The sequence below is a fragment of the Pantoea latae genome (assembly GCF_002077695.1).
In the GTDB taxonomy this organism is placed as follows: domain Bacteria; phylum Pseudomonadota; class Gammaproteobacteria; order Enterobacterales; family Enterobacteriaceae; genus Pantoea; species Pantoea latae.
The window spans coordinates 1-55883 of the sequence record NZ_MWUE01000009.1 but is presented as its reverse complement, the minus strand read 5'-3'; the positions used below and the strand labels follow the sequence as shown (position 1 = coordinate 55883).

The 55883-nt window shown below is 59.2% G+C and carries 53 protein-coding genes, 1 rRNA gene and 2 pseudogenes (1 of these 56 running past the window's edge); 34 read left to right on the top strand and 22 right to left on the bottom strand.

Annotation, left to right across the window (positions count from 1 at the left end; translation table 11 throughout):
- Both B2J69_RS07215 and tdh read left to right on the top strand, forming a co-directional pair.
- Positions 1–785: the 3' portion of a glycine C-acetyltransferase gene (locus B2J69_RS07215; RefSeq protein WP_081137919.1), read on the top strand. Its footprint begins 409 nt before the window's first position; 785 of the gene's 1194 nt are visible here — the last part of the coding sequence; its start codon lies off the left edge, out of view; the stop codon is at positions 783–785.
- A gap of 10 nt (positions 786–795) precedes the next feature.
- On the top strand, positions 796–1824 hold the full coding sequence (tdh, locus tag B2J69_RS07210) for an L-threonine 3-dehydrogenase (RefSeq protein WP_081137815.1): 1029 nt from the start codon (positions 796–798) through the stop codon (positions 1822–1824).
- Positions 1825–1874: 50 nt separating this feature from the next.
- Here the strand turns inward: tdh and B2J69_RS07205 are convergent, their stop codons facing one another.
- Entirely contained in the window at positions 1875–2969 is a 1095-nt protein-coding gene (locus B2J69_RS07205; protein WP_081137916.1) for a glycosyltransferase, read from the bottom strand.
- Positions 2970–3156: 187 nt separating this feature from the next.
- Between B2J69_RS07205 and B2J69_RS07200 the strand changes: the two genes are divergently transcribed.
- The 7 genes from B2J69_RS07200 to coaD all read left to right on the top strand — a co-directional run bounded on the left by B2J69_RS07200 (position 3157) and on the right by coaD (position 10209).
- Positions 3157–4125 (top strand): polysaccharide deacetylase family protein, encoded by a 969-nt coding sequence (locus B2J69_RS07200; RefSeq protein WP_081137813.1) that lies wholly within the window; start codon positions 3157–3159, stop codon positions 4123–4125.
- A gap of 201 nt (positions 4126–4326) precedes the next feature.
- Positions 4327–5322 (top strand): glycosyltransferase, encoded by a 996-nt coding sequence (locus B2J69_RS07195; protein WP_269087938.1) that lies wholly within the window; start codon positions 4327–4329, stop codon positions 5320–5322.
- Between the two features lie 72 nt (positions 5323–5394).
- The gene (rfaQ, locus tag B2J69_RS07190) at positions 5395–6471 is read left to right on the top strand and encodes a putative lipopolysaccharide heptosyltransferase III (protein WP_081137809.1); all 1077 of its coding nucleotides are present in this window, start codon (positions 5395–5397) and stop codon (positions 6469–6471) included.
- Positions 6464–7597 (top strand): glycosyltransferase family 4 protein, encoded by a 1134-nt coding sequence (locus B2J69_RS07185; protein ID WP_081137807.1) that lies wholly within the window; start codon positions 6464–6466, stop codon positions 7595–7597. The genes rfaQ and B2J69_RS07185 overlap by 8 nt, the downstream gene beginning before the upstream one ends.
- A gap of 85 nt (positions 7598–7682) precedes the next feature.
- Positions 7683–8957, top strand: a complete 1275-nt coding sequence (waaA, locus tag B2J69_RS07180; RefSeq protein WP_081137805.1) for a lipid IV(A) 3-deoxy-D-manno-octulosonic acid transferase — start codon at positions 7683–7685, stop codon at positions 8955–8957.
- Complete coding sequence (locus B2J69_RS07175) at positions 8957–9733, top strand: glycosyltransferase family 2 protein (RefSeq protein WP_081137803.1); 777 nt, start codon at positions 8957–8959, stop codon at positions 9731–9733. The genes waaA and B2J69_RS07175 overlap by 1 nt, the downstream gene beginning before the upstream one ends.
- The gene (coaD, locus tag B2J69_RS07170; protein ID WP_081137801.1) at positions 9730–10209 is read left to right on the top strand and encodes a pantetheine-phosphate adenylyltransferase; all 480 of its coding nucleotides are present in this window, start codon (positions 9730–9732) and stop codon (positions 10207–10209) included. The genes B2J69_RS07175 and coaD overlap by 4 nt, the downstream gene beginning before the upstream one ends.
- On the opposite strand, the gene mutM is transcribed toward coaD, so the two are convergent.
- The 4 genes from mutM to radC all read right to left on the bottom strand — a co-directional run bounded on the left by mutM (position 10210) and on the right by radC (position 12404).
- On the bottom strand, positions 10210–11019 hold the full coding sequence (mutM, locus tag B2J69_RS07165; protein ID WP_081137799.1) for a bifunctional DNA-formamidopyrimidine glycosylase/DNA-(apurinic or apyrimidinic site) lyase: 810 nt from the start codon (positions 11017–11019) through the stop codon (positions 10210–10212). It abuts the gene before it with no gap.
- A 69-nt stretch (positions 11020–11088) separates the two neighbouring features.
- Positions 11089–11256 (bottom strand): 50S ribosomal protein L33, encoded by a 168-nt coding sequence (gene rpmG / locus B2J69_RS07160; protein WP_001051798.1) that lies wholly within the window; start codon positions 11254–11256, stop codon positions 11089–11091.
- A gap of 11 nt (positions 11257–11267) precedes the next feature.
- Complete coding sequence (rpmB, locus tag B2J69_RS07155; RefSeq protein WP_010616494.1) at positions 11268–11504, bottom strand: 50S ribosomal protein L28; 237 nt, start codon at positions 11502–11504, stop codon at positions 11268–11270.
- Positions 11505–11747: 243 nt separating this feature from the next.
- A complete protein-coding gene (radC, locus tag B2J69_RS07150) occupies positions 11748–12404 on the bottom strand; it encodes a RadC family protein (protein WP_081137797.1) in 657 nt (218 codons plus the stop codon).
- 184 nt (positions 12405–12588) lie between these two features.
- Here radC and coaBC point away from each other — a divergent pair, with 184 nt between their 5' ends.
- The 3 genes from coaBC (at position 12589) to slmA (ending at position 14952) form a co-directional block, all read left to right on the top strand.
- On the top strand, positions 12589–13818 hold the full coding sequence (gene coaBC / locus B2J69_RS07145) for a bifunctional phosphopantothenoylcysteine decarboxylase/phosphopantothenate--cysteine ligase CoaBC (RefSeq protein WP_094078489.1): 1230 nt from the start codon (positions 12589–12591) through the stop codon (positions 13816–13818).
- Complete coding sequence (gene dut / locus B2J69_RS07140) at positions 13787–14245, top strand: dUTP diphosphatase (RefSeq protein WP_081137793.1); 459 nt, start codon at positions 13787–13789, stop codon at positions 14243–14245. Before coaBC ends, dut begins: the two co-directional genes overlap by 32 nt.
- A gap of 110 nt (positions 14246–14355) precedes the next feature.
- Positions 14356–14952 carry a nucleoid occlusion factor SlmA gene (gene slmA, locus B2J69_RS07135; protein WP_081137791.1) on the top strand — a complete coding sequence of 199 codons (597 nt, stop codon included), beginning with the start codon at positions 14356–14358 and terminating at the stop codon, positions 14950–14952.
- Positions 14953–14996: 44 nt separating this feature from the next.
- On the opposite strand, the gene pyrE is transcribed toward slmA, so the two are convergent.
- Together pyrE and rph are read right to left on the bottom strand one after the other, a co-directional pair.
- Complete coding sequence (pyrE, locus tag B2J69_RS07130) at positions 14997–15638, bottom strand: orotate phosphoribosyltransferase (RefSeq protein WP_081137789.1); 642 nt, start codon at positions 15636–15638, stop codon at positions 14997–14999.
- A gap of 49 nt (positions 15639–15687) precedes the next feature.
- Positions 15688–16404 (bottom strand): ribonuclease PH, encoded by a 717-nt coding sequence (gene rph, locus B2J69_RS07125; protein WP_081137787.1) that lies wholly within the window; start codon positions 16402–16404, stop codon positions 15688–15690.
- A 145-nt stretch (positions 16405–16549) separates the two neighbouring features.
- On the opposite strand from rph, the pseudogene B2J69_RS07120 reads away from it, so the two are divergent.
- A pseudogene (locus B2J69_RS07120) lies at positions 16550–17734 on the top strand (NupC/NupG family nucleoside CNT transporter).
- Positions 17735–17769: 35 nt separating this feature from the next.
- On the opposite strand, the gene B2J69_RS07115 reads toward B2J69_RS07120, so the two are convergent.
- Positions 17770–18201, bottom strand: a complete 432-nt coding sequence (locus B2J69_RS07115; protein ID WP_081137785.1) for a DUF3574 domain-containing protein — start codon at positions 18199–18201, stop codon at positions 17770–17772.
- 159 nt (positions 18202–18360) lie between these two features.
- Here B2J69_RS07115 and B2J69_RS07110 point away from each other — a divergent pair, with 159 nt between their 5' ends.
- The 7 genes from B2J69_RS07110 (at position 18361) to B2J69_RS24290 (ending at position 24799) form a co-directional block, all read left to right on the top strand.
- Positions 18361–19224 carry a YicC/YloC family endoribonuclease gene (locus B2J69_RS07110; protein WP_081137783.1) on the top strand — a complete coding sequence of 288 codons (864 nt, stop codon included), beginning with the start codon at positions 18361–18363 and terminating at the stop codon, positions 19222–19224.
- 482 nt (positions 19225–19706) lie between these two features.
- Positions 19707–20630, top strand: coding sequence for a kdo(2)-lipid IV(A) palmitoleoyltransferase (gene lpxP / locus B2J69_RS07105; protein WP_081137781.1), 924 nt, complete (start codon positions 19707–19709; stop codon positions 20628–20630).
- A 102-nt stretch (positions 20631–20732) separates the two neighbouring features.
- The gene (locus B2J69_RS07100) at positions 20733–21869 is read left to right on the top strand and encodes an alanine racemase (RefSeq protein WP_081137779.1); all 1137 of its coding nucleotides are present in this window, start codon (positions 20733–20735) and stop codon (positions 21867–21869) included.
- Positions 21870–22000: 131 nt separating this feature from the next.
- Complete coding sequence (locus tag B2J69_RS07095; RefSeq protein WP_081137777.1) at positions 22001–22396, top strand: polyketide cyclase; 396 nt, start codon at positions 22001–22003, stop codon at positions 22394–22396.
- 448 nt (positions 22397–22844) lie between these two features.
- Positions 22845–23096, top strand: coding sequence for a hypothetical protein (locus B2J69_RS07090; RefSeq protein ID WP_236722693.1), 252 nt, complete (start codon positions 22845–22847; stop codon positions 23094–23096).
- Positions 23097–23167: 71 nt separating this feature from the next.
- The gene (locus B2J69_RS07085) at positions 23168–23812 is read left to right on the top strand and encodes an oligosaccharide flippase family protein (RefSeq protein ID WP_081137773.1); all 645 of its coding nucleotides are present in this window, start codon (positions 23168–23170) and stop codon (positions 23810–23812) included.
- A gap of 369 nt (positions 23813–24181) precedes the next feature.
- Positions 24182–24799, top strand: a complete 618-nt coding sequence (locus B2J69_RS24290) for a trimeric intracellular cation channel family protein (RefSeq protein ID WP_033754272.1) — start codon at positions 24182–24184, stop codon at positions 24797–24799.
- Here B2J69_RS24290 and ligB read toward each other — a convergent pair.
- A pseudogene (gene ligB / locus B2J69_RS07075) lies at positions 24740–26483 on the bottom strand (NAD-dependent DNA ligase LigB); the annotation flags it as partial. The gene B2J69_RS24290 and the pseudogene ligB overlap by 60 nt on opposite strands.
- 242 nt (positions 26484–26725) lie before the next feature.
- On the opposite strand from ligB, the gene gmk reads away from it, so the two are divergent.
- The 7 genes from gmk (at position 26726) to B2J69_RS07040 (ending at position 35881) form a co-directional block, all read left to right on the top strand.
- A complete protein-coding gene (gmk, locus tag B2J69_RS07070; RefSeq protein WP_081137771.1) occupies positions 26726–27349 on the top strand; it encodes a guanylate kinase in 624 nt (207 codons plus the stop codon).
- Positions 27350–27403: 54 nt separating this feature from the next.
- Positions 27404–27679, top strand: coding sequence for a DNA-directed RNA polymerase subunit omega (gene rpoZ, locus B2J69_RS07065; protein ID WP_013511051.1), 276 nt, complete (start codon positions 27404–27406; stop codon positions 27677–27679).
- A 20-nt stretch (positions 27680–27699) separates the two neighbouring features.
- On the top strand, positions 27700–29808 hold the full coding sequence (gene spoT / locus B2J69_RS07060) for a bifunctional GTP diphosphokinase/guanosine-3',5'-bis pyrophosphate 3'-pyrophosphohydrolase (protein WP_081137769.1): 2109 nt from the start codon (positions 27700–27702) through the stop codon (positions 29806–29808).
- A 3-nt stretch (positions 29809–29811) separates the two neighbouring features.
- The gene (gene trmH, locus B2J69_RS07055) at positions 29812–30510 is read left to right on the top strand and encodes a tRNA (guanosine(18)-2'-O)-methyltransferase TrmH (RefSeq protein ID WP_081137767.1); all 699 of its coding nucleotides are present in this window, start codon (positions 29812–29814) and stop codon (positions 30508–30510) included.
- On the top strand, positions 30507–32585 hold the full coding sequence (recG, locus tag B2J69_RS07050) for an ATP-dependent DNA helicase RecG (RefSeq protein ID WP_081137765.1): 2079 nt from the start codon (positions 30507–30509) through the stop codon (positions 32583–32585). The genes trmH and recG overlap by 4 nt, the downstream gene beginning before the upstream one ends.
- Before the next feature lie 112 nt (positions 32586–32697).
- Positions 32698–34080, top strand: a complete 1383-nt coding sequence (locus B2J69_RS07045; protein ID WP_081137763.1) for a nucleobase:cation symporter-2 family protein — start codon at positions 32698–32700, stop codon at positions 34078–34080.
- 121 nt (positions 34081–34201) lie between these two features.
- The gene (locus B2J69_RS07040; protein WP_081137914.1) at positions 34202–35881 is read left to right on the top strand and encodes an AsmA family protein; all 1680 of its coding nucleotides are present in this window, start codon (positions 34202–34204) and stop codon (positions 35879–35881) included.
- Positions 35882–35917: 36 nt separating this feature from the next.
- On the opposite strand, the gene fabY is transcribed toward B2J69_RS07040, so the two are convergent.
- The 5 genes from fabY to typA form a co-directional block, all read right to left on the bottom strand.
- Positions 35918–36865 carry a fatty acid biosynthesis protein FabY gene (gene fabY, locus B2J69_RS07035; protein ID WP_081137761.1) on the bottom strand — a complete coding sequence of 316 codons (948 nt, stop codon included), beginning with the start codon at positions 36863–36865 and terminating at the stop codon, positions 35918–35920.
- Between the two features lie 59 nt (positions 36866–36924).
- Positions 36925–37362: a D-aminoacyl-tRNA deacylase gene (gene dtd, locus B2J69_RS07030; protein WP_081137759.1), complete on the bottom strand. Its 438-nt coding sequence runs from the start codon at positions 37360–37362 to the stop codon at positions 36925–36927.
- Positions 37359–38231, bottom strand: a complete 873-nt coding sequence (locus tag B2J69_RS07025) for a virulence factor BrkB family protein (RefSeq protein WP_081137757.1) — start codon at positions 38229–38231, stop codon at positions 37359–37361. The genes dtd and B2J69_RS07025 overlap by 4 nt, the downstream gene beginning before the upstream one ends.
- Positions 38232–38828 (bottom strand): glucose-1-phosphatase, encoded by a 597-nt coding sequence (yihX, locus tag B2J69_RS07020; RefSeq protein ID WP_081137755.1) that lies wholly within the window; start codon positions 38826–38828, stop codon positions 38232–38234.
- 198 nt (positions 38829–39026) lie between these two features.
- Positions 39027–40847, bottom strand: a complete 1821-nt coding sequence (gene typA, locus B2J69_RS07015; protein WP_033754244.1) for a ribosome-dependent GTPase TypA — start codon at positions 40845–40847, stop codon at positions 39027–39029.
- A gap of 435 nt (positions 40848–41282) precedes the next feature.
- On the opposite strand from typA, the gene glnA reads away from it, so the two are divergent.
- The 4 genes from glnA to B2J69_RS23745 all read left to right on the top strand — a co-directional run bounded on the left by glnA (position 41283) and on the right by B2J69_RS23745 (position 45577).
- Positions 41283–42692, top strand: coding sequence for a glutamate--ammonia ligase (gene glnA, locus B2J69_RS07010; protein ID WP_081137753.1), 1410 nt, complete (start codon positions 41283–41285; stop codon positions 42690–42692).
- A 186-nt stretch (positions 42693–42878) separates the two neighbouring features.
- Positions 42879–43928: a nitrogen regulation protein NR(II) gene (glnL, locus tag B2J69_RS07005; protein ID WP_081137751.1), complete on the top strand. Its 1050-nt coding sequence runs from the start codon at positions 42879–42881 to the stop codon at positions 43926–43928.
- A 7-nt stretch (positions 43929–43935) separates the two neighbouring features.
- Positions 43936–45345 (top strand): nitrogen regulation protein NR(I), encoded by a 1410-nt coding sequence (gene glnG / locus B2J69_RS07000; RefSeq protein ID WP_081137749.1) that lies wholly within the window; start codon positions 43936–43938, stop codon positions 45343–45345.
- A 106-nt stretch (positions 45346–45451) separates the two neighbouring features.
- Entirely contained in the window at positions 45452–45577 is a 126-nt protein-coding gene (locus B2J69_RS23745) for a YshB family small membrane protein (protein ID WP_143806252.1), read from the top strand.
- Positions 45578–45623: 46 nt separating this feature from the next.
- On the opposite strand, the gene hemN is transcribed toward B2J69_RS23745, so the two are convergent.
- Both hemN and yihI read right to left on the bottom strand, forming a co-directional pair.
- Entirely contained in the window at positions 45624–46997 is a 1374-nt protein-coding gene (hemN, locus tag B2J69_RS06995) for an oxygen-independent coproporphyrinogen III oxidase (protein ID WP_081137747.1), read from the bottom strand.
- Between the two features lie 228 nt (positions 46998–47225).
- Complete coding sequence (gene yihI / locus B2J69_RS06990; RefSeq protein WP_081137745.1) at positions 47226–47750, bottom strand: Der GTPase-activating protein YihI; 525 nt, start codon at positions 47748–47750, stop codon at positions 47226–47228.
- A gap of 649 nt (positions 47751–48399) precedes the next feature.
- Here yihI and yihA point away from each other — a divergent pair.
- On the top strand, positions 48400–49032 hold the full coding sequence (gene yihA / locus B2J69_RS06985; RefSeq protein WP_081137743.1) for a ribosome biogenesis GTP-binding protein YihA/YsxC: 633 nt from the start codon (positions 48400–48402) through the stop codon (positions 49030–49032).
- A 75-nt stretch (positions 49033–49107) separates the two neighbouring features.
- Here the strand turns inward: yihA and B2J69_RS24580 are convergent, their stop codons facing one another.
- The 5 genes from B2J69_RS24580 to B2J69_RS06965 form a co-directional block, all read right to left on the bottom strand.
- On the bottom strand, positions 49108–49155 hold the full coding sequence (locus B2J69_RS24580) for a spot 42 RNA, inhibition of DNA synthesis (protein WP_071892919.1): 48 nt from the start codon (positions 49153–49155) through the stop codon (positions 49108–49110).
- A 274-nt stretch (positions 49156–49429) separates the two neighbouring features.
- Complete coding sequence (gene polA, locus B2J69_RS06980; protein WP_081137741.1) at positions 49430–52216, bottom strand: DNA polymerase I; 2787 nt, start codon at positions 52214–52216, stop codon at positions 49430–49432.
- Between the two features lie 376 nt (positions 52217–52592).
- Positions 52593–53222, bottom strand: a complete 630-nt coding sequence (gene dsbA, locus B2J69_RS06975) for a thiol:disulfide interchange protein DsbA (RefSeq protein WP_081137739.1) — start codon at positions 53220–53222, stop codon at positions 52593–52595.
- 27 nt (positions 53223–53249) lie between these two features.
- Positions 53250–54233 (bottom strand): serine/threonine protein kinase, encoded by a 984-nt coding sequence (locus B2J69_RS06970; protein WP_081137737.1) that lies wholly within the window; start codon positions 54231–54233, stop codon positions 53250–53252.
- 45 nt (positions 54234–54278) lie between these two features.
- Positions 54279–54554, bottom strand: coding sequence for a YihD family protein (locus tag B2J69_RS06965; RefSeq protein ID WP_081137735.1), 276 nt, complete (start codon positions 54552–54554; stop codon positions 54279–54281).
- Between the two features lie 51 nt (positions 54555–54605).
- Between B2J69_RS06965 and mobA the strand changes: the two genes are divergently transcribed.
- A complete protein-coding gene (gene mobA / locus B2J69_RS06960; RefSeq protein WP_081137733.1) occupies positions 54606–55175 on the top strand; it encodes a molybdenum cofactor guanylyltransferase MobA in 570 nt (189 codons plus the stop codon).
- Complete coding sequence (gene mobB / locus B2J69_RS06955) at positions 55172–55678, top strand: molybdopterin-guanine dinucleotide biosynthesis protein MobB (protein ID WP_081137731.1); 507 nt, start codon at positions 55172–55174, stop codon at positions 55676–55678. The genes mobA and mobB overlap by 4 nt, the downstream gene beginning before the upstream one ends.
- Before the next feature lie 91 nt (positions 55679–55769).
- Here the strand turns inward: mobB and rrf are convergent.
- Positions 55770–55883, bottom strand: a 5S ribosomal RNA gene (gene rrf / locus B2J69_RS06950); the annotation flags it as partial.

The window sequence follows — 55883 nt, the reverse complement described above, 5'->3', positions numbered from 1 at the left end:
CGATCATCGACGGCGTGCGGCTCTGCAAGGCGCAGCGCTATCGCTACGCCAACAACGACATGCAGGCGCTGCGCGCCTGTCTGGTTGAGGCGCGGGAGAAAGGCGCGCGCCATCTGCTTATCGCCACCGACGGCGTTTTTTCGATGGATGGGGTGATCGCCAACCTGCGCGGCATCTGCGACCTCGCCGACGAGTTCGATGCGCTGGTGATGGTGGATGATTCCCATGCGGTGGGCTTTGTCGGCGCGGCCGGGCGCGGCACGCACGAATATTGCGACGTTATGGGCCGCGTCGACATTATCACCGGCACGCTGGGCAAAGCGCTGGGCGGTGCTTCCGGTGGCTATACCGCCGCCCGCGCGGAGGTGGTCGAGTGGCTGCGTCAGCGTTCGCGCCCTTACCTCTTCTCCAATTCCCTGGCGCCCGCCATTGTCGCCGCCTCGCTTCGCGTGCTCGATCTGCTGAGCGAAGGCGATGGCCTGCGCCAGCGGCTGTGGGACAACGCGCGTTTTTTCCGCGAACAGATGACGGCAGCCGGTTTCACGCTGGCGGGTGCTGACCACGCCATTATCCCCGTGATGCTGGGTGAAGCCAGCGTGGCGCAGGAGTTTGCCCGGCTGCTTCAGCAAGAGGGCATTTACGTCACCGGTTTCTTCTATCCCGTGGTGCCGCGCGGTCAGGCGCGCATCCGCACGCAGATTTCGGCGGCGCATACCCAGCAGCAGCTGGAGCGCGCGGTGGACGCCTTTACCCGCATCGGAAAACAGCTCGGCGCGATCGCCTGAGGAGCCTTACATGAAAGCGTTAGCCAAACTTCACGCCCGGGAAGGCATCTGGATGGTGACCGATGCGCCGATCCCGGAGCCCGGCCACAACGATTTGCTGATCAAGATCCGTAAAACCGCTATTTGCGGCACCGATATCCATATCTACAACTGGGATGACTGGTCGAGTAAAACCATTCCGGTGCCGATGATCGTCGGGCATGAATATGTCGGCGAAGTGGTGGCGATTGGCCAGGAGGTGCGCGGCTTCAGCATCGGCGACCGCGTCTCTGGTGAAGGACATATCACCTGCGGCCACTGTCGCAACTGTCGCGCCGGACGCACCCATCTCTGCCGCAATACCATTGGCGTCGGCGTCAACCGTCAGGGCTGCTTTGCCGAGTATCTGGTGATCCCGGCCTTTAACGCCTTCCGCATTCCCGACAACATCTCTGACGAGCTTGCGGCGATTTTTGATCCCTTCGGCAATGCGGTACACACTGCGCTGTCGTTCGACCTGGTAGGCGAAGATGTGCTGATCTCCGGCGCAGGTCCCATCGGCATAATGGCGGCGGCGGTGTGTAAACATGTCGGCGCGCGCAACGTGGTGATCACCGATATCAACGACTATCGTCTCGCGCTGGCGCGCAAGATGGGCGTGACGCGCGCGGTCAACGTGGCGCATGACGATCTGCGCGCCGTGATGCGAGAGCTGGGCATGACGGAGGGCTTCGACGTGGGGCTGGAGATGTCCGGCGCGCCGCCCGCGTTCCGCACGCTGCTTGAGGTGATGAACCACGGCGGGCGCATCGCGCTGCTGGGCATTCCGCCGGGCGAGATGGCGATCGACTGGAATCAGGTAATTTTCAAAGGGCTGTTTATAAAAGGCATTTATGGCCGCGAGATGTTTGAAACCTGGTACAAGATGGCCGCGCTGATCCAGTCAGGGCTCGATCTGACGCCCGTCATCACCCACCGTTACGCGATCGACGACTTCCAGCAGGGCTTCGACGAAATGCGCTCCGGGCGCTCCGGGAAGGTGGTGCTGAGCTGGGATTAACACGCGGATAAGCGGGAACGCGTTGCCTCTGCGTGCCCGCCAGCCGCTTGTCAGATTTGCTCCTGCGCGAGCAGCGCCAGATACTGCTGGCAGATAGCGGGCGTCGCAAACGCCGAGAAGTCGATCTGCGTTAAATCCGGCGGCTGTCGATAGATTTCCAGCATCGCATTCGCCAGGGAAACGGGATTAAGATCGGCCAGCCCGCGCGCCAGTTCGCCCTGTAATAGCGACGCCGGCCCGCCCGGACAGCGCGTACTGACCACCGGCGTGCCGCACAGCATCGACTCGATCAGCACATTGCCGAAACCCTCACTATCCGAACTGACCACCAGCAGACTGGCGCGCGCCATCCAGGCGTAAGGGTTGTCGGAAAAGCCCTGGAAAATCACGCGCTGCTCGATGCCCAGCGCTGCCGCCTGCGCGCGCAGCGCCGCCGTTTTTTCCGCGCTGCCTTTGCCCAGCAGCACCAGCGGAATAGCGAGATCGGTAAGCGCATAGGCCTGCAGCAAACGATCGTGGCGTTTGGTTTCGTGGAAGCGGCCGACATGCAAAATAAACTCGGGAGCCGGCGGCGTCAGCGGCGCCTGCGCCAGCGAGCGGATAGCGTCGATATCGAAAGGATTGGCGATAACCGCTTCGCGCCGCGGGCTAACCTCAAAAGCGCGCTTCAGATCTTCCAGCGCATAAGCGGAGACGGCGATAACGTTGCGCTGCTGGTAGACCCGCTGGATCTTGCGCGCTTTGAGCCAGCGCGACACGCCGCGGCGATGGCCCAGATAAGACGCGGAAAACACGCCATGCAGGCAGAACCAGGTTTTGTCCGCCTTGAGCGCAGCGCAGCGCCTGACGATGCGGTCGGTCTTGTGCAGATGCGAGACCACGAGATCGAACGCGCCGCCAGCACGCTCGGCCGTCGCTACCGCGTTGTCCAGCTGACGCGCCCGACGCCCCAGCTCCGTGAGCTTACGCCAGGGCCGACGACAGCGATCCTCGATAACCTGATAGTCCACGCCCGCTGGCAGCGCGTATTCGCACACCTTGCGCAGCGAGAAAAGAGAGACCCGGTGTCCGGCGGCAAGCAGGCCCGCGACCAGCGTTATGACCACTTTTTCCGCGCCGCCGCCGGGCAGGCCGTCGATTACCATCAGGATACGTTTCGCCAAAGTATTTCCTTATTGAAAGAGAAAAGCCCGCCATCAGGACTCTCCTTGCTCAGCTATAGTACGGAAGCGCCGACAAGCAGTAAATGCGGCATGCCGATGATACAAGCCTTTGCGCGGGCTGACGGCCCGGCGTACTATTGCGCCTTTTCAGGGCGTTCGGGAAGACACTATGACACAGCCATCATTCCTTATTACCATCGACACTGAAGGCGATAATCTCTGGCGCAACCATCGCACCATCACCACGCGTAATACGGCGTTTCTGCCGCGCTTTCAGTCTCTGTGCGAACGCTTTGGCCTGAAGCCAACCTGGCTGACCAACTATGAAATGGCAATCGATCCCGCCTATGTCGAATTTGCGCGCGACGTGATCGCGCGCAATCAGGGCGAAGTCGGCATGCATCTGCACGCCTGGAACAGCCCGCCGGAAGCGCCGCTGACAGACGACGACTGGCGCTGGCAGCCCTACCTGATTGAATACCCTGACGATGTGCTGCGCGCCAAAGTCGCCTTTATGACACAGCTGCTGGAAGAGACGTTTCAGACCAAAATGCGCAGCCATCGCGCCGGCCGCTGGGCGTTCGACGAACGCTACGCAGCGGCGCTCACCGAACTGGGCTATCTGGTCGACTGCTCCGTGACGCCGCGCGTAAACTGGCGCTTCAACCGCGGCGCGCCGCAGGGCAACGGCGGCACGGACTACACCCATTTTCCGCGCAGCGCCTATTTTATCGATCCCAGCGATATCTCTCGCCCCGGCGAATCGCCGCTGCTGGAAGTGCCAATGAGCATCCAGTATAAATATTCTCCACTAATGAGCGCCTTTAAGCAGGGCATCTATAAGCTGCGCGGCAAGCAGCGTAGCCCGGCGGTCTACTGGCTGCGCCCTTCCGGCGGCAATGTGGCGAGCATGAAGCGGGTGATTGAACAATCGCTGGCGGAAGGCCAGGATTATGTGGAGTTTATGCTGCACTCTTCAGAATTTATGCCGGATGGCAGCCCGACGTTTAAAAACGAACAGGATATCGAGCGGCTGTATGCGGATCTGGAGGCGCTATTCAGCTGGGTCGGCCCGCGCTTTCAGGGACGCACGTTGACGGAATATCACGCCAGCTTTATGCAAAAGCGCCGCGACTAGCAGGCAGGCCAGCGTCAGGCTACGCTAGCGCGGGCCTGACAGAGCGAAATAAGATGCGATAACCGCATGAAATGCGTCACAAAAAGCATATCAGTCCCCATAATTAGCCGGGCAATTTTTACCTCGCATCGCGGCGGGTACGGCTGACGTTAAAGGATGTCGTCAGAATTATCGAAAGCACAAACTAAAAAAACAGAGCTTATGCATTCAACTCCCACTTCACCGCTGCTCAGCATCATCTCCCCCATGTACAACGCGGGCGAGATGTTCGATGCCTTTATGCAGTCGCTGCTGGCGCAGACCCTGACCTCGCTGGAGATCATCATCGTCGACGACGGCTCGACCGACGATTCCGGCGCGCGCGCCGAGGCGTATGCGGCGCAGCATCCCCACATTACCGTCATCCATCAGGAAAACGGCGGCGTGTCGCGCGCGCGCAACGCCGGGCTGCGCATCGCGCGTGGCAAATATGTCACTTTCCCGGACTCAGACGACACCATGCGGCCGGAGATGTACCAGACGCTGGTGGAGATGGCGGAGCAGGACGATCTCGACGCCGCGCAGTGCAACGCCGAATGGTTCTTTCAGCGCGATCAACGCACCAGGCCGATGATCCCGCTGGATCGTCTGCGCAGCACGCCGGTGCTGGGCGGCGCAGAGTGGCTCAACACCGCGCTGAAAACGCGCCGCTATCTGCACGTGGTCTGGCTGGGCATCTATCGCCGCTCGCTGATCGAACAGAAGCAGCTCTGGTTTGAGCCGGGCCTGCATCATCAGGATATTCCCTGGACCACCGAGTTTATGTTCAACGCGCGGCGCGTCCGCTACACCGACCAGGTGCTCTATCGCTACTACCTGCACGACGCCTCGATCAGCAACCGCAAACGCACCGGCCAGCGCAACGTGGAGTATCAGCGTCATTACTTAAAAATCGCCCGCATGCTGGAGGAGATCAACGCGCGCTATAAAAAGAGCGTGACGATTTATCCCACTTTTCATGCGCAAATCACCCATGAGGCGCTCAGCGTCTGCCACTGCGTGCGCCGCGAGCCCGATCCGGCGGCGAAGCAGGCGATGATCAACGATATTTTCGCCAGCAAAACCCACCTGCGTATGCTGCGTAACGCGCGCGGCGTCAAACAGTGGTATCAGTTGCTGCTGTGGCTTGGCCGCCTCTGGCGCTGGCGCGACAAATAACCGCCGCCGCAGGTTTCACCCCTGAAGGGTTTGCCCTACAATCGCCTCACTGAAAATTACAGGCATTTGTGTATGGCAAACCCGACTCACGCAGACGTTAACCCACACAATATTTTGCTTATTAAGCTGCGCCATCACGGCGATATGCTGCTGACCACGCCGGTGATCAACGCGCTGCGCCAGCGCTATCCGCAGGCCAGTATCGACGTGCTGCTCTACAAAGAGACGCGGCCGATGCTGGAGGCGCATCCGGCGATCCGCCAGCTGCACGTTATCGACCGCAAATGGAAGCAGGAAGGAAGCTGGCGCAAGCTGCGCCACGAGCGCGACCTGTTCGCCGCCGTGCGCGCCAGCCGTTACGATATCGTGATCAATCTCGCCGATCAGTGGCGCAGCGCGCTGATCACCCTGTTTAGCGGCGCGCCGCTGCGTATCGGCTTCGCCTTTAACAAGCGCGACAACGCCTTCTGGCGGCTCTGCCACAACTGCCTGGTACCAACCCGCAATCACAATCAGCTGCATACCGTTGAGCAGAATATGACGGCGCTGACGCCGCTCGGCATTGCGCCGCAGGGCGCGCGCGCCTCTATGCACTACAGCGCCGTCGACGGGCAGAAAGTCGATGCGCTGCTGGCGGAACAGGGCGTTGACACGCCTTTTATCGTGGTGCAGCCCACCTCGCGCTGGAATTTCAAATGCTGGGAAGAGGAGAAGGTCGCTGCGACCATCGACCAGCTGGCGCAGGCAGAGCGCAAAGTGGTGCTGACTGCCGCGCCCGACCAGCATGAAATGGCGATGATCGCGCGCATTCAGGCGCTCTGCACCACGCCGCATTTGGTGTCGCTGGCCGGTCAGCTTTCTCTGCCGCAGCTGGCGGCGCTGATCGACCGCGCCCGGCTTTTTATCGGCGTGGATTCCGCGCCGATGCATATGGCCGCTGCGCTCGACACGCCCTGCATCGCGCTGTTCGGACCGACTAAACTGCAGTTCTGGCGGCCGTGGGGCGATCATAACCAGGTGATTTGGGCGGGCGATTACGGCCCGCTGCCCGATCCCGACGCCATCGATACCAATACGCACCAGCGCTATCTCAGCGCCATTCCGGTTGAGGATGTGGTCGAGGCCGCAAGGAATTTCTTACATGACTAAAGTACGCCTGGCCATCGTCCGGCAAAAATACCGTCCCGACGGCGGCGCCGAACGCTTTATCTCACGCGCGCTGGAGGCGCTCGGCAGCGAGCAGCTCGATCTCAACATCATTACGCGCAGCTGGCAGGGCACGCCGAATCCCGACTGGCATCTGCACATCTGCAATCCGCCTAAGCTGGGCCGCATCTCGCGCGAACGCGGCTTTGCCCGCGCGGCGCGCGCCTGCTGGGAGAAAGAGCGCTTCGATATCGTTCAGAGCCACGAGCGCATCGCCGGCTGCGACATATTTCGCGCCGGCGACGGCGTGCATCGCGTCTGGCTGGAGCAGCGCGCGCGTATCGTTTCGCCGTGGCAGCGCCTGAGCGCCGCGCTCAGCCCCTATCATCGCTACGTGCTGCGGGCGGAGGCGGAGATGTTTAACGCCCCGTCGCTAAAAGCGGTGATCTGCAATTCAGAGATGGTGAAGCGCGATATCCTGCGCTGCTTTTCGCTGAGCGCGGAGAAAATCCACGTTATCCATAACGCCATTGACGCCCAGCGCTTCCAGCCCGCCAGCGAGGCGAGCCGTCAGGCGACGCGCCAGCAGCTACAGCTGCCGGCGAGCGCCACGGTGCTGATTTACGTCGGCTCCGGCTTTGAGCGCAAAGGGCTGAAGGCGGCCATCGAGGCGCTGGCGAAAAGCGATCGCTACCTGATCGTGGTCGGCCAGGACAAGCAGCTGTCGCGCTATCAGCAGCTGGCGAATCAGCTGAACTGTCTGGACCGTCTGCGCTTTGTCGGCGTGCAGCAGGATGTGCAGCCCTTTTATCACGCCGCCGACGGGCTGCTGCTGCCGACGCTCTACGATCCCTTTCCGAACGTGGTGCTGGAGGCGATGGCCTGCGGCCTGCCGGTGATCACCAGCACCGGCTGCGGCGGCGCGGAATTTATTACCGCTGGTCAGGAAGGCTTCGTTTGCGATGCGTTGGATATCAAGGCGTTAACCCAGGCGATTATGGCGATACCGGCGCTTTCGGCTGATTCGCGTTTAGGCGAAGCCGCAAGGCGCAGAATCGAACCTTATGGCCCGCAGCGGCTGGCGCAGTCGCTGACTTCGCTTTATCAGCAGGTACTGGCGCGCCGCTGACAAAGTGGTGAGCCTGTCTGGCCTTTCTGATAACATAGATTGATTTACGTGATAATTTTTCTGCCAGGCTGTCGAAACGATAACTATGACAACCCTCTATACCGTTCTGCTCTACCTTATTCAGCCGCTCATCTGGCTGCGCCTCTGGCTGCGCGGCCGTAAAGCGCCGGCGTACCGTAAACGCTGGGCGGAACGCTACGGCTATTGCACAGGTAAAGTGGAGCCGGACGGCATTGTGCTGCACTCGGTTTCCGTCGGCGAAACCCTGGCGGCGATCCCGCTGGTGCGCGCGCTGCGTCACCGCTATCCCACGCTGCCGATCACCGTCACCACTATGACGCCGACCGGATCCGAGCGGGCGCAGTCGGCGTTCGGCAAAGATGTGCATCACGTCTATCTGCCCTACGATCTGCCCGGCGCCATCAACCGGTTCCTCGACACGGTCAATCCGCGCCTGGTGATCATTATGGAAACCGAGCTGTGGCCCAATATTATTCGCATCCTGCATCAGCGCCAGATCCCGCTGGTGATCGCCAATGCGCGCCTGTCGGAACGGTCCGCTAAAGGCTACCGCAAGCTGGGCGGCTTTATGCGCGACCTGCTGCAACGCATCACCCTGATCGCCGCGCAGAACGCGGAAGATGGCGATCGCTTCCTGGCGCTGGGGCTGAAGCGCTCGCAGCTGGCGGTTACCGGCAGCCTGAAATTCGATATCTCCGTGACGCCTGAACTGGCCGCCCGCGCCATCACGCTGCGTCGCCAGTGGGCGCCGCGCCGTCCGGTCTGGATCGCCACCAGCACCCATGAAGGGGAAGAGGCGATCGTGCTGGACGCGCATCGTCGTCTGCTGCAAACCTTTCCCGATCTGCTGTTGATTCTGGTGCCGCGCCATCCCGAGCGCTTTAGCGACGCGCGCGACCTGACGCACAAGCGCAACTTCAGCTTTATTCTGCGCAGCAGCGGCGAAATTCCCTCTGGCTCGACGCAGGTGGTAATTGGCGACACCATGGGCGAGCTAATGCTGCTCTATGGCATTGCCGATCTCGCCTTCGTCGGCGGCAGCCTGGTGGAGCGCGGCGGTCACAACCCGCTGGAGCCGGCGGCGCACGCCATTCCGGTGCTGATGGGCCCGCACACCTGGAACTTCAAAGATATCTGCGGCAAGCTGCAGGAGGCGCAGGGTTTGATTACCGTGACCGACGTGGTGTCGCTGGAGAAAGAGGTGGCAAATCTGCTGCAGGATGAAGATTACCGCCTCTACTACGGCCGCCATGCGGTTGAGGTGCTGCACCAGAACCAGGGCGCGCTGCAGCGTCTGCTACAGTTACTCGAACCCCATTTACCGCCACGGGCCCACTAATGACCGCTCGCCAACGCCTTTCTGTGGTGATGATCGCCAAAAATGAAGCGGCGCTGCTGCCCGACTGCCTCGCGTCGGTCAGCTGGGCGGATGAGATCATCCTGCTCGACGCCGGCAGTGAGGATGAGACCGCCGCTATCGCACGTCAGGCGGGCGCAAAGGTCTTTCACGCCGAGGCGTGGGCCGGCTTCGGCAAACAGCGCCAGCGCGCGCAGCGCCACGCCAGCGGCGACATGATTTTGATGATCGATGCCGACGAGCGCGTCACGCCGACGCTGCGCGCCAGCATAGAGGCGGTGCTGGCACAGCCGCCCTCTTCGACCGTTTACAGCCTGAATCGCAGCAACCTGTTTCTTGGCCGCTTTATGCGTCACAGCGGCTGGTATCCCGATCGCGTGATGCGCCTCTATCCGCGCGCGCTGAACTATAACGACAACCTGGTGCACGAGTCGCTCGACACCTTGGGCGCGCCGGTGGTCAGGCTGCGCGGCGATCTGCAGCATCTGACCTGCCGCGACCTTATCGTTTTTCAGCAGAAGCAGCTGGCCTATGCCGCCGCCTGGGCGCAGGAGCGCCACCAGCGCGGCAAGCGCTGCGGCCTCTTCTCCGTGTTCACCCATGCGCTGGGCGCCTTCCTGAAAACCCTTTTGCTGCGCGCCGGCTTTCTCGACGGCAAACAGGGCTGGGTGCTGGCCGTGGTCAATGCGCAATACACCTTCAACAAATATTCCGCGCTGTGGGCGCTGAATCACGCCGCAGACAAGGGTCCTCTATGAGCACCAGAGCGATTTATCCCGGAACCTTCGATCCCATCACGCTGGGTCATCTCGATATCGTGACGCGCGCCGCGCAGATGTTCGATGAGATGGTGCTGGCCATTGCCGCCAGCCCGAGTAAAAAGCCGATGTTTAGCCTTGAAGAGCGCATTGAGCTGGCGCGCGAGGCGGTGGCGCATTTGCCGAACGTCGAAGTGGTGGGGTTTAGCGATCTGATGGCGAACTTCGCCCGCGCGCAGCAGGCCAACGTACTGGTGCGCGGCCTGCGCGCGGTGTCGGACTTCGAATATGAGCTGCAGCTCGCCCATATGAATCGCCATCTGCTGCCAACGCTGGAAAGCGTGTTTCTGATGCCGTCAGAAGGCTTTTCGTTCGTCTCCTCTTCGCTGGTGAAAGAGGTGGCGCGCCACGGCGGCGACGTCAGCGCCTTCCTGCCTGCGCCTGTGCACCAGGCGCTGCTGGCAAAGCTGGCCTGATCAGTGCTGGCAGTTAGGGCACCAGAAGGTGCTGCGCTGCCCGTGCTTGCCGCTGACAATCGGCGTGCCGCAGGCGCGACAAGGCTCGCCGGCGCGGCCATACACCTGCAGCTCCTGCGCGAAATAGCCGGGTTTGCCGTCGCTCTGTAAAAAGTCGCGCAGCGTGGTGCCGCCCTGCTCTATCGATCGCAGCAACACCGCTTTGATGGTGGCACACAGCCGCTGCGCCTCTTCGTCACTCAGGCTCATCGCCGGACGATCGGGCAGGATCCCGGAGGTGAACAGCGATTCGCTGGCGTAGATATTGCCGACGCCCACCACCACTTTGTTATCCATCAGCCACTGCTTCACCGCCGTGCGCTTGCCGCGCGACTTCTCATAGAGATAGTCGCCGCTAAAGGCGTCGCTGAGCGGCTCAGGCCCCAGATGCGCCAGCACATTGCTCCCTTCGGGATCGGTGCTCCACAGCCAGGCGCCAAAGCGGCGCGGATCGGTGTAGCGCAGCACCTTGCCGTTGCTCATCACTAAATCGACATGGTCATGCTTCGCGGCGGGCTGCTCTTCCGGCAGCACGCGCAGGCTGCCGGACATGCCGAGATGGATGATGATCCAGCCGTGCGGCAGCTCCAGCAGCAGATATTTGGCGCGGCGCTGCACGCTCAGCACCGGCTGATCGCTGAGCGCATGGATCTCCTGCGACACCGGCCAGCGCAGGCGCGAATTGCGCACCACGGCATGTAAAATCTTTTCGCCCACCAGATGCGGTTCAATGCCGCGTCGGCTGGTTTCGACCTCGGGTAATTCCGGCATGTTCTCTCCTCAAAAAGCGGCAAAAACAAAAAACCCGGCCGAAGCCGGGTTTTTCACAGAACACCAAAATTATTTAATTTTGGCTTCTTTGTAGATCACGTGCTGACGTACAACCGGATCGAACTTTTTCAGTTCCAGTTTCTCTGGTTTAGTACGTTTGTTCTTCGTGGTGGTATAGAAGTGACCTGTACCAGCAGAGGAAACCAGCTTGATCTTCTCACGAATACCTTTAGCCATGATTCAGTTCCTTAGTACTTCTCACCACGGGCGCGGATTTCGGCCAGAACCGTATCGATGCCCTTTTTATCAATAACACGCATACCTTTAGCAGATACACGAAGAGTAACGAAGCGCTTCTCGCTCTCAACCCAGAAACGGTGTGAGTGCAGGTTCGGAAGGAAACGGCGTTTCGTCGCGTTCATTGCGTGGGAACGGTTGTTACCGGTCACCGGACGCTTTCCAGTTACCTGGCAGACTCGTGACATGTCTATTCTCCAAAAATCAAATCAGCTCGAGCTTTAAAAACTAGGTCTTGGCCGCCTCGTCAGGCTCATAGCCCGCCAGGCGAGTTCCATGTGAACCCGCTAAGCTGGCCCAAACGCCAAACCCGAGATTCTCAAAGGTGGCGTAGTATACGCCGCTCAGCGCAAGTGCTCAAGTCCCGAACAGATAAAGATCCCTGAAGATCGCGCAAAAAGCCGCCATCTGCACCTGGCGGCCCTGGCTTTTTACAGCCAGCCGCGTTCGGCAAAAGAGACATATTCGCCGTGACCGATCACCAGATGATCGAGCAGGCGAATATTCAGCAGGGTGCAGGCCGCGCTCACTTTATGGGTAATATGCCGATCGGCGCGGCTCGGCTCCGCCATGCCGGAAGGGTGATTATGGGCGAGGATCACCGCCGCGGCGTTGACCTTCAGCGCCTCGCGCACGATTTCGCGCGGATGCACCTCGACGCTGTTGATCGAGCCCATAAAGAGCGTCTGCGCCTGCAGCACCCGATGCTGATTGTCGAGAAACAGCGCCATAAACACCTCGCGCTCCTGATGCGCCAGCACGCTCTGCAGATAGTGCCGCGTCACCTGCGGGTTCGCCATCACATCTTCCCGCGCCATCTGGCTGGCGAAAAAGCGTCGCGCCAGTTCCGCAATAGCGTGCAGCTGCGCCAGCTTGGCGGCGCCGACGCCTTTTATCTCGCTGAACGCCGCCGGTTCAGCGGTCATGATGTGATAAAGCGAGCCGAAACGCTGCAGCATCTGCTGCGCCAGCGTCAGCACGTTCACCCCCACCGCGCCGGTGCGCAAAAAAATCGCCAGCAGCTCCGCGTCGCTCAACGCCGCCGCGCCCATCGACCGTAATTTTTCCCGTGGTGTCATCGCTTCCATATCTGCCTCCTGCGGTTAGCGACATCATGACCAGACACTGTATACTTAACCAGTATCTTCTGGCAGAATTACGAGGCGGCTCGCAAACGCAAGGGGTGAAAAGGTGTGCAGAGGGTTTTATGATAGAGTCCTGCCACTTCGCCGCGTCTGACGCGGCATCCAGCCACATGAGGCCAATAGCATGATGGGATTAGCCGGAAAAAAAATTCTGCTTGGCGTGAGCGGCGGCATCGCAGCCTATAAAACGCCCGAGCTGGTGCGTCGCCTGCGCGAACGCGGCGCCGAGGTGCGCGTGATGATGACGCCCGCCGCCAAAGCTTTTATTACGCCGCTCAGCCTGCAGGCCGTTTCCGGTTATCCGGTGTTTGAAGACCTGCTCGATCCCGCCGCCGAAGCGGCGATGGGCCATATCGAGCTGGCAAAATGGGCGGACCTGGTGGTGCTGGCGCCCGCTTCGGCCGATTTGATCGCCCGTCTGACCGCCGGCATGGCCAACGATCTGGTTACCACCGCCTGCCTTGCCACCGCCGCACCCGTCGCCGTGGTGCCGGCGATGAATCAGCAGATGTATCGCGCCGCCGTGACGCAGCACAACCTGCAGCAGCTTGAGGCGCGCGGCCTGCTGATCTGGGGCCCCGACAGCGGCAGCCAGGCGTGCGGCGACGTCGGACCGGGCCGGATGCTCGATCCGCTGGCGATTGTCGACCACGCGGCGCAGTGGGCGTCGCCCGTCAACGATTTGCAACATCTCAACATTATGATCACCGCCGGTCCCACGCGCGAGGCGCTCGATCCGGTGCGCTATATCAGTAACCACAGCTCCGGCAAGATGGGCTTCGCCATCGCCGCCGCCGCCGCCAGACGCGGCGCCCGCGTGACGCTGGTGACCGGTCCGGTTAACCTGCCGACGCCGCCTGCGGTGAAGCGCGTTGACGTTATCTCTGCGCAGGAGATGGAAGCCGCCGTGATGGCGGAAGCGGCGCAGCAGCAGATTTTTATCGCCAGCGCCGCCGTCGCGGACTATCGCGCCGCGACCATCGCGCCGGAAAAGATGAAAAAACAGGGCAGCGAAGACGATGCCGTCACGCTACAGCTGGTAAAGAATCCCGATATTGTGGCGGGCGTCGCCGCCATGCAGCAAAACCGTCCCTACGTGGTTGGATTTGCCGCTGAAACCCAGAATGTGGAAGAATACGCCCGACAAAAACGGGTACGTAAAAATCTGGACCTGATTTGCGCCAACGACGTGGCGCAGGCCGGACAGGGATTTAACAGCGATACCAACGCGCTTCACCTTTTTTGGCAGGAGGGAGAAAAACGCTTACCGCTCAGCGATAAGACGCTCCTTGGCCAACATTTATTAGACGAGATTGTCCGCCTTTATGATGAAAAAAATCGACGTAAAGATTCTTGATGCGCGCGTGGGCGCGGAGTTTCCCCTGCCCACCTACGCCACCTCTGGCTCCGCCGGGCTCGATCTGCGCGCCTGTCTGGACAGCGCGCTGGAGATCGCCCCAGGTATGACCACGCTGGTGCCGACCGGCCTGGCGATCCACATCGGCGATCCGACGCTGGCGGCGGTTATCCTGCCGCGCTCCGGCCTCGGCCATAAGCATGGCATCGTGCTGGGCAATCTGGTGGGCCTGATCGACTCGGACTATCAGGGCCAGCTGATGGTATCGGTCTGGAACCGCGGCCAGCAGAGCTTTACGCTGCAGCCGGGCGATCGCCTGGCCCAGCTGGTCTTTGTGCCGGTGGTGCAGGCGGAGTTCAACCTGGTGGAAGATTTCGACGCCAGCGACCGCGGCGAAGGCGGCTTCGGTCACTCCGGACGTCTGTAACGCCCGTTTTTGCTTAACCATCTGTTTATTTCTTACCAGCCTTGAGCCTGCGCTCAGGGCTGATAAGAAGGTGTGCCTGTTAAAGGTGAATTTCAGGGGTTTTTAAGGTCATGGCAGAGAAAAAAATCGCCAAACGGAACCGTCGCGAAGAAATTTTGCAGGCGTTGGCGCAGATGCTGGAGTCCAGTGACGGTAGCCAGCGCATTACCACCGCCAAGCTGGCCGCCACCGTCGGCGTGTCTGAAGCGGCGCTCTATCGCCACTTTCCCAGCAAAACGCGCATGTTCGACAGCCTGATTGAATTTATCGAAGACAGCCTGATTACCCGCATCAATCTGATCCTGAAAGATGAAAAAGAGACGATGACGCGCCTGCGTCTTATCGTGCAATTGATTCTGGGTTTTGGTGAGCGTAATCCGGGGCTGACGCGTATTCTGACCGGCCATGCGCTGATGTTTGAGCAGGATCGTCTGCAGGGGCGCATCAACCAGCTGTTTGAACGGATTGAGGTGCAGCTGCGCCAGGTCATGCGCGAGCGGAGAATGCGTGAAGGCGAAGGCTTCGAAACAGACGAAGCGCTGCTGGCGAGCCAGCTGCTGGCCTTCTGCGAAGGGGTGCTGTCGCGCTACGTGCGTTCAGAGTTTCGCTTTCGCCCGACCGCCGAATTCGATACCCGCTGGCCGCTGCTCGCCGCGCAGCTGGTGTAACGAACGACTCCCTCTCCCGCCATCGGGAAAGGGAGTCGGGTCGATTAGATGCCGTACTCTTTCTGATAGGCGCGCACCTTCGCCAGATGGTCGGCCATTTCCGGCTTCTCTTCCAGGTAGCTAATCAGATCCGTCAGGGTAATGATGGCGGTGACCTGACATTTATAGTCGCGCTCGACTTCCTGAATCGCCGAGATCTCGCCGCGTCCGCGCTCCTGGCGATCGAGGGAAATCAGTACGCCCGCCAGCGTGGCCTGATGCGCGTTAATAATATCCATCGATTCGCGGATCGCCGTGCCGGCAGTGATCACGTCATCCACCAGCATCACGCGGCCCGCCAGCGGACTGCCGACCAGCAAGCCACCTTCGCCGTGATCTTTCGCTTCTTTGCGGTTAAAGCAGTACGGCACGTCGCGGTCATGGTGATCGGCCAGCGCCACCGCAGTCGTTGTGGCAATCGGAATGCCTTTATAGGCGGGACCGAACAGCAGATCGAAATCGACGCCGCCGTCGACCAGCGCCTGCGCGTAGAAACGGCCCAGCAGCGCCAGATCGCGACCGCTGTTAAACAGGCCGGCATTGAAAAAATAGGGGCTTTTACGGCCAGACTTCAGGGTAAATTCGCCAAACTTCAGCACCTGCTTGTTCAGGGCGAATTCAATAAACTGACGCTGCCAGGCTTTCATCTCTCACTCCTCTCGCAAAAAAAAGGCGACTCTCTGGTCGCCTGTTCAATCAGTTGTTCAGCGCCGCTTTCTGCGCCTGAATCAATTCTTCAATGCCGCCGCGCGCCAGCGCGAGCAGCGACAGCAGCTCTTCATGGCTGAACGGCTCGCCTTCCGCGGTGCCCTGCACCTCGATCATGCGGCCATCTTCCAGCATGACCACGTTCATGTCGGTTTCGGCGGCGGAATCTTCCACGTACTCCAGATCGCAGCGCGCTTCGCCCTCAACGATGCCGACCGAAATCGCCGCCACCATGCCTTTCATCGGGTTGGCCTTCAGCTTGCCGTCCGCCACCAGCTTGTTCAGCGCATCGGCCAGCGCCACGCAGGCGCCGGTGATGGCCGCGGTGCGCGTGCCGCCATCGGCCTGGATCACGTCGCAGTCGAGCGTGATGGTGAACTCGCCCAGCGCTTTAAGATCGACCGCCGCGCGCAGCGAGCGCGCGATCAGGCGCTGGATCTCCAGCGTCCGTCCGCCCTGTTTGCCTTTGGCCGCTTCACGCGCCATGCGGCTGTGGGTAGAGCGCGGCAGCATGCCATACTCGGCGGTCACCCAGCCTTGTCCCTGTCCTTTCAGGAAGCGCGGAACGCTCTCGTCCACGGTAGCCGTACAGAGCACTTTGGTTTCACCGAACTCGACCAACACTGAGCCCTCGGCATGTTTGGTGTAGTTTCGGGTCAGGGTGACGGGACGCACCTGCTGTGCGCTTCGGCCTGCTGGACGCATGGTAATCTCCGGCTGAAATGAATTGGCTGCGCATTATACGGACTTCCTCGCCGCCTGTCTTGCACGCGGGATTGCGCGGCGGCAGATGAATTTCCGCGCGGTCTGTGGCTAAATGCGCCTTCCTCACTCACTGAAAATAAAAAGTATGACCTCAATTCTTCATTTCCTGCTGGCGCTGACGGTGATTTTTGCCCTTGCGCTACTGGTCAGTCATGACCGCAAACAGATACGCCTGCGTTATCTCCTGCAGCTCATCGTGGCGGAAGCCGCGCTGGGGTGGTTTTTCCTGCACTCCGCCAGCGGCCAGGCGGCGGTCGGCGCCTTTAGCGGCTTTTTTGAGAAGCTGCTGACCTTCGCCGCGCAGGGCACCGACTTTGTGTTCGGCAACATGAGCAAACAGGGTCTGGCCTTTATCTTTCTCGGCGTGCTCTGCCCGATTATTTTTATCTCAGCGCTGATCGGCATCCTGCAGCACTGGCGCATTCTGCCGCTGCTGATTCGGCTGGTGGGCACGCTGCTGTCGAAAGTGAACGGCATGGGCAAGCTCGAATCCTTTAACGCCGTCAGCACGCTGATCCTCGGTCAGTCGGAGAACTTTATCGCCTATAAAGGCATTCTCGGCGATATCCCGCCGAAGCGTCTTTACACCATGGCCGCCACGGCGATGTCTACCGTCTCGCTCTCAATCGTCGGCGCCTATATGACGATGATCGAGCCGAAATATGTGGTCGCCGCGCTGCTGCTCAATATGTTCAGCACCTTTATTATTCTTTCGATCATCAACCCGAGCCAGCCGCAGGATGCGCAGCCGATCGCGCTCGATAAGCTGCATGAAGAGCAGAGCTTTTTCGAGATGCTCGGCGAATACATTCTGGCGGGCTTCAAGGTGGCGATGATTATTCTGGCGATGCTGATTGGCTTTATCGCGTTGATCGCCGCGGTCAATGCGCTGTTTAGCGCGCTGTTCGGCTAAAGCTTTCAGCAGATCCTCGGCTATCTGTTCTATCCCTTTGCCTGGCTGATCGGCATTCCCGCCGCCGATGCGCTGCAGGCCGCCAGCATTATGGCGACCAAGCTGGTGGCGAACGAGTTTGTAGCGATGATTGAGCTGCAAAAGGTGGCGGCGGGCATGACGCCGCGCGGACTGGGTATTCTCTCTGTGTTCCTGGTCTCGTTCGCCAACGTCGCCTCTATCGGCATCGTGGCGGGCGCCATCAAGGGGCTGGACGAGCAGCAGGGCAACGTAGTCTCCCGCTTCGGCTGGAAGCTGGTCTACGGCTCAACGCTGGTGAGCCTGCTGTCGGCGGCGTTTGCCGGCCTGTTTATCTGATCCATGCCGGGCGGCTTTGCCGCCGCCCTCTCTCTTCAGAATCCCACGCACGCTGGCGTATCGACGCGCATCACCGATTCCTGACCAAAGCGCTGCTTGTAAATGGTGCGCAGCGCTTCGATATTATCGTTCACGCCGTTTTCCGCACCGTGGATCAGCAGCAGCGCTTTGCTCGGTTCGCGCGCCAGCCTGCCGCTTTTTTCCAGCCACTGACCGCTGGCGTCATAAACGCTCAGGCCCGCCTTAAAGCGCGGCGTCACCTCTTTATCGAGGAACTGCTGCCAGTCGGCGCTGCTCACTCTCCCGCCCTGCGGTTTACTGAGGCCGAACCACAGCGTGGTCTGCATCATCATTTCGCCGCCTGCGCAGACGGGGATGGGTTTGGTCGGCGGCGCGGGCGGGCGCGGCGCCTGACAACCCGCGAGCAGCGCGGTCAGCGCCAGGGAAAGGGCAACAGAGCGAAACATCAGCACTATCCTTATTAAATCGGCCAGCGACCATCATAAGTCGCTGTCCGCAAAAGCGGAACTTTTTCCCTATTCCACGCGCGTATGCGCTTATGCCTGTTAGCCTGCGGCCGCTCTCGCTATACTTGCTGCATTATTTCTGACAAAGAGTAGCCGATTATGATCCGCAGTATGACCGCTTACGCCCGCCGCGAGGCCAAAGGCTCCTGGGGCAGCGCCGCCTGGGAGCTTCGCTCCGTCAACCAGCGTTACCTTGAAACCTACATCCGCCTGCCGGAACAGTTTCGCAGCCTGGAGCCGGTGATCCGCGAGCGCATTCGTCAGCGTCTGACGCGCGGCAAAATCGAGTGCAACCTGCGTTTCGACGCGGATCCCAGCGCGCAGGGTGAGCTGATGCTGAATGAAGCCCTGGCGAAGCAGCTGGTGCAGGCCGCCAACTGGGTGAAGATGCAGAGCGACGAGGGCGCCATCAATCCGATGGAGATCCTGCGCTGGCCTGGCGTGATGTCTGCCCAGGAACAGGATCTTGATGCGATTAACGCGCAGCTGCTGAGCGCGCTGGACGGCGCGCTGGATGACTTTATCGTGGCGCGCGAAAGCGAAGGCGCCGCGCTGAAGGCGCTGATCGAACAGCGCCTCGAAGGCGTGAAGCAGGAAGTGGCGAAAGTGCGCGCCCAGATGCCAGAGATTTTGAAATGGCAGCGTGAACGCCTGGTGACGAAGCTGGAAGAGGCAGAGGTGCAGCTGGAAAACAATCGTCTCGAGCAGGAGCTGGTGATGATGGCGCAGCGCATTGACGTCGCGGAAGAGCTGGATCGCCTCGACGCGCATGTTAAAGAGACCTATAACATCCTCAATAAGAAAGAGGCCGTCGGCCGCCGTCTCGACTTTATGATGCAGGAGTTTAACCGCGAGTCGAACACGCTGGGCTCGAAGTCGATTAATGCGGACGTGACGACGTCGGCGATTGAGCTGAAGGTGCTGATCGAGCAGATGCGCGAGCAGATTCAGAACATCGAGTAACGCCCCTGAAAGCATGGGCGGCAATCCTGGCGCAAACGGGGTTTGCCGTCCTGACCTACTCCTGATACAGCCTCGCTTCGACATTCAGCTCAGCTTAACGGCGCCAATCAACCTCCAGAGTTACGTTTTTTACTGCGCGTCTGACGGCGAAAAATTGCGCATTCACGCGTAAATGCTGCGTAAATAACCATGTGGAAACATTTCCGGACCGTTCTTAATTTGAGTGCATTTTACACAACGTCGCTGTTTTTCAGTGCTATAACCTGCTGATTGACCTGCCTATTTAAAAAGCCGTCGGATAATTTTTTCAGATGGTCACTTGCTCAATGAAACATTTCAGTCTACCGGATTCGACAGTTTCGCTTTTCTTCGCGGCACTTTTTGCTAATGTGCCGGTCCGATAACGTATTAGCTGTAGCGCCTGAGGAACTTAGGGAAGCCTTCTTTATGCGATACATACATTCATCACATAAAGGTGCGCTATGAAAAAGACCGGAGCTTTCTGCCGTTCAATGCTGCATCCGCGTTACTGGTTTACCTGGTTAGGTCTGGGCATCCTGTGGCTGCTGGTTCAGCTTCCTTATCCTCTTCTGATGCGTCTCGGCGCTAACGCCGGCACGCTGTCTCGCCATTTTCTTAAGCGCCGCGAGCGTATTACGCGACGCAACATCGAACTCTGTTTTCCCGGCATTCCCGAGAGAGACATCGAACGCATGATCGCCGGCAACTTCGCTTCGCTGGGTATGGCGCTGGCGGAAACCGGCATCGCCTGGTTCTGGTCCGATCGCGCCGTGAGAAAGCTGTTTGAGGTGTCAGGCATGCAGCATCTGCAGTCCGCCATGGAGCAGAAACGCGGCGTGATGGTGATTGGCGTGCACTTTATGTCGCTGGAGCTGGGCGGCCGCATCAGCGGTTTGTGCCAGCCGATGATGGCAATGTATCGTCCGCACAACAACCGGGCGATGGAGTGGGCGCAGACTAAAGGGCGGATGCGATCTAACAAGGCGATGATTGACCGTCGCGATCTGCGCGGCATGGTGCATGCGTTGAAGAAAGGCGAATCGGTCTGGTTTGCGCCGGATCAGGATTATGGTCCGAAAGGCAGCGTCTTCGCGCCGCTGTTCGCCGTTGAGAAGGCCGCGACCACCAACGGCACCTTCGTGCTGTCGCGCCTCGCCAACCCGGCGATGCTGACCATCGCGCTGATCCGCAACCCGAACAACTACGGCTATCAGCTGATTATCGATCCTGAGCTGGAAAACTATCCGCATACCGATGAGGCCGCTGCCGCTGCCTATATGAACAAGGTGATTGAAAGCCAGATCCTGCGCGCCCCTGAACAGTATCTGTGGCTGCATCGCCGCTTCAAAACCCGCCCGCCAGGCGAAGCCTCGCTCTACGTCTAATCCGCCGCGCCACTCGTGGCGCGGTTTTTCGCATTGCGCCGCTGGCATCCAGCGGCCGATTGCTGAATGATGGGGTTTCATCTGTTTGTGCAGGAACCTCGTATGGATATGAATCAACGCTGGCAGCGTCCTCTGCCTGACGATCGCCTGACCCCTTACATTGAAATCGACGTCGCCAGGCTGGAAAGCAACCTGCAGGCGATGCAGGAAAAAGCGAGCCGCGCTGGCGTCACGCTGCGTCCCCATATCAAAACCCATAAAAGCCTGTTTATCGCCCGCCGTCAGCGCGCGCTGGGCGCCTGCGGCATTACCGTTTCAAAGCCGAGCGAAGGCGAAGTCTTTATCCGCGGCGGCGAACGCGACATTCTGCTGGCCTACCCGGTTATCCGCGCGGCAAGCGTGGCGACGCTGCTGAAGCTGGCGGCGCAGCACGAGGCGAAAGTGACGCTGATTGTTGATGCGCAGCACGGCGTCGCCGCAATCGCCGACGCGCAGCGCCAGCAGCCGGATGCTGACGTCGCGGTGGCGATTAAGGTCGATGTCGGGCTCCACCGTATTGGCGTCGATCCCCATGGCAATGACGCGGTTACGCTGGCGCAGGCTATTCAGGCGGCGCAGCTGCCTTTCGCCGGTCTGGTGTCGCACGCCGGACACGCCTATGGCGCAGGTCATCCTGAGGCCATTGCGCAGATTGCGCTGGAAGAAGCGCGTCTGATGCAGCAGGTGCAACGTCAGCTGCGCGAAGCGGGTTTCACCGCCTGCCCGATCTCCGTCGGCGCCACGCCTACCGCGCTGGCCGCGCCTGTCGCTGAGGGAACAGATGAAATCAGACCCGGTAATTATGCCCTGCTCGATCTGACCGCCTGCCGTCTCGGCCTGAGCCGCGTTGACGATCTGGCGCTGAGCGTGATTAGCCGCGTCGTCGCGGTTAACCGCCATTTCGCCATTATCGACGCTGGCTCCAAAATGCTGAGTTCCGATAAAGGGCCGCACGGCACCAGCGCCAGCGGCTTCGGCATTGCCGTTGATGAGCAGGGCATCTGCTATGAGATCGCCAAACTGTCAGAAGAGCACGGCTTTATCGCCTGGCAGGAAAAAGCGCCTCGCGTCGGCGCGCTGCTGCGTATCTACCCTAATCACAGCTGTGCGGTGATGGCGCAGTCAGACAGCTATGTGCTGCGCTACGCCGACGGTCGCGCAGAAACCCAGCCCGTCGACGCGCGCGGACAGTTTATCTGAGCGCAGCGCGGCAGATCGTCTGGCCTGCCGCGCGGGCGAAACCCCGTCTGCGCCACACTTCTGATGGCGCAACGTTCTCCCTCTGCGTTCGCCATGCTTTAATGCCTTTTTAACCACGTTTCGGAGGTAGCATGTTGTCGTCACAGGTTGTCAGTCAGACCATTGCGCGTAACTGGTTAGATTTATATGAAACCATCTGGAAACCCGACTACTTTGCGAAATGGGCATCTGGGCTGAGCAGCAGCTCGCTAGAGCAGGAGGGAAACTACTGGCGCGCCCGTGGACCCGAAGGCTCAGTAAAGCTTCGCTTTACGCCGCATAATCCCTTTGGCGTAATGGATCACTGGATAGACAGCGGCTTTGGTAAAGAGATTTATATGCCGATGCGCGTCGTCGCCAATGAACAGGGCGCAGAAATCGTAATGGTGGTTTATCGCCAGCCGCTGATGTCCGATGAGAAGTTTTCCCAGGATATTGAATGGGTAAGAGGCGATTTAGCCCGTCTTAACCGCCTGCTCACCCAGTAAAACCGGCTAAAAAGCCGCCAGCCTTTAGTTCGGGCTGGGCCTTACGGCTCAGAAAAGTGAAAAAAGTGCGCTAAAAATGTATTAGCACTTTTCCCTGCCACTTAAGCATTGCACCCCTTTCACAACAGTTTCATTAAAGCCCGCTATCCGGGAAAACTCCTGGATGGCGATCCCTGCCGCTTCGCTGACATGCCTGACCCGCGTGCTTTTGCCGCGATCGCCCTTTTTTTAACCCTGTGGTTTGCCCTTTTTACTGCACAACGATTAATAAAGCTTTATGGCCCAGGTTAAAAATATCTCATGCAAAAAATGAATCCATTTATTTCTGTGGCGGCTTTATCGGACTTTTCTGATGGTGTGGAATTAAAAAAAACGAGGTATAAATCATTCACACACAGCAACACTTAAAATAACAACACCAGGAAAATAAAAAATGGAATGCTCAACGATGGCTTTGCTTTCTGAAGACGAACTTGTTGAGATCGCTGGCAGGATGCTGGCAGGAGAATATAAAACAATAACAGGGTTTTCCCAGGATCTGGCCGCTTTTCTGTTAAGCACAGAAAAGCGCGCCTTGTCCCGGGATAATAAAAATACCGGGGATATTATTTTCGTCTCGGAAATTCATCGCATTGAATCAATAATAACAGGCGAAGCCTGGCGCACAGCGTCTGGACTCCGCTCAGGCGTATGGCATTAATTATCTGGATGAAATAGTCCGCTATTTCACGCGTAACACTTTATTCGGTACATGTACCTAACGAGCATATCATGGCGATACGTGAAAGTAGTCTTGCGAGCGCAAAGTGGTCCATTCTTTCGTCAATTAAAATTATCGGCATTGGCGTGCTTCAGCTCTCTTTACTGGCGCAAATACTACAGGCCAATGAGTTGAATTTACTGGCTATTGCCATTATCGGCCTGCTGATTATCGACACTCTCGCCGATCGCGGCTATTCAAACGCGCTGATCCGCAACGGCAATCTGTCGGTACGCGATCAGTCGATGCTTTACTGGGGAAATATGCTGCTGAGCCTGGTGATTTTTGCCGTGCTGTTTACCGGCAGCGATCTTATCGGCACTTTTTTGCAGCAGCCTGAGCTGGCCATTATGCTGGAAATGGTCTCGGTTATTTTTATTATTATTCCGCAAGGGCAACATTACCGCGCTATTTTACAGCGTGAAAAACAGTACACGCGCATTGCTTTTACCGAAACGGTATCGGTACTTTTCGGTCTCGGCGTCACGTTATTTACCGTCTGGCTGACGCCGTCGGTGCTGTGCGCCATCTGGGGTTATCTGGCAATGGCCTCCGTGCGTATGCTGATCTATTGCTTTTATGGTCGCTCAAGCTTCCAGCCCGAATATCGTTTTAACCTGAAAGATTACAGCCGTATTCGTGCAAGAACTCAATAATAAAAACAAGTCTGTATGGTGGGCTCTGGGCATCTGAAAAGATGCATTCGCGTGCTGGCGACGGCACGCTTTTTTCTTTTCCGCTTTTACGGTTTTTATTTTCGCAGCGAGTAGCGCTTTCCGATCGTCTCTTTTCCTGATGCGACGCGATGTCGCCTCTGTTCTTAGCCCCTTTTGCACCTCTGTTCATTCATCGATTCGTTTTTCTTATCTCAAAGACGCCGCAGCACACAGGCGTTTCTCACACCATCCCCGTTTTTCCGCGCGTCGGCATAAGATAAACTGATGCGAAGCGATCGCCTGAGAATTTCTCAGTAGCGGATATTTTATCAACCTCGTAGCCTTGCCGCCCACCCACTGGAGCCTGCTATGTTATTAACCGTCCTCTATATCATCGGCATTACGGCGGAAGCCATGACAGGCGCGCTGGCGGCCGGAAGGCGCAAAATGGATCTTTTCGGCGTCATCATTATCGCTTCAGTGACGGCAATCGGCGGCGGCTCGGTGCGCGATATTCTTCTCGGCCACTATCCGCTGGGATGGGTAAAACACCCGGAATACATCATGATCGTCGCCGCCGCAGCGGTGCTGACCACCTGGCTGGCGCCGCTTATGACCCATCTGCGCAAAGTGTTCCTGGTGCTGGACGCGCTGGGCCTGGTGGTTTTCTCGATTATTGGCGCGCAGGTGGCGCTGGATAGCGGCCATGCGATGATTATCGCCGCCATCGCCGCGGTGATCACCGGCGTATTCGGCGGCGTGCTGCGCGATATGTTCTGCAACCGCATTCCGCTGGTGTTTCAGAAAGAGCTGTACGCCGGCATCGCGTTCGCCTCTGGCTGGATCTATATCCTGCTGTTAAAAACCTCGCTGGCGCACGAGGCCGTGGTAATCATTACGCTGCTGTTCGGCTTTCTGGCGCGTCTGCTGGCGCTGCGCTTTCGACTGGGCCTGCCTGTTTTCAACTATCCCCATCCGGAACATTAAGGCCTGGCGGGATGCCCTGCTGCTGCAAAAAGAGGATTAGCCTCTGAATGCGCGTATCCTGCAGCATGGCGTAAATACGCTGCGCCAGGGTCGTACCGACGCCCGGCAGCGTCTGCCAGTGTTGCACATCGCGCTGCTGCACCTCTTCCCAGGTTCTGTCTGATAAAGCATTCAATGCGCTGCGCGGCAAGGGTATGCCGAGCGCGCTGAGCCAGCGGCGCAGCGGCTGCTGTCGCGTCAGGTTGAAGCGATGCCAGAGCTGCTGCGCACGCGCCGGACTGATGCCGGAGGCCTGCATGAGTTGCGCTGGAGTCAGCGTCAGCCAGGAGAACAGATGCTCCATCGCGCCGGTATCCAGCAGGCGCAGCCAGGTGCTGCGCTGCGCGCCGGCAATATCCAGTACCGCTTTCTGACTCAGCCAGCTTAGCCGCGCCAGCATCTGCTGACGGCAGGCCGGTGTGAAATAGAGGCAGCTCAGTGGCGTAAAGCTGCCTGGATCGGGCGGAATCGGGTAGTGGCGTTCACCCACGCGCCAGAGCACCCTTTCCAGGCGCGGGATGCCCTGTCCCGCCAGGCTGATCGCCACCTGATCGCCCGCGATAACATCCCATGCGCGCCAGCGCCGCAGCGAGCCGAGACTCACCCGCCGTATGGTCTTGTCGTCAAGCTGCACCGGCTGGAGATTGAGCACCACGGCAATATTGCCGGTGCGGCCGACGTTGAAGTCGACCGAGCGCACCTCGCTGGTCACGTCCGGCGGCCTGAACTTCCACGCCACCGCCCAGTCGCCTTCGCCGGGCATCCAGCTTTTTCCGGCGGGCCGCGTCGCCTGATGCACCACCACGCCGTCTGTCGCAAAGGGCAGCGGCGCGTGGAACCAGCGATCGCGCCAGACGGCCACCGCCTCTTCATCGCTGACGGGCTGGCTCCAGGCCTGCGCCAGCCCGAATCCCCAGGCGGCAAGCTGTTGCAGGCGCGCCTCCATCGCGGCGGGGCCATCTGGCCAGCCCCAGATAAACAGGCCAATACGGCCTAACAGCGGACTGGGCGCGTGGCGCATCAGCGCGCCGGCTACCTGCGCGCGCGCGTTTTGACCGCCGTCGCGCGCCTGCTGATGATCGGTCATCTTCAGGAAGAGTTCCCCTTGCAGCACCACGCGCGGCGCATCGCTCTCAATCGTCAACGGAATAGCGGAGATGTAGGGCGCCTTCGCCAGCCATGATTCGCCATGCAGGCCGTCACCGCGGCTCACCAGCGCGGTGAGCTTTCCCGCTTCATAGAGCAGCGTCACCGCGACGCCGTCGATTTTCGGCTGCACCCACATATCCCGACGCCCCTGCATCCAGTACGCCAGCGCCAGCTTGTCACGCACTTTTTTTACCCCGGTATGGGCAACGGGATGCGCGACGGCGCCGCCCGCGGGCAGATGAGGCGCATAGGCCGTGCGGCCCGGGGTAAAGCAGCTCTGCCAGCTTTTCAGGCGCTGCAGCAGCGTGTCGTAGTCCGCATCGCTGACCAGCGTTTTTCCGTCGCGGTAGTAGGCGTCATCCCAGCGTCGCAGCTGCTGCTGCAGACGGGCGATTTCATCGGCGGCGCGGGCGGGCGTCCAGACCGGACAAAGCGCGCTGACCGGCGCGGCAGCCAGCAGCAGCAGGCACAGCAGCAGACGTAAGCTCTCTTTCATGGCGGGCCTCCTTAACCTTTCGTCTATTAGAGCGGCGCGAAAAGGCGAAGGCGACAGGCAAACCGGCGCAACGGAACCGGCCGCGCAACAAAAGCGGTGATTTACAGGCGGGCGACCTCCGATTTACGCGCCGCGCCGCAAAAGATTTAGCGCAGCGCCGCGCGCAAACGCTGCGTGACGGCCCTAAGCCGTGTATACTGTGCAGGAAATCGACTCCGCTCTTTACTCAATTCAAGAAGACCATGGCTCAAGGCACGCTTTTTATTGTTTCCGCCCCCAGTGGCGCGGGTAAATCCAGCCTGATTCAGGCGCTACTGAAGACACAACCGCTGTACGATACGCAGGTGTCTGTTTCCCATACCACCCGCGGCATGCGTCCCGGCGAAGCCCATGGCGAACACTACTACTTCGTCTCGAAAGAGGAATTTGAAGCGATGATCGCGGAAGATGCCTTCCTCGAGCATGCCAAAGTCTTCGACAACTATTACGGCACGTCGCGTAAAGCGATTGAGCAGGTGCTTGCCACCGGCGTCGATGTGTTTCTCGATATCGACTGGCAGGGCGCGCAGCAGATCCGCGCCAAAATGCCCGCCGCGCGCAGCATTTTCGTGCTGCCGCCGTCGCAGGACGAGCTGGACCGCCGTCTGCGCGGTCGCGGTCAGGACAGCGAAGAGGTGATTGCCCGCCGTATGGCGCAGGCGGTCTCTGAGATGAGCCACTACGCTGAATACGACTATTTAATTATCAATGATGATTTCGATCTGGCGCTGTCAGATCTGAAGACCATTATCCGCGCTGAACGCCTGCGCATGGGGCGCCAGAAGGCGCGCCATGATGCTTTAATCAGCAAACTATTGGCAGTCTGAAGTCAGTTTCAGTATTATGCCCAGTCATTTCTTCATCTGTGGAGTAGCACACCTATGGCACGCGTAACCGTTCAGGACGCAGTAGAAAAAATTGGTAACCGTTTTGACCTGGTGTTGGTCGCTGCACGTCGTGCACGTCAGATGCAGGTAGGCGGCAAAGATCCGCTGGTTCCGGAAGAGAACGATAAAGCCACCGTTATCGCCCTGCGCGAAATCGAAGAAGGCCTGATCACCAACCAGATCCTCGACGTGCGCGATCGTCAGGAGCAGCAAGAGCAGGAAGCCGCTGAATTACAAGCCGTTACCGCTATCGCTGAAGGTCGTCGTTAACAGCAACCTGCAGGCCAACCTTGTATCTGTTTGAAAGCCTCAATCAGCTGATTGAAAAATACCTGCCGGAGGAGCAAATCAAGCGCCTCCAGCAAGCGTACCTTGTCGCACGTGATGCTCACGAGGGACAGACACGCTCCAGCGGCGAGCCCTACATTACCCATCCAGTCGCCGTCGCCTGTATCCTGGCAGAGATGAAGCTCGACCATGAAACCCTCATGGCCGCGCTGTTGCATGACGTGATCGAAGACACGCCGGCGACCTATCAGGATATGGAGCAGCTGTTCGGCAAAAGCGTGGCGGAGCTGGTAGAGGGCGTATCCAAGCTGGATAAGCTTACCTTCCGCGACAAGAAAGAGGCGCAGGCAGAGAACTTCCGCAAGATGATCATGGCGATGGTGCAGGATATCCGCGTCATTCTCATCAAGCTGGCCGACCGTACGCACAATATGCGCACCTTGGGCGCGCTGCGTCCGGACAAGCGTCGCCGCATCGCGCTGGAAACCCTGGAGATCTACAGTCCGCTGGCGCATCGCCTGGGTATCCATCATCTGAAAACCGAGCTGGAAGAGCTGGGTTTCGAGGCGCTCTACCCGAATCGCTACCGCGTGATTAAAGAGGTGGTGAAAGCGGCGCGCGGCAACCGCAAAGAGATGATTCAGAAGATCCTGTCGGAAATCGACGGACGTCTGCAGGAAGCGGGCATTCCCTGTCGCGTCAGCGGCCGTGAAAAACATCTCTACTCGATCTACCGCAAAATGACGCTGAAAGAGCAGCGCTTTCACTCCATCATGGATATCTACGCGTTCCGCGTGATCGTGAAGGATGTGGACACCTGCTATCGCGTGCTCGGTCAGATGCACAGCCTGTACAAACCGCGTCCAGGCCGCATGAAAGATTATATCGCTATCCCCAAGGCCAACGGCTATCAGTCGCTGCATACCTCGATGATCGGACCGCACGGCGTGCCGGTCGAGGTGCAGATCCGTACCGAAGATATGGATCAGATGGCGGAAATGGGGGTCGCCGCGCACTGGGCTTACAAACAGGCGGGCGAAAGCGGCACCACCGCGCAGATCCGCGCCCAGCGCTGGCTGCAAAGCCTGCTGGAGCTGCAGCAGAGCGCGGGCAGCTCGTTTGAATTTATCGAAAGCGTCAAATCCGATCTCTTCCCTGACGAGATCTACGTCTTTACGCCGGAAGGGCGCATCGTCGAACTGCCGGCCGGCGCGACGCCGGTCGATTTCGCCTATGCGGTGCATACTGATATCGGCCACGCCTGCGTCGGCGCGCGCGTCGATCGCCAGCCCTATCCGCTGTCGCAGCCGCTCACCAGCGGCCAGACGGTGGAAATTATCACCGCGCCGGGCGCACGACCCAACGCCGCCTGGCTCAACTTTGTCGTCAGCTCTAAAGCGCGCGCCAAAATCCGTCAGCTGCTGAAAAACCTCAAGCGCGAAGACTCCGTCAATCTTGGTCGCCGTCTGCTGAGCCACGCGCTCGGCGGCAGCCGCAAGCTGGCGGAGATCCCGAAAGAGAATATCAAGCAGGAGCTGGACCGCATGAAGCTGACGTCGCTGGACGATCTGCTGGCGGAAATCGGCCTCGGCAACGCCATGAGCGTGGTGGTGGCGAAGAACCTGCTGCAGTCGACCAACGGGACGCCGCCGAGCAGCAGCAAGCGCGGCAAGCTGCCGATTAAAGGCGCGGACGGCGTGCTGATCACCTTCGCCAAGTGCTGTCGCCCTATCCCTGGCGATCCCATTGTCGCCCACGTCAGTCCCGGCAAGGGGCTGGTGGTGCACCACGAATCCTGCCGCAATATTCGCGGCTACCAGAAAGAGCCGGAGAAGTTCATGCCGGTGGAGTGGGATAAGGTGACCGACCAGGAGTTCGTGGCGGAGATCAAGGTCGATATGTTTAACCATCAGGGCGCGCTGGCGAACCTGACGGCGGCGATCAATACCGCAGGCTCCAATATCCAGAGCCTCAACACCGAAGAGCGTGACGGCCGCGTTTACAGCGCCTTTATCCGCCTGACCGCGCGCGATCGCGTCCATCTGGCGAACATTATGCGTAAAATCCGCGTAATGCCGGACGTGATCAAAGTCCATCGAAACCGTAATTAGCGCATGAACGCCCAACGTTTTGCTCGTATTCAGGAGATGCTGGCGCTCCGCCAGCACGACCTCACCGTCTGTATGGAACAGGTGCACAAGCCGCACAACGTCTCGGCGGTGATCCGCACCGCGGACGCGGTAGGCATTCACGAAGTGCACGCCGTCTGGCCGAGCGAACGCATGCGCACTATGGTTTCCGCTTCCGCCGGCAGCAACAGCTGGGTGAAAGTCAAAACCCACCGCCATATCGCCGAGGCGGTGACGCATCTGAAACATCGCGGCATGCAGGTGCTGGCGACCAATCTGTCGGCCAAAGCGGTCGACTTTCGCGACATCGATTACACCCGCCCGACCTGCATTCTGATGGGCCAGGAAAAAACCGGCATTACCGCCGAAGCGCTGGCGCTGGCCGATCAAGAGATCATTATTCCCATGGTCGGCATGGTGCAGTCGCTTAACGTCTCCGTGGCCTCCGCGCTCATCCTGTATGAAGCGCAGCGCCAGCGGCAGAACGCTGGGCTCTATCAGCGTCAGCACAGCCTGCTGGATGAAGAGGAGCAGCAGCGACTGCTGTTCGAAGGCGGCTATCCGGTGCTGGCGCGCGTGGCGAAACAGAAAGGCCTGCCCTATCCGCGCATTAACGCGCAGGGTGAAGTCGACGCCGACGCTGACTGGTGGGCGTTGATGCAGGCGACGGGGAAAAAGAAATGAAAGGCCGCCTGCTGGATGCCATTCCGCTCAGTACCCTGACCGGCGTCGGCGCCAGCCAGGCGGCGAAACTGGCTAAGCTCGGCCTGCACACCATTCAGGATCTGCTGCTTCATCTCCCGCTACGCTACGAAGACCGCACTCAACTCTACGCCATCAACGATCTGCTGCCCGGCATCTGGGCCACGGTAGAGGGCGAAGTGTTGCAGTCCGATGTCTCTTTTGGCCGACGCCGCATGCTGGTGTGTCAGATCAGCGACGGCAGCGGCATCCTGACCATGCGCTTCTTCAACTTCAACGCCGGCATGAAGAACAGCCTGGCGCCGGGCCGTCGCGTGACCGCCTACGGCGAGATCAAACGCGGCCAGCGCGGCGCGGAAATTATTCACCCCGAATATCGCGTGCAGGGCGAACAGAGCCCGGTGACGCTGGAAGAGACCCTGACGCCGGTCTATCCCACCACCGAAGGCATTCGCCAGGCCACGCTGCGCAGCCTGACCGATCAGGCGCTGACGCTGCTGGAGAGCGTGCCGATCGCTGAGCTGCTGCCGCAGGAGCTGGCGCAGGGATTGATTAGCCTGCCGGAGGCGCTGCGCACGCTGCATCGCCCGCCGCCCGATCTGCGCCTGAGCGAGCTGGAGCACGGCCGTCATCCGGCGCAGCGGCGTCTGATCCTCGAAGAGCTGCTGGCGCACAACCTCAGCATGCTGGCGGTACGCGCCGGGGCGCAGCGCTATTACGCGCTGCCGATGCCCGCGCGCCATACCCTGAGCGACAAGCTGCTGGCGGCGCTCCCCTTCTCTCCCACTAACGCGCAAAAACGCGTGGTGCAGGAGATTGAGCGCGATCTGGCCAATGATTTCCCGATGATGCGTCTGGTGCAGGGCGACGTCGGATCCGGTAAAACCCTGGTCGCGGCGCTGGCGGCGCTGGACGTGATTGCCCACGGCAAGCAGGTGGCGCTGATGGCGCCCACCGAGCTGCTGGCGGAGCAGCACGCCAGCAACTTCCGCAGCTGGTTCGCGCCGCTTGGCATCGAAGTCGGCTGGCTGGCGGGCAAGCAGAAAGGCAAAGCGCGCCAGGCGCAGCAGGAGGCGATCGCCAGCGGCCAGGTGGCAATGGTGGTCGGCACGCACGCGCTGTTCCAGGAGCAGGTGCAGTTCAACGGCCTGGCGCTGGTGATTATCGATGAACAGCACCGCTTCGGCGTGCATCAGCGGCTGGCGCTGTGGGAGAAAGGCGAAGAGCAGGGCTTCCATCCGCATCAGCTGATCATGACCGCCACGCCGATCCCGCGCACCCTGGCGATGACCGCCTACGCCGATCTCGACACCTCGACCATCGACGAGCTGCCGCCGGGCCGTACGCCGGTCACCACCGTGGCGATCCCGGACAGCCGCCGCGACGATATCATTGCGCGCGTGCGTCACGCCTGCCAGGAGGGCCGCCAGGCCTACTGGGTCTGCACCCTGATCGAAGAGTCCGAGTTGCTGGAAGCGCAGGCGGCCGAAGCGAGCTGGGAAGCCCTGAAAATTGCGCTGCCCGACCTGAATATCGGTCTGGTGCACGGCCGCATGAAGCCGGCGGAGAAACAGGCGGTGATGGCGGCGTTTAAGGCCAACGAGATGCAGCTGCTGGTGGCGACCACGGTGATTGAAGTCGGTGTCGACGTGCCCAACGCCAGCCTGATGATTATCGAGAATCCGGAACGACTGGGCCTGGCGCAGCTGCACCAGCTGCGCGGACGCGTCGGGCGCGGCGCGGTGGCCTCGCACTGCGTGCTGCTCTACAAAGCGCCGCTGAGCAAAACCGCGCAGCGGCGCCTGCAGGTGCTGCGCGACAGCAACGACGGCTTTGTTATCGCCCAGCACGATCTGGAGATCCGCGGCCCTGGCGAGCTGCTGGGCACGCGCCAGACCGGTAACGCCGAATTCAAGGTGGCGGATCTGCTGCGCGATCAGGCGATGGTGCCGGAAGTGCAGCGCGTCGCGCGCCATATCCACCAGCATTATCCTGAACAGGCAAAGGCGCTGATCGAGCGCTGGCTGCCGGAAAACGCGCGCTACACCAACGTCTGATCCCCTTTTATCCTTCTGTCGTAGCAGGGGGTTAAGATAAAGCCTGGCAAACGATTGCTTTCAGCCCGCAGCGGTTTAAAATCCCCCTCTTCACAAAACCGGGAAGCACGCTATGTCCGTTAATCAACCAGACGCCTCGCTATCTACCGCGACGCCAAACCAGAGCGAACTGATTTACCGCCTTGAAGACCGCCCGCCGCTGCCGCAGACGCTGTTTGCCGCCGGCCAGCATCTGCTGGCGATGTTTGTCGCGGTGATCACGCCCGCGCTGCTGATCTGTCAGGCGCTGGGCCTGCCCGCGCAGGATACACAGCACATTATCAGCATGTCGCTGTTCGCGTCCGGCGTGGCGTCAGTGCTGCAGATTAAAACCTGGGGGCCGGTGGGTTCGGGCCTGCTGTCGATTCAGGGCACCAGCTTTAACTTCGTCACCCCGTTGATTATGGGCGGCATGGCGCTGAAAAACGGCGGCGCCGACGTGCCGACCATGATGGCGGCGCTGTTCGGCACGCTGATGGTCGCCTCCTGTACTGAAATGGTGCTGTCGCGCGTGCTGCACCTGGCGCGCCGCATTATCACGCCGCTGGTCTCCGGCGTGGTGGTGATGATTATCGGCCTGTCGCTGATTCAGGTCGGGCTGACCTCTATCGGCGGCGGCTTCGCCGCGATGAGCGATCACAGCTTTGGCGCGCCGAAAAACCTGCTGCTGGCGGGCGTGGTGCTGGCGGTGATTATCGTGCTCAACCGCCAGCGCAATCCTTACCTGCGCGTCGCCTCGCTGGTGATCGCTATGGCGATTGGCTATTTCGCCGCCTGGCTGATGGATATGCTGCCGCAGTCCGCTGCGCCGGTCAGCCAGCCGCTTATCGCCGTGCCGACGCCGCTCTACTACGGTCTCGGCTTTGACTGGAATCTGCTGATCCCGCTGATGCTGGTGTTTATGGTGACCTCGCTGGAAACCATCGGCGATATCACCGCCACGTCGGACGTATCGGAGCAGCCGGTCAGCGGCCCGCTCTACATGAAGCGGCTGAAAGGCGGCGTGCTGGCGAACGGGCTGAACTCCTGCGTCTCCGCGCTGTTCAACACCTTCCCTAACTCCTGCTTCGGCCAGAACAACGGCGTGATCCAGTTGACCGGCGTCGCCAGCCGCTACGTGGGCTTTGTGGTGGCGCTGATGCTGATCCTGCTGGGCCTGTTTCCGGCGGTGAGCGGCTTCGTGCAGCATATTCCTGAGCCGGTGCTGGGCGGCGCCACTATTGTGATGTTCGGCACCATCGCCGCCTCTGGCGTGCGCATCGTGTCGCGCGAGCCGCTGAACCGCCGCGCCATTATGATTATCGCGCTCTCGCTGGCGGTCGGGCTGGGCGTATCGCAGCAGCCGCTGATCCTGCAGTTCGCGCCGGACTGGCTGAAGACGCTGCTCTCTTCCGGTATCGCCGCAGGCGGGATTACCGCTATTGTGCTGAACCTGATCTTCCCGCAGGAAAAGTAACCTTCTCTGGCGGGCTGCGGCCCGCCTCCTCTATTTAGCTGTATTTACATCCAGGCTGTTGAGCTACAACGGTAATTCAGGCATAACAAGCACTGACCGGAAAGATGGCGGGATGGAAGCGATGAAATTTCTTGGAAAATTTTTTCTTACGGTACTGCTGCTGCTGGTGCTGAGCCTGGTGGTGATCTACGTTCTGCTGCAGACGCAGTGGGGCGCGGGCGGGTTCAGCCGCTATGTCAGCGATAAAACCGCCTGGCATCTCTCGCTGAGCAAAATCGAGCACAACTTCTCCTCTCCTTCGCACATCATTCTCGACGATTTCAGCTTTGGTCATGACGGCCAGCCCGCCGCGCTGGTGGCGAAACGCGTCGATCTCGGCCTCGCGCTGCTGCAGTTCAGCGATCCGCTCAATTTTGGCAGCATCGAACTGCGCGACGGCACGGTTAATCTGGCCAACCTGACGCCTGACGACGCGCTGCCCTTCCAGGCTGGTCGCCTGCAGCTGAACAACATGCGCATCGACAGCCCGAACGCGGCGCTGCCGCTGTCGGCGCGTCAGGTGAATGGCGGCATCATGCCGTGGAAACCCACGGCGAAAAACATGCTGGGCAGCGATGCGCAGTTCCAGATGAGCGCCGGTGAAATGACGCTGAACCAGGTCTCTGGCGCCCACGTGCTGATTCAGGGCAGCGTAGCGAAGGGCCGCATGGTGTTCAGCAATGTCGGCGCGGATCTGGCGCGCGGTTCGATGACCGGCAGCGCCGAGCGCGACGCGCAGGGCAACTGGCTGATCCGCCAGCTTCGCCTCAACGATATTCGCCTGCAAACCGTCCACAGCCTGGCAGACTTTTTGCGCCCGATTCAGGATCTGCCCTCGGTGACCATTAACCGGCTCGATATGACCGACGCGCGGCTGCAGGGCCCTGACTGGGCGGTCACCGACCTCGACCTGACGTTGAAAAATCTTACCTGGCAGGGCGACAGCTGGCGCAGCGACGACGGCTCGCTGTCGCTTAACGCCAGCAACTTTATTAACGGCCGCTTCGAGCTGAACGATCCGATCGTCAATCTCGATCTGTCGCCGCAGGGCATCGCCCTGACGCAGTTCAGCTCGCGCTGGGCCAACGGCGTGATCCGCGCCGACGGCGCCTGGAGCCGCAGCGACCAACGGTTGACGCTGAACAATCTGGCGATCGCCGGGCTGGAGTACACCCTGCCGGAGAGCTGGCGCGACAGCTGGCTGGCACCGCTGCCGACGTGGCTCGACAGCGTGGCGGTCAACCGCTTCACCTCTAACCGCAACCTGATTATCGATATCAATCCCGCCTTTCCCTTCCAGATGACCTCGCTGGACGGCAGCGGAGAAAATCTGCTGCTGGCGCGTCAGCATCAGTGGGGGATCTGGTCAGGTAAACTCAGCCTTAACGCCGCGGAAGCGACGTTTAACCGCGTCGATCTGCGCCATCCTTCGCTGTCGCTCAACGCTGACGAGCGGCAGATTCAGGTAACGGAGCTGAGCGCCTTTAGCGGCGGCGGCATGCTGGAAGGTTCCGCCAGCGTCGGCCAGCAGCCGGATCGTCCGCTGACGCTGAACCTGAAAGGCCAGGCGGTGCCCGCCAGCGTATTGCAGAGCTGGGGCTGGCCCGCGCTGCCGGCGAGCGGCGCCAGCAACTTCCAGCTTCAGCTGGACGCCTCGCTGAAGGCGAACGCGCCGCTGAAATCCTCGGCGAACGGCTCGCTCTCGCTGCGCACCGATGCGCAGCAGATCGAGCAGCGGATGCAGGCGGGCGAAGTCAGATAACGCAACAACAAGGGCCGATACGTCGGCCCTTGTTATTCAGTTAATGCGCGCGCCGGAGCCGCCCTCTTCCAGCGGCTCGTCGGGATCGGCGGGCAGCACGATATAGACCCCTTCAAACACCGCGCCCAGCTCCTCGTTGCCGTAGAGTTCGACCTCAAGGTGCACGCGCGCCTTACGGCCGCGCGCCAGGCGGTCGAGATCGCCGCTCATCGAGCCGATATCGGCAATCGCCCCAGGGCGGCCGGTGATCGGCTTGCTGTAGCGAATATGGGCGTCCGCCAGAATAATGGTGCCGCCAAGATGGCGCTCGCGCAGCAGCAGCCAGATCAGCCCCCAGCCGGTTAAGGTCGCCAGCGAGAAGAGGCTGCCGGCGAACAGCGTATGATGTGGATTCTGGTTGCCGGTTTCCGGCATGGTGGTGATAAATTTCTGGCCGGTAAACTGCAGGATGCGCACGCCCATCTTCTCGCTGAGCGGAATGTTGTCATACCAGGCCTGCTGCAGCTGCCCGCACCAGTCGGCGCGGTGCAGAATATCATCCAGCGTCACCACCGGTTTGATCATCAGGAAATGACGCACCGGCGTGGTCTGCGGCGCGGTGATCTCGCCCTGATTGAGGTAGCCCAGCTTGGCGAAGAACTCGACCGCGTCTTCGCGCGCGGCGCAGGTGACGCGCTTAACGCCCTCCTGACGCGCCACCGACTCCAGCGTCATCGCCACCAGCGTGCCCAGTCCTTTGCCCTGCACCGACGGGTGCACGGCGAGAAAGCGGATTGAGGCTTCGTTGTCGGCGTTGATATAGAGCCGTCCGGCGGCCACCGGTTGCCCCTGCTCGTCCACTACCATCTGGTGATGCGCCAGCGCGTCCCAGCCGTCTCGCTCCGATCCCTGCGGCTGGCGCAGCGGCTTGCGTAACATTTCCCAGCGGAACTGGTAGTACATATCCAGCTCTTCCGCGGTTTGCGGTACCCGAAGATGATACATAAAGTGGTTCTCTCGTTCAGAGCCTGCGTGGCCGATCCCGTGCCGCTCGGCGGTCAGCCTCAAACCTGCAACCAGAAGGTGACAGGGCCATCATTGACCAGCGCAACCTGCATGTCAGCGGCAAAGCGTCCATTGGCGGTGGTCACGCCCCGGTCACGGCAGCAGTCGCTGAAGTAGCCGTAGAGACGATTTGCCTCATCGGGCGCCGCGCCGCCGGAGAAAGAGGGACGCATCCCCTTTTGCGTGTCCGCCGCCAGCGTAAACTGCGACACCACCAGCACGCTGCCGCCCGCCTGCTGCACGCTAAGGTTCATCTTGCCCTGCTCGTCGCTGAAGATGCGGTAGCCCAGCACCTTCTCCGCCAGCCGCTCGGCGCGCTTCTCGTCATCCCCTTTTTCTACGCCCAGCAATACCAGCAGGCCTGGGCCAATTTCACCCACCACCTCGCGATCCACGCTCACGCTGGCGCTGAGTACTCGTTGAATCAACGCAATCATGCAACCTCTCGTTGTTGTTCGCCTTCCCGCTGTTTTAGCTGGCGATAATCATCCAGCGTGGCGGTGATTTCCGCACCCAGCAACACAATACACCAGGTCCAGTAGACCCAGAGAAACAGAATCGGGATCACCGCCAGCACGCCGTAAATCAGCTGATATGAAGGAAACATCGTAACATAGAGGGCAAAGCCTTTTTTACCCAGCTCAAACAGCGCCCCCGCCACCAGCGCGCCGACCAGGGCGTCACGCGGCGGCACGCTGCGCGTCGGCACGATGCTGTAGAGCAGCCAGAACGCCAGCCAGGAGAGCAGCAGCGGGAAAACCCGCAGCACCTGGTCGATCACGCCGTAAACGCCGCTGTCGCTGATCCAGCGCAGCGACAGCAGATAGGAGCTGATCGCCAGGCTGGCGCCCGCCAGCAGCGGCCCCAGCGTCAGGATCATCCAGTAGACGGCGAATGAGTAAACCAGCGGGCGCTTTTTATGGCTGCGCCAGATGGTGTTGAGCGCGGTGTCGACCGAGTGCATCAGCAGCAGCGCGGTGACGATCAGCCCTACCGCGCCGAGCGCCGTCATGCGGTGCACGTTGGCCACGAACTGATCGAGATAGCGCTGCACCACGTTGCCGGTCGCCGGAACGAAGTTGGTGAAGATAAAGTTTTTCAGCTGAACGCTGACGTCGGAAAAGACCGGAAACGCCGAGAACAGCGCAAACACCACGGCGATCAGCGGCACCAGCGCCAGCAGCGAGACAAAGGCCAGGTTGCCAGCCTGCGTCGTCATGCTGTCCTCGTCGACGCGTTTCCACAGCAGCTTGAGCCACAGCCAGAGCGCGTGGCAGCTCGAAACAAACGGACGTAACCTGATCATTCAGCGATGGCTTGCCAGCCAGGCCGGCACGGTTTTATTGTCCGTCACCAGCACGCTTTTAATGCCCAGCGCCTTCGCTGCAGCAATATTATCCGCGTTGTCATCGAAGAAGATCGCCTGATCGGCGCGATAGCCCTCTTGCTGCAGCACATGCTCGAAAATACGCGCTTCAGGCTTGCGCATGCCCAGCTCCTGCGACAGGTAAATGACGTCCGCCGCCGCGCGCACTTCCGGATACTGCGTCGGCCAGAACTCGGTGTGCAGCTTGTTGGTGTTGGAGAGGATCACCACACGATGCCCGTCGGCGCGCAGCTGGTTCATCAGCGCCAGCGCATCGGCGCGCGCGCCCATAAACACCGCCTGCCAGCCCGCCACGAACTGTTCATAGCTCAGCGCGATATCGAGCCGCTCGCACAGCTCCGCCGCGAAGTGCTCGTCGCTGATTTCGCCGCGTTCATGCTGTTCAAACGCCTCGTCTATCTGGAAGCGGCTTTGCAACAGCGCCAGCGGCACGCGGCCAAGGTCACTCCAGACGCCCAGCACGCGGTTAAAGTCGATATCAACAATCACATTGCCTAAGTCAAATATGTACAACATGTCGTTACTCCTCTGATTCCCTGGATCATTCACTCTAGCGGCAAAAACAGGGGCTGAACAGGTAACAGGCTGGAGAAAAGTCGGTTATGGAAGCTGTGACATGGCGGCGTTGCGCAGAGGGCGCCGTGGCGGCAGGACAAATAACAGCAGGCATAAAAAAAGCCCCGATAAACGGGGCTTTTTCACAGGCGAAACGTCTTACTCTTTCGGACCGCGTGACGCGCGTTTGCGGTCGTTCTCGGTCAGATGACGTTTACGGATACGGACCGACTGCGGCGTTACTTCCACCAGCTCGTCGTCATCGATGAATTCGATGGCCTGCTCGAGGGTCATCTTCACCGGCGGCACCAGGGTGGTCGCTTCATCCGTACCGGAAGCACGCATGTTGGTCAGCTTCTTACCGGTCAGGCAGTTTACGGTCAGGTCGTTGGAACGGCTGTGAATACCGATAATCTGGCCTTCATAGACTTCCGCGCCGTGGCCCAGGAACAGCTTGCCGCGATCCTGCAGACCGAACAGGGCGAAGGCAACCGCTTTACCCTGGCCGTTAGAGATCAGCACGCCGTTCTGGCGCTGGCCGACTTCGCCCGGACGGATGTCGTCATAGTGGCTGAAGGTCGAATAGAGCAGACCGGTACCGGAAGTCATGGTCATGAATTCGTTACGGAAGCCGATCAGACCACGGCTCGGGATAACGTAGTCAAGACGCACGCGGCCTTTGCCATCCGGATCCATGTTTTTCAGATCGCCTTTACGCTCGCCCATGGCTTGCATCACTGCGCCCTGATTGTTCTCTTCGATATCCAGCGTCACGTTCTCGAACGGCTCTTGTTTGCGGCCGTCGATTTCGCGGAAGATAACTTTCGGACGGGATACCGCCAGCTCGAAACCTTCACGACGCATGTTTTCGATCAGCACCGACAGGTGCAGTTCGCCACGGCCCGATACGCGGAACGCGTCTGCGTCTTCGGTCTCTTCCACGCGCAGCGCAACGTTGTGCACCAGCTCTTTGTTCAGGCGCTCAAGGATCTGACGCGAGGTCACATACTTGCCTTCCTGACCGCAGAACGGCGAGGTGTTGACGTTGAAGAACATGGTGACGGTCGGCTCGTCGACGCTCAGCGCTGGCAGCGCTTCGACATTCTGCGGATCGCAGATGGTGTCGGAGATGTTCAGCTCGCCCAGGCCGGTGATCGCGATGATGTCGCCCGCTTCCGCCAGGTCGGTGTCGATACGCTCCAGGCCCAGGTGGCCCAATACTTTACCGACTTTGCCGTTGCGCGTTTTGCCTTCGCTGTCGACAACGGTCACCTGCTGGTTCGGCTTAACTTTACCGCGCTTGATGCGGCCGATGCCGATCACGCCCAGGTAGTTGTTGTAGTCCAGCTGCGAGATCTGCATCTGCAGCGGCGCGTCAACTTCCACCTGCGGCGGAGAAACGTGCTCGACGATCGCCTGGTACAGCGGGGTCATATCTTCAGCCATGTCGGTGTGATCCAGACCGGCGATGCCCTGCAGCGCAGACGCGTAAATGATCGGGAAATCAAGCTGCTCGTCAGTGGCGTCCAGGTTGACGAACAGGTCGAACACCTGATCCACAACCCAGTCAGGACGCGCGCCCGGACGGTCAATCTTGTTGATTACAACGATCGGCTTCAAACCATGGGCAAAGGCTTTTTTGGTCACGAAGCGGGTTTGCGGCATAGGGCCATCCATCGCATCGACAACCAACAGCACCGAATCCACCATGGACATGACGCGCTCTACCTCACCGCCAAAGTCGGCGTGTCCTGGGGTATCAACGATGTTGATACGGTAGTCATTCCATTTGATGGCGGTGTTTTTCGCGAGGATGGTAATCCCACGCTCTTTCTCCAAATCGTTGGAGTCCATCACACGCTCAGTCGCTTCGGTACGCGCGTCAAAGGTACCGGACTGTTGCAGCAGCTTATCAACCAGGGTGGTCTTACCATGGTCGACGTGCGCGATGATGGCGATGTTACGCAAATTTTCGATCACAACTTTGCCTCAGGCATTAGAAATAGCGCGCTATTGTACACGGATTAAGCGGGATACTGAATACGATCACACTTTTCCCCATAAGTTTATTGTAGTGGCGTTAATTTGCGCTGGATGCGGTGCACTTAATGCACTAAGTTGGGGGAATGCACTCTTTTGGTGCTTAGGATTGGCGAAAAAGCACGCTTTTGGTGCAAATTTACCAGCCTGGTGCAGCCCACAGGCGACAAAAGAGTGCGTACAGAGGCGATTTAGCCGTGCTGAAAAAAGTTGGCACAATATTCGCTTTATCTCTTTCAAGCGAAAACAGCAGTTGCACGACGGTTGCAGAGCTTGACGAGATCGGTTGGTTGGGGATGGCGCTCAGACACATTTCATTCCAGACGACGCAGCCACTCACCACGATGATAATGACCTTTTCCAGGAGAGTTGAGTATGTCCGCTGAACACGTTCTCTCGATGATGAACGAGCACGAAGTTAAGTTTGTTGACCTGCGTTTTACCGACACCAAAGGTAAAGAACAGCACGTTACTATCCCTGCTCACCAGGTTAACGCTGACTTCTTCGAAGAAGGCAAAATGTTTGATGGCTCCTCTATCGGCGGCTGGAAAGGCATTAACGAATCAGACATGGTGCTGATGCCGGACGCAACCACCGCGGTACTGGATCCGTTCTTCGAAGACCCGACGCTGATCATCCGTTGTGACATCCTCGAGCCAGGCACCATGCAGGGCTACGATCGCGATCCGCGTTCCATCGCCAAGCGCGCTGAAGAGTATCTGCGCTCATCCGGCATCGCCGACACCGTGCTGTTCGGACCGGAGCCGGAATTCTTCCTGTTTGACGACATCCGTTTCGGCTCGTCGACTTCTGGCTCGCACGTCGCTATCGACGACATCGAAGCGGCCTGGAACACCGGTAAAGAGTACGAAGGCGGCAACAAAGGTCACCGTCCTGGCCTGAAAGGCGGCTACTTCCCGGTTCCGCCGGTTGACTCCGCGCAGGACATCCGTTCAGCCATGTGTCTGACCATGGAGCAGATGGGCCTGGTAGTAGAAGCGCATCACCACGAAGTGGCGACTGCCGGTCAGAACGAAGTGGCGACCCGCTTCAACACCATGACCAAGAAAGCGGACGAAATTCAGATCTACAAATATGTGGTGCATAACGTCGCGCACGCCTACGGCAAAACCGCGACCTTTATGCCGAAGCCGATGTTCGGCGACAACGGTTCTGGCATGCACTGCCACATGTCGCTCTCTAAAGGCGGCGTAAACCTGTTCGCTGGCGATAAATACGGCGGCCTGTCTGAAACCGCGCTGTTCTACATCGGCGGCATCATCAAGCACGCGAAAGCGATCAACGCCCTGGCGAACCCGACCACCAACTCCTACAAGCGTCTGGTGCCTGGCTACGAAGCGCCGGTTATGCTGGCTTACTCCGCGCGTAACCGCTCCGCCTCTATCCGTATTCCGGTTGTCGCCAGCCCGAAAGCGCGTCGTATCGAAGCGCGCTTCCCGGATCCGGCTGCTAACCCGTACCTGGCGTTCACCGCGCTGCTGATGGCTGGCCTGGACGGCGTGATCAACAAGATCCACCCGGGCGATGCGATGGACAAAAACCTGTACGATCTGCCGCCGGAAGAAGAAGCGGAGATTCCAAAAGTTGCAGGTTCGCTGGAAGAAGCGCTGATCGCGCTGAACGAAGACCGCGAGTTCCTGACGCGCGGCGGCGTCTTCACCGACGACGCGATCGACGCCTATATCGAACTGCGTAAAGTTGAGAACGACCGTATTCGCATGACGCCGCACCCGGTTGAGTTCGAACTCTACTACAGCGTTTAATCTTTATTCTGCACAGGGCGCGTCGCGGCTTCAGGCGGCAACGCGCCACATACAGAAGATTTTTGTTGCCGTGGAAACTTTAGCCCATCTCCGGATGGGCTTTTTTCGCCGCGAAATCATCGTTCAGCCGTCTGAAACCGGACGCGGAAGAGTATAATGCACTAAAACAGTGCAGAGGAACGCTGTATGGCAACTGGCACCCTGCCCGACGCGGGACAAATTCTCAACTCCCTGATCAACAGTATTCTGCTGGTGGATGACGATCTGGTTATTCACTATGCCAATCCGGCGGCACAGCAGCTACTGGCGCAAAGCTCACGCAAACTGTTCGGCACGCCGCTGCCCGATTTAACCGGCTACTTTTCGCTGAACATCGAGGTGATGCGCGAGAGTCTTGAGGCTGGCCAGGGGTTTACCGACAGCGAAGTGACGCTGGTGGTCGACGGCCGCGCGCACGTTATGGCACTCACGGCGCAGCGGCTGCCGGACGGCTTTATTCTGCTGGAGATGGCGCCGATGGATAACCAGCGTCGCCTGAGCCAGGAGCAGCTTCAGCATGCGCAGCAGGTGGCGGCGCGCGATCTGGTGCGCGGCCTCGCTCACGAGATTAAAAATCCGCTGGGCGGCCTGCGCGGCGCGGCGCAGCTGCTGTCGCGCGCGCTGCCCGATCCGTCGCTGAACGAATATACCAAAGTGATTATCGAGCAGGCGGATCGTCTGCGTAATCTGGTCGACCGCCTGCTCGGCCCGCAACAGCCCGGCATGCACATCACGCAGAGCATTCATCAGGTAGCGGAACGCGTGGTGAATCTGGTGTCGATGGAGCTGCCAGAGAACGTCAGGCTGGTGCGCGATTACGATCCCAGCCTGCCGGAGCTGCCGCACGATCCCGACCAGATTGAACAGGTGCTGCTTAACGTGGTTCGCAACGCGCTGCAGGCGCTGGGCGAAGAAGGCGGCACTATTATTCTGCGCACCCGCACCGCCTTCCAGCTGACGCTGCACGGCACGCGCTACCGTCTGGTGGCGCGTATCGACGTGGAAGACGACGGCCCGGGCATACCGGCGCAGCTGCAGGATACCCTGTTTTACCCGATGGTGAGCGGCCGCGAAGGCGGTACCGGTCTGGGTCTCTCTATCGCCCGTAGCCTGATCGATCAACATTCAGGAAAAATTGAATTTAACAGTTGGCCTGGACACACCGAATTCTCGGTTTATCTGCCTATTCGCCAGTGAGGTTTCTATGCAACGAGGGATAGTCTGGATCGTCGATGACGATAGCTCCATCCGCTGGGTGCTTGAACGCGCGCTCACTGGAGCCGGTTTAAGCTGTGCCACTTTCGATAGCGGCAATGAGGTGCTGGACGCGCTCTCGACCAAAACCCCAGACGTTTTACTGTCAGATATTCGCATGCCGGGCATGGACGGGCTGGCGCTGCTGAAACAGATCAAGCAGCGTCATCCGATGCTGCCGGTCATCATTATGACGGCGCACTCCGACCTGGACGCGGCGGTCAGCGCCTATCAGCAAGGGGCGTTTGACTACCTGCCGAAGCCTTTTGATATCGACGAGGCCGTGGCGCTGGTCGAGCGCGCCATCAGCCACTATCAGGAGCAGCAGCAGCCGCGCAATCAGCCGGTCAGCGGCCCTACCACCGACATCATCGGCGAAGCGCCAGCGATGCAGGATGTGTTCCGCATTATCGGCCGCCTGTCGCGCTCGTCGATCAGCGTGCTGATCAACGGCGAGTCGGGCACCGGGAAAGAGCTGGTGGCGCACGCGCTGCATCGCCACAGTCCGCGCGCCAAAGCGCCGTTTATCGCGCTCAATATGGCGGCGATCCCGAAAGATTTGATTGAGTCCGAGCTGTTCGGCCATGAGAAAGGGGCGTTTACCGGCGCAAATCAGATCCGTCAGGGCCGCTTCGAGCAGGCGGACGGCGGCACGCTGTTTCTCGATGAGATCGGCGATATGCCGCTCGACGTCCAGACGCGCCTGCTGCGCGTGCTGGCCGACGGGCAGTTTTACCGCGTCGGCGGCTATGCGCCGGTGAAGGTGGATGTGCGCATTATCGCGGCCACCCATCAGAACCTGGAGCGCCGGGTGCAGGAAGGCAAGTTCCGTGAGGATCTTTTCCATCGCCTGAACGTTATCCGCGTTCATCTGCCGCCGCTGCGCGAACGTCGCGAAGACATTCCGCGCCTGGCGCGCTATTTCCTGCAGGTGGCGGCGCGCGAGCTGGGCGTCGAGGCGAAAATTCTCCACCCGGAAACCGAGGCGGCGCTGACGCGTCTGCACTGGTCGGGTAACGTGCGCCAGCTGGAGAACACCTGTCGCTGGCTGACGGTGATGGCGGCGGGCCAGGAAGTGTTGATCCAGGATCTGCCGCCGGAACTCTTTGAGTCCAGCACGCCGGAGAGTCCGGTGCAGTCGCTGCCCGACAGCTGGGCAACGCTGCTGGCGCAGTGGGCCGACCGCGCGCTGCGCTCCGGTCATCAAAACCTGCTCTCTGAAGCGCAGCCGGAAATGGAGCGCACCCTGCTGACCACGGCGCTGCGTCATACGCAGGGCCACAAGCAGGAAGCGGCCAGGCTGCTGGGCTGGGGACGCAATACCCTGACGCGCAAACTGAAAGAGCTGGGCATGGAGTAACAATGCGGGTAAAACAAGGCGATTTTTTACGCGATTTATCGCCTTGACCCGCTTTACACACCGATGCCGTTCAGTATCATACGGGCGGCTATCGGGAGAAGAAGCAATGTTTGAATCCTTCCTTCACATGGTATCGCACAACCTGGCCGTTATCGGCAGCGCCGCCGGCCATTCGCCGCAGGCCGCCGTCGCCGCCGTGCTGTGCGCTATCATGGTCAATCTGTTTCAGTAATCGCCGCGCCTGCGCGTACTCTTATGCGCGCAGGCGCGCTGCTGTGCTAAATCACGCGTGAGAACTGTTGCTGACGCGCCTTTTGCCGCAGATAAAGGTCAAAGCACATGCAGATGTTGCGGATCAGCAATCGGCCCGCACCGGTCACCTGCAGCCCGTGGTCACGCCGCTCCACCAGCCCGTCTGCAATTAGCGGCTGCAACAGCGCCAGGTCCTCGGCGAAGTAGTCGCTGAAGCGTATCGCGTGTTGCGCTTCGATGGCGCGGAAATCGAGCGAGAAGTTGCAGATCAGCGTTTTGATCACGTCGCGGCGCAGGCAGTCGTCATCCGTCAGCGCCACGCCGCGCCACAGCGCCTCGCCGCGCGTCGCCACCGCGTCATACCAGCGATTCAGATCTTTTTCATTCTGCGCATAGCTGTCGCCGATCATGCTGATGGCGGAGACGCCGAGGCCGAGCAGATCGCTGTCGCCCTGTGTGGTGTAGCCCTGAAAATTACGGTGCAGCACACCGGCGCGCTGCGCCTGAGCCAGCTCATCCTGCGGCTTCGCGAAGTGATCCATGCCGATAAAGTCATAGCCCTGCTGCGTCAGCGTGGCGATGGTCTGCTGTAGGATTTCCAGCTTACTCTGCGCCGACGGCAGCTCCTGCTCTTTGATTTTACGCTGCGCCGCAAACAGCGCCGGCAGATGCGCGTAGTTGAACACGCTCATGCGGTCCGGGTTGAGCGCGATAACGCGCTGCAGCGTATAAGCGAAGCTTTCTGGCGTTTGCAGCGGCAGACCGTAGATAAGATCGATGCTGGTGGAGTGAAAGCCCTGCTCGCGCGCTCGCGCCATCAGCGCGAAGATCGCCTCTTCGTCCTGAACGCGGTTGACGCGCGCCTGCACCGCCTTATTGAAGTCCTGCACGCCCATGCTCAGCCGGTTAAAGCCGAGCTGACGCAGGTGCGTGATGGTATCCGGCTCGATTTCGCGCGGGTCGACCTCGATCGACATCTCCAGATCGTCCGCCAGGCTGAAGTTTTCTCGCAGCAGCGCCACCAGCCGGGAAAGCTGCTCGTGATTAAGAAAGGTCGGCGTGCCGCCGCCCCAGTGCAGCTGCGTCACGCGGCGCTGGCGAAACAGCGGCGCGCGCTGACGTATCTCCTGCGCCAGCGCATCCAGATAGCGGTCCGCTTTATGCAGCTGGCGCGTCACCACCTTATTACAGCCGCAGAAGTAGCAGAGCTTATGGCAGAACGGGATATGCACGTAGAGCGACAGCGGACGATCGGGATAGCGTGCGACGGCGCGCTGAAACGCCGCAGCGTCGTAGCGCTCGCTAAACTCCAGCGCAGTGGGATACGAGGTATAGCGCGGGCCGGCGTAATTGTATTTCTCAATTAACCGCTGATCCCAGGAGACGGGTTGCAGAAACATGCTTACTCCTTCCGGTGACGTCTCAGAGAAGGTCGCGATGCAGAAGAGAGGAAAGGTGAGCGGGACTGAACCCGACGTAAACGTGACTTCAGACGCGACAGGCGTCGTAGTTTAGCCAATAACAGGATGAGATAACATGTCAGCAGCAGCGCTAAAATTGATCCAGGCCAAAACATAACGATTTACCTGTCTGGCGCGGCATGCGCGGATGCGCATGCCGATCAAAACTCAGTTGCCTTTCAGCAGGCGATACATATCTTCTTCGGCCTGCTCATCTTCCGCCTCGTCATCCATGTCGATGCCGAGCTGCTCCATCAGTTCATCGATGCGGTCCAGGGTTTCATCCAGCCAGGCCTGCTCTTCCGCCGACAGCGTTTCGCCATTTTCCATGCGATCCAGCAGCGCGTCGAGACGCTCGCTGTTTTCCAGCTGCGCCAGCTCCTCTTCCGGACTAAGACGCACTTTCTTCTCTACCGGCGGTTTCACCGCCTTTTTCACCGGCGCGCTGGACGTGGCGCCGTCAGCGATCAGCGGAATCGGTTTTTTGCTGCCGATACGCGGGTCTTTGGCTTTATTGCCCTGGCCAGATTTTCCCGCGCTAACGGCAGGATTGGCGCGACTGCCAGAGGCGTTGCCGCGATGCTTTTTATCACGCTTGCGATCGCGTGCGGCCTCATTGAGTTCTTCGCGCGATTTACGCTTTGTTTTACTGGTGGCAGGTTTGCCGCTCGCGCCGCGTACAGGTTGCTTCATGATGTTCGGTCTCACTGTTTTTAATCAGTATCAGTATATACCCCTCACTCTTGACGCGGCTTGTTTGTCGGCGATGCGCAGCAGAAAATACGCGTCCTCTCTTTAAGCTCGTCTGTTCACGGAGGGTACAGAATTGCGGCGAAATCTAGCAGAAAGCAGGCAAAGAAAAAAGGCGACAGCTCTATGCTGTCGCCTTATTTCGCACCTTCCGCAGAAGGAATCATATTTTTAATCCGTTTTGGCTCGCAACGTCCCGGTCAATCCCGCGCCTGCTCAACTCCTGAGCGAATCCTTTTCCTTTTCCGGCCTGCAATCCCTGGCCGTTTCCCTTCCTCTGCTCGTGGTCATCCAGACGCTCCTGAGCACATCATCCTGATGAGTGCTGCCCTGCACTGCCCAATAATGTAGACCAACCGGTAAAACCCACAACCCAATAACGGCTCTTTTTACCTTTTTATTTAGCGATTTCATTACATATAATTGATTTATATATATTTTATTTTTTAAATTTTTCATAAAAAGCGGTCATAACTGGCAGTATTTATAGCGAATATCTTACAAAAACCTGCTGGATGACGCCGTCGGGCACTTTTGCGCCATAACGCGTATAATCAGCGCCAATGACCGCATTCGTCTCTGGAGTTAAATTTTGTCTGCACTGAACTATCACGTTACCCACTTCATTCTTAGCGCGCCCGATATCCGCCATCTGCCTGCCGATACCGGCATTGAAGTCGCCTTCGCTGGCCGCTCGAACGCGGGTAAATCGAGCGCGCTGAACACCCTCACCAACCAGAAAAGCCTGGCGCGCACCAGTAAAACGCCGGGCCGCACGCAGCTTATCAACCTGTTCGAGGTCACAGACGGTAAACGCCTGGTGGATCTGCCCGGCTATGGCTACGCCGAAGTGCCGGAAGAGATGAAGCGCAAATGGCAGCGCGCGCTGGGCGAATATCTGCAAAAACGCGACGCGCTGAAAGGCCTGGTGGTGCTGATGGATATTCGCCATCCGCTGAAGGATCTCGATCAGCAGATGATTCAGTGGGCGGTAGAGAGCCAGATCCCGGTGCTGGTGCTGCTGACCAAAGCGGACAAGCTCGCCTCTGGCGCGCGTAAAGCGCAGCTCAACATGGTGCGCGAAGCCGCGCTGGCCTTTATGGGCGATGTGCAGGTAGAGATGTTCTCTTCCCTGAAAAAGATCGGCGTCGACAAGCTGCGTCAGAAACTGGATGTCTGGTTCAACGAATTAGCGCCAGCGCAGGATAACGCGGCTGAAGCGTAACAGCGAAACACGCTTTTGCTGGCAAAAGCACAATAAAAAACGCCCCAGTCATAAAATGACTGGGGCGGCTAATATTCAGCCAAATCCGATTACGTGAAGTAAAAGGTCTGAAAGATAGAACATCTTACCTCTGTACCCTACGCCTCGAACTTTACCTGATTTTTTCTGTCGCACAAAGGCTTTTTTGTAGTTTGCTTTCACTAAACAGCATGATTTTTCATGCGTTCATCACAAAAATCGCCTCTGGATGTAGTTTAATTACCAAAAAAATGCTTAACCGATAGGTAGTTAGAAATGACGTAATTTTGCTCATTCGCTGAATCGGTTAAACAGACTTTTTTCTTATAGGCCAGCCAGGCCGGTGATGTGAATCCCTCACCGACCTGAGCAACATCCGTCAGTGCGCCTGATCCCAGTTATCACCCACGCCAACCTCAACCTGAAGCGGCACATCCAGCTTCATGCTGCCCTCCATTAACTGGCGGATCTGCTGGCTGGCAGATTCCACGACGTCGCCCTGCACTTCAAACACCAGTTCATCGTGCACCTGCATGATCATGCGCACCGTGCCGTCGTTTTGCTGCTGCAGCCAGTCGTCTACCGCAATCATTGCGCGCTTGATGATATCGGCCGCGGTACCCTGCATCGGGGCGTTGATCGCCGCGCGCTCGGCCGCTTTACGCCGCATGGCGTTGCTGGATTTGATGTCCGGCAGCCACAGGCGTCGACCGTCCAGGGTTTCGACGTAGCCTTTGCTGGCCGCCAGCTGGCGGGTGTTTTCCATATAGCGCAGCACGCCGGGATAGCGTTCAAAATAGAGATCCATATATTTCTTCGCTTCACCCGCGCCGATATTGAGCTGGCGCGACAGACCGAACGCGCTCATGCCATAAATCAGGCCGAAGTTAATCGCCTTCGCGCTGCGGCGCTGTTCGCCGCTGACCTTGTCCAGCGCCACGCCAAACACCTCTGCGGCGGTCGCGCGGTGAATATCCTCGCCGTGTGCGAAGGCGTCCAGCAGGCCTTTGTCCTGCGACAGGTGCGCCATAATGCGCAGCTCAATCTGCGAGTAGTCCGCCGCAACGATGCGGTTGCCTTTGCCAGCGATAAAGGCCTGACGTATACGGCGGCCTTCATCGTTGCGCACCGGAATGTTCTGCAGGTTGGGATCGGTCGAGGAGAGTCGCCCGGTCGCCGTGACCGCCTGATGATAGGAGGTATGCACGCGGCCAGTCAGCGGATTGATCATCTGCGGCAGCTTGTCGGTGTAGGTCGATTTCAGCTTCGACAGGCCGCGGTGTTCCAGAATCACCTTCGGCAGCGGATAGTCGAGCGCCAGCTCCGCCAGCACCTCTTCGCTGGTAGACGGCGCGCCGCCCGGGGTTTTCTTGGTCGGTTTAATGCCCTGCTTTTCAAACAGGATGGTCTGCAGCTGCTTGGTAGAGGAGAGATTAAAAGGCTCACCCGCCAGCTCATGCGCTTTCTGCTCCAGCTCCGCCAGCCTCAGGGTCAGCTCTTTCGAGTGCTGCGCCAGAATGGACTGGTCGATCAGCACGCCGTTGCGCTCCACGCGAGAGATCACCGTCAGCAGCGGCATCTCAATCTGCTCGAAAACCTTTTTCGGGCCCGCTTCTGGCTCCAGCTCTGCCCACATTTTCAGGTGCAGCTGGAGCGTGACGTCGGCGTCTTCCGCCGCGTAGTGTGCCGCCTGCTCCAGCGCGATCTGGTTAAAGGTCAGCTGATTTTTGCCCTTGCCGGCGATCTCTTCGAAGGTCACGGTTTTATGATTCAGCCAGCGCGCCGACAGGCTGTCCATATCGTGTTTGCCTGCCACGCTGTTGAGCATGTAGGACTCCAGCATGGTATCGAACTTAATGCCGGCCAGTTCGATGTCGTAGTTTTTCAGAACGCCGCGATCGTACTTCAGATTCTGCCCCACCTTCAGGGCGTTGCTGTCTTCCAGAATCGGCTTCAGCTGCGCCAGCACCTCGCGGCGATCCAGCTGATCCGGCGCATCAAGATAATCGTGGCCTACCGGCAGATAGGCGGCTTCGCCCGGCGCGACGGCCAGCGCGATGCCAACGATACTGGCGCTCAGGGTATCCAGCGAGTCGGTTTCGAGATCGAACGCAAAGAGATCGCTTTTCTTCAGCTTCTCCAGCCAGAGGTCGAACGTCTCCTGGTCGAGGATGGTGACGTAGCCGTCCGAGGCGAGCACGCTGGTGGCTTCCGGCTTCGCAGCAGGCTCTTCAGGCAGCGCCTGCTGCGCCTTCAGGTTGCTCTTTTTACCCTGCAGCCACTTGCCGTCCTGCAAATCCGCCAGCCAGCGTTTGAATTCGTAACGGCTGAACAGCGCCTGCAGTGCCTCGACGTCCGGTTCGGCGACCGTGAGTTCGCTGCAGCCAAGATCCAGCTCGACGTCGGTTTTAATGGTGGCCAGCTGGTAGGAGAGAAAGGCCACGTCGCGATTCTGCTCCAGCTTCGCCGCCATGGTTTTGGCGCCGCGGAAAGAGAGTTCGGCGACCTTATCGAGATTCTCATAAATCGACCGCATGCCGCCTAATCCCTGCAGCAGCGCCTGCGCGGTTTTCTCACCAACGCCCGGCACGCCTGGAATGTTATCTGAGCTGTCACCCATCATCGCCAGAAAGTCGATGATCAACCCAGGCGGCACGCCATATTTATGCTCAACCTCTTCCGGGCCGAGAATGGTATTGGTCATGGTGTTAATCAGGGTGATATTCGGCGTGACCAGCTGCGCCATATCTTTGTCGCCGGTGCTAATCAGCACCGGGCGGCCCTCTTTCTCCGCCTGCAGCGCCAGCGTGCCGATAACGTCGTCCGCCTCAACGCCGCTCACCGCCAGCAGCGGCAGGCCCATTGCTTTCACCATCTCATGCAAAGGCGCGGTCTGCGCGCGCAGATCGTCCGGCATTGGCGGGCGATGTGACTTGTAGTGTTCGAACAGCTCATCCCTGAACGTTTTGCCTTTAGCGTCGAATACCACGGCAACATGGCTTGGATTGTACTGCGCCAACAGACTTTTCAACATGTTGAGCACGCCATACATCGCGCCGGTCGGCTCGCCTGCGCTGTTGGTGAGCGGCGGAAACGCATGATAAGCGCGGTAAAGGTAGGATGAGCCATCAACCAGAATCAGGGGATTTTCTGCAATTTGCGCCATAAGTCTGTGTAATCTTCGTTGCCATGGGTGGACTATAAGGATGCCACAGCTTGAGCAGAATGTTGAACGCAGGCCGCCTGCAGCCGGATTTTTTCATGGTTTTACGGCGCGGATCGCAAGGATCTTTCTGTGGATAACTTTGTGCGCAAAAATCATAACGCGTTAACGCTTGCGCTATAAAAGGGTGCGGGATTTTATAAAGTCTATTTAAATCAGTTAATTAGTTTATTGCTGTGACAGGACAACGCTTTCTGCACAGGCAGTGGCATATGTGGATATTAAACAGGAAAGGCTGCGAATGGACTATTTTGCTAAATAATTTCAATCATAAAAAAACGCCGACGATGTCGGCGTTTTCAGCTGAACGGATGGTTTATTACTTCTGGTTGACCAGGAACTTCACCACGTTGGCATATTCTGCGACAAAGTTATCCATAGAGCTGGTGTCGAGACCGCCGTTGTTAACCATATATTTGCCGTTGACGAACATCGCCGGCACGCCGCGCAGATCCACGTCTGATGCCGCTTTTTCCTGCTGCGCCACTAACGCTTTTACAGCAAAGCTGTTCCATGCCGCGTCATACTGCTCGGACGTGATGCCCGCCGCGCTAATAAAGGCCGCCTTCAGGCTCGCGGCATCGGTGATGGTCTGCGTTTTCTGGATACCGTCAAAAATCGGCGCGGTGACTTTATCTTCAACGCCCAGCGCCAGCGCAACCGCCCATGCGTGCGTCACAACCGGACCAAAATCGCCGCCGAGAAAATCGACGTGGTATTTAGTCACTTTGGTGTCGGCAGGCAGATTCTTTTTCACGGCGTCGCTGATGTGATAAAGACGCTCGAACTGATAGCAGTGCGGGCAAAAGAAGGAGAAGAACTCCAGCACCTGCGGTTCGCCGGCAACAGGCTTCGGCAGGCTGACGTATTGCTGACCATCGGTAAACTGGGCAGCAGAGGCGCTGAACGCCAGCACTAAACCAACCAGTGCAAACCAAATTTTCTTCATTGTGAAAAATTCTCCTGACTTCTCTATTTAAAATTGCGGGGTGAGCTGTAGCGGTGGTTGCTGCAACAGCTTCTCCTGCTCGGTAAATTGCGAAATCTGTCGGCGCCAGAAATCCTCGTCCGTCATCCACGGAAATGCGCGAGGAAAGGCCGGATCCTGCCAGCGGCGCGCCACCCAGGCCAGATAATAAACCATGCGCATAGCGCGTAAAGGTTCAATCAGTGACAATTCGTTAATATCAAAATCGCTGAACTCCGTATACGCCTCCAGCAAAATATCCCACTGAATGCGCTGTTCCTGAAGATCGCCGTTGATCAACATCCAGAGATCCTGCACCGCCGGCCCGTTACGCGCATCGTCGAGATCGACGAACAGCGGTCCGTCACGCCACAGGATATTGCCGGGATGGCAGTCGCCGTGCAGCCGCAACGGCTGCCAGCTGTGATGCCAGCGCTGCTGGAGGGCAACGCCAAGCTTGTCTATTGCCTGCAGTAGCGTGGGCTTCAGCGCGGCCGGCACCAGCGGGTTGCTCGCCAGCTCGGCGCGCGGCTGATGCAGGTACTCTTCTAAGTCTATGGTAGGACGATGCGTAAAGCGCTGCTTGCGGCCGGTCTGGTGGATGCGTCCCAAAAAGCGGCCTACCCACTCCAGATGCTCGTCGTTGTCCGTTTCATACTGACGGCCGCCAAGGCTGGGAAACACCGTGAACAGGAAGCCTGCGTGGTGATGCAGCGTTTTTCCCTGCAGGATGAGAGGCGCGGCAACCGGCACTTCATCGGCCAGCAGATCGTGCGTGAACTGATGCTCTTCCTCAATTTGCGCTTCGCTCCAGCGCTGAGGCCGATAGAATTTCACCACGTAGCGCTGACGCTCTTCATCGCTGAACTGATAGACGCGGTTCTCATAGCTGTTGAGCGCGGTTAATCCAGACTCGACCCGAAGACCCGTTTCCCATAGCGCATCGAGGATGGCGTCAGGATCCAGCGTCTGGAAATTAAAAGCGGCATCCATTGAATTACCCGTTACTGTCTTTACAAGGAGCCCGCAAGCATAGCATTAGTTATCGTCCTTAATCACACCGCGCGCGCGCAGCAGCGCTGTTTTAAAATCTGCTTCATAATCTTTTTGTCGGCCGGGAATTTCCGCATACTTGTCGGCATCGCGCATTTTCAGATGGTAAATCAAGATGTCATCGGTTAATTCACTTAATGGGCCACTGAAACCCGATTCCTGCGCCAGTTTTTGTAAAAATTGCAGCAGGTTGAGATCCGGCTCCTGTTGCCAGGCGGGCCGCAGCAGGTCGAGCAGTTCATTCAGTCGATGATATTTCATCTTTTTTCCTCATAACGGGTTTGTTATAAGCCTTCAGGCAGGGGTATCGGCATGACAGCATTAACCGGCGTTATTCTGGCCGGCGGACAGGGGCGTCGTATGGGCGGACAGGATAAAGGTCTGGTGCTGCTTAACGGCATCCCGCTTTATCAGCATGTGCTTCAGCGGCTCAGGCCGCAAGTCGACATTGTCATGATAAGCGCTAATCGTAACCTTGATCGTTATCAGGCAAGTGGCTGTACGGTGATAGCCGACACCTTGCCTGACTATCCGGGGCCGCTGGCGGGCATGCTGAGCGGCCTGCTTGCCGCGAAAACGGATTGGGTCGTCTTCTGCTCCTGCGATACGCCCTCCGTGCCGGTTGATTTTGTCGCGCAGCTATGGCGGCAAAAAGAGACAGCACCAACCGTCTGGGCGCGTTCGACCGAGCGCGACCATCCTGCGCTGGCCTTATTGCACCGCAGCCTGGCTAAGCCGCTGGCTGATTATCTGCAGCGTGGAGAGCGGCGCCTGATGCAGTTTCTGCGGGAACAGAATGGTCATGCGGTAATGCTTAGCCAGAGCGAAGCCGCCTTCCGCAATGTGAATACGCCTGACGATCTTGAGGATAGCCCACTATGACGTTGCCATTACTGGCTATTGCCGCCTGGAGCGGAACCGGGAAAACGACGCTGTTGCAGCAGGTGATCCCCTTGCTGAAAGCGAGCGGCATTCGGCCTGGGCTGATAAAGCATACGCATCATCAGATGGAGATCGATACGCCGGGAAAAGACAGCTATCTGCTGCGAAAGGCGGGCGCGGATCAGGTGATCGTCGCCAGCTCGCAGCGCTGGGCGCTGATGTGCGAGACGCCGCAAAGCGACGCGCTTGATTTACGCTATCTGGTCAGCCGTATGGATCCGGCGTTGCTCGACCTGGTGCTGGTGGAAGGATTCAAAGACGAGCCGGTGCCGAAAATCATTCTGTGGCGCGCAGGCGTAAAAGAAGAGGTTTCGTTATTGCTCGATGAACACGTTATTGCGGTCGCCAGCGATAGTTATCTGGACGTGGGAGTGCCCTTGCTGGATCTGAATCGTCCTGAAGAGATTAGCGCCTTTATTGCGGCGTGGCTGAAGAAGGCGTAAAGAGCAACCAATCCGCTGAGCTTTCCAGCGCATTCTCGGCGCTAAAACGCAAAAAACCCTGACCGTGAGGTCAGGGTTATTGCAATTGGATGCCTGGCAGTTCCCTACTCTCGCATGGGGAGACCCCACACTACCATCGGCGCTACGGCGTTTCACTTCTGAGTTCGGCATGGGGTCAGGTGGGACCGCCGCGCTAGTGCCGCCA

What these genes read in the sequence shown, in the direction of transcription:
- tdh (WP_081137815.1), top strand. Translation starts at nt 796, where the DNA reads ATGAAAGCGTTAGCCAAACTTCACGCCCGGGAAGGCATCTGGATGGTG.
- B2J69_RS07205 (WP_081137916.1), bottom strand. Translation starts at nt 2,969, where the DNA reads ATGGTAATCGACGGCCTGCCCGGCGGCGGCGCGGAAAAAGTGGTCATA.
- B2J69_RS07200 (WP_081137813.1), top strand. Translation starts at nt 3,157, where the DNA reads ATGACACAGCCATCATTCCTTATTACCATCGACACTGAAGGCGATAAT.
- B2J69_RS07195 (WP_269087938.1), top strand. Translation starts at nt 4,327, where the DNA reads ATGCATTCAACTCCCACTTCACCGCTGCTCAGCATCATCTCCCCCATG.
- rfaQ (WP_081137809.1), top strand. Translation starts at nt 5,395, where the DNA reads ATGGCAAACCCGACTCACGCAGACGTTAACCCACACAATATTTTGCTT.
- B2J69_RS07185 (WP_081137807.1), top strand. Translation starts at nt 6,464, where the DNA reads ATGACTAAAGTACGCCTGGCCATCGTCCGGCAAAAATACCGTCCCGAC.
- waaA (WP_081137805.1), top strand. Translation starts at nt 7,683, where the DNA reads ATGACAACCCTCTATACCGTTCTGCTCTACCTTATTCAGCCGCTCATC.
- B2J69_RS07175 (WP_081137803.1), top strand. Translation starts at nt 8,957, where the DNA reads ATGACCGCTCGCCAACGCCTTTCTGTGGTGATGATCGCCAAAAATGAA.
- coaD (WP_081137801.1), top strand. Translation starts at nt 9,730, where the DNA reads ATGAGCACCAGAGCGATTTATCCCGGAACCTTCGATCCCATCACGCTG.
- mutM (WP_081137799.1), bottom strand. Translation starts at nt 11,019, where the DNA reads ATGCCGGAATTACCCGAGGTCGAAACCAGCCGACGCGGCATTGAACCG.
- rpmG (WP_001051798.1), bottom strand. Translation starts at nt 11,256, where the DNA reads ATGGCTAAAGGTATTCGTGAGAAGATCAAGCTGGTTTCCTCTGCTGGT.
- rpmB (WP_010616494.1), bottom strand. Translation starts at nt 11,504, where the DNA reads ATGTCACGAGTCTGCCAGGTAACTGGAAAGCGTCCGGTGACCGGTAAC.
- radC (WP_081137797.1), bottom strand. Translation starts at nt 12,404, where the DNA reads ATGGAAGCGATGACACCACGGGAAAAATTACGGTCGATGGGCGCGGCG.
- coaBC (WP_094078489.1), top strand. Translation starts at nt 12,589, where the DNA reads ATGGGATTAGCCGGAAAAAAAATTCTGCTTGGCGTGAGCGGCGGCATC.
- dut (WP_081137793.1), top strand. Translation starts at nt 13,787, where the DNA reads ATGATGAAAAAAATCGACGTAAAGATTCTTGATGCGCGCGTGGGCGCG.
- slmA (WP_081137791.1), top strand. Translation starts at nt 14,356, where the DNA reads ATGGCAGAGAAAAAAATCGCCAAACGGAACCGTCGCGAAGAAATTTTG.
- pyrE (WP_081137789.1), bottom strand. Translation starts at nt 15,638, where the DNA reads ATGAAAGCCTGGCAGCGTCAGTTTATTGAATTCGCCCTGAACAAGCAG.
- rph (WP_081137787.1), bottom strand. Translation starts at nt 16,404, where the DNA reads ATGCGTCCAGCAGGCCGAAGCGCACAGCAGGTGCGTCCCGTCACCCTG.
- B2J69_RS07115 (WP_081137785.1), bottom strand. Translation starts at nt 18,201, where the DNA reads ATGTTTCGCTCTGTTGCCCTTTCCCTGGCGCTGACCGCGCTGCTCGCG.
- B2J69_RS07110 (WP_081137783.1), top strand. Translation starts at nt 18,361, where the DNA reads ATGATCCGCAGTATGACCGCTTACGCCCGCCGCGAGGCCAAAGGCTCC.
- lpxP (WP_081137781.1), top strand. Translation starts at nt 19,707, where the DNA reads ATGAAAAAGACCGGAGCTTTCTGCCGTTCAATGCTGCATCCGCGTTAC.
- B2J69_RS07100 (WP_081137779.1), top strand. Translation starts at nt 20,733, where the DNA reads ATGGATATGAATCAACGCTGGCAGCGTCCTCTGCCTGACGATCGCCTG.
- B2J69_RS07095 (WP_081137777.1), top strand. Translation starts at nt 22,001, where the DNA reads ATGTTGTCGTCACAGGTTGTCAGTCAGACCATTGCGCGTAACTGGTTA.
- B2J69_RS07090 (WP_236722693.1), top strand. Translation starts at nt 22,845, where the DNA reads ATGGCTTTGCTTTCTGAAGACGAACTTGTTGAGATCGCTGGCAGGATG.
- B2J69_RS07085 (WP_081137773.1), top strand. Translation starts at nt 23,168, where the DNA reads ATGGCGATACGTGAAAGTAGTCTTGCGAGCGCAAAGTGGTCCATTCTT.
- B2J69_RS24290 (WP_033754272.1), top strand. Translation starts at nt 24,182, where the DNA reads ATGTTATTAACCGTCCTCTATATCATCGGCATTACGGCGGAAGCCATG.
- gmk (WP_081137771.1), top strand. Translation starts at nt 26,726, where the DNA reads ATGGCTCAAGGCACGCTTTTTATTGTTTCCGCCCCCAGTGGCGCGGGT.
- rpoZ (WP_013511051.1), top strand. Translation starts at nt 27,404, where the DNA reads ATGGCACGCGTAACCGTTCAGGACGCAGTAGAAAAAATTGGTAACCGT.
- trmH (WP_081137767.1), top strand. Translation starts at nt 29,812, where the DNA reads ATGAACGCCCAACGTTTTGCTCGTATTCAGGAGATGCTGGCGCTCCGC.
- recG (WP_081137765.1), top strand. Translation starts at nt 30,507, where the DNA reads ATGAAAGGCCGCCTGCTGGATGCCATTCCGCTCAGTACCCTGACCGGC.
- B2J69_RS07045 (WP_081137763.1), top strand. Translation starts at nt 32,698, where the DNA reads ATGTCCGTTAATCAACCAGACGCCTCGCTATCTACCGCGACGCCAAAC.
- B2J69_RS07040 (WP_081137914.1), top strand. Translation starts at nt 34,202, where the DNA reads ATGAAATTTCTTGGAAAATTTTTTCTTACGGTACTGCTGCTGCTGGTG.
- fabY (WP_081137761.1), bottom strand. Translation starts at nt 36,865, where the DNA reads ATGTATCATCTTCGGGTACCGCAAACCGCGGAAGAGCTGGATATGTAC.
- dtd (WP_081137759.1), bottom strand. Translation starts at nt 37,362, where the DNA reads ATGATTGCGTTGATTCAACGAGTACTCAGCGCCAGCGTGAGCGTGGAT.
- B2J69_RS07025 (WP_081137757.1), bottom strand. Translation starts at nt 38,231, where the DNA reads ATGATCAGGTTACGTCCGTTTGTTTCGAGCTGCCACGCGCTCTGGCTG.
- yihX (WP_081137755.1), bottom strand. Translation starts at nt 38,828, where the DNA reads ATGTTGTACATATTTGACTTAGGCAATGTGATTGTTGATATCGACTTT.
- glnA (WP_081137753.1), top strand. Translation starts at nt 41,283, where the DNA reads ATGTCCGCTGAACACGTTCTCTCGATGATGAACGAGCACGAAGTTAAG.
- glnL (WP_081137751.1), top strand. Translation starts at nt 42,879, where the DNA reads ATGGCAACTGGCACCCTGCCCGACGCGGGACAAATTCTCAACTCCCTG.
- glnG (WP_081137749.1), top strand. Translation starts at nt 43,936, where the DNA reads ATGCAACGAGGGATAGTCTGGATCGTCGATGACGATAGCTCCATCCGC.
- B2J69_RS23745 (WP_143806252.1), top strand. Translation starts at nt 45,452, where the DNA reads ATGTTTGAATCCTTCCTTCACATGGTATCGCACAACCTGGCCGTTATC.
- hemN (WP_081137747.1), bottom strand. Translation starts at nt 46,997, where the DNA reads ATGTTTCTGCAACCCGTCTCCTGGGATCAGCGGTTAATTGAGAAATAC.
- yihI (WP_081137745.1), bottom strand. Translation starts at nt 47,750, where the DNA reads ATGAAGCAACCTGTACGCGGCGCGAGCGGCAAACCTGCCACCAGTAAA.
- polA (WP_081137741.1), bottom strand. Translation starts at nt 52,216, where the DNA reads ATGGCGCAAATTGCAGAAAATCCCCTGATTCTGGTTGATGGCTCATCC.
- dsbA (WP_081137739.1), bottom strand. Translation starts at nt 53,222, where the DNA reads ATGAAGAAAATTTGGTTTGCACTGGTTGGTTTAGTGCTGGCGTTCAGC.
- B2J69_RS06970 (WP_081137737.1), bottom strand. Translation starts at nt 54,233, where the DNA reads ATGGATGCCGCTTTTAATTTCCAGACGCTGGATCCTGACGCCATCCTC.
- B2J69_RS06965 (WP_081137735.1), bottom strand. Translation starts at nt 54,554, where the DNA reads ATGAAATATCATCGACTGAATGAACTGCTCGACCTGCTGCGGCCCGCC.
- mobA (WP_081137733.1), top strand. Translation starts at nt 54,606, where the DNA reads ATGACAGCATTAACCGGCGTTATTCTGGCCGGCGGACAGGGGCGTCGT.
- mobB (WP_081137731.1), top strand. Translation starts at nt 55,172, where the DNA reads ATGACGTTGCCATTACTGGCTATTGCCGCCTGGAGCGGAACCGGGAAA.